Here is a 57,671-nt window from a genome sequence, read left to right on the forward strand (position 1 = left end):
TACCCTCAATTCCTGAATCATTTTCAGCTTTTCTTCAAATGAATAATATTTGTCAGTCATAAAAGAACCCCCTCCAGGTTTACAGATGTTTTATTTCATCTGTAAACCTGGAGGGGGTCAAATCAAAATAATGCTTCCAGTCTTTTTTATTATCCCTGCAGAATTGCCTTGATCAGTGAAGTCGTTTCTCCACCCGGATACAGGATATATAGCAGAATGTATACCATAGTTCCCGTGATGGCTGTTGCAAACCAGATGGTAGATGCCCACGGAGCAAGCTTCCTATGCTTCGACAATTTGTTTTTGTAACCTAAGTAGACTTGTATGCCACCTAGCAGACCACCACCTGTGGCCAAAGTAATATGGAAGATGAGGAAAGCCGTATAATAAGGCACCAGCGCATCAGGACCGCCAAAAGCTGTATTCCCTATAAAGGCTGTCCTTGAAGCGTAGATGATGAAAAACAGCAATGCACTCGTTGCTGCCAAAGTCATCATTTTCTGGTGGGCCTCCACTTCACCCTTTTTGACTCTACTTATCCCCACAGCCATGAAGATGGCGCTTAAGATGATGAAGAATGTGCTTAGTGTAGGTAATATGTGCACAATAAGACGCTCCTAACTCTATTATCTGTATTGATTGAAAAGTTCTTTTTGCAGACGGGCCTCTTCCATCGAACGACGCGTTACTTCGTCTTCGTCTTTACGCTCATTCCTATACCAATTGAAGAATAGGTGACCTAGCATGAAACCGAAGAAGACTTCCTGGAGCACTTTCATTATCACTCCACCTGTCTGCTGATCCATCCGCGGTGAAGCATCTGTGAAGTACTCGGGTCCAGAAATGAGTCCTTGCCCCTTCAATCCATCCAACACACCTGAAGGTACACATAATTCCATGGCAGAGAGCCATGCGTCACCATCGGTATATGTTGAATACACTGCATTCTCAGCAAATATGATCAGCCCACACGCAGGAGTCAACAACGCCCCGATGCCGAATATATAAAGAAGTTTAAACAAACCGCCCATATGCTTCTCCTCAGGTTCCACCTTGTTGAACACCGGATAGAACATCAGCAGAGCCAACATGAACAGTAGCACGTTGAATGCGGCATGCAGGATTACTTCCTGCTTCAGGAAATCAAGGACGACCGGCAAATGGTATACTGAGAAAACCCCAGTGAATAAGATCAGCGGTATAAGGGGCTTCCTGGCAATTGCAAAAAACTGCCTGAAGCCCGGCAGGCTGACGAAATATGCCCAAAGATAAGCAGGCACACCGAAATATAGGAGCGGAGCTATAAGTAGGAATACGAACGCCATCTGCAGCATATGGAAACTGAATAGTATATGGCTTAGAATATCGACTGGTGAGCCATACATCGTGTAGAGCAGCACCATGGCGATGCCGAACGTCGCTGCCTCCCTGTTGGTGGATGGGCGTCCGCCTTCAAAATTACTGTACCACTTTCTTGTCAACAGAAAATAGACGACAGTCATAAATACCACGAAACTAAAATAGTACGGACTCCAGTTGGCAACGAAACCGAATATAGATATAGATGATAAATTGTCCATTTAGGATCATCCCTTTTTTTAAAATCACTTACTGTTAATTATAAGTTCCGCTTTGACTTAAGGCAAGGTGGGTGCATGACAATATAATGACAAAATAAAGGCCGGCATATATGCCGGCCTTCATTATTTAGATTGGGCTTCCAATCCAAGTGATATATAGGAATGTTACAACGAATGCAATGCCGAAGTACATACCTGTCATGATGAATAGTTTAGCGAACTCGTGACCTTTATCTTTCATGTGCATGAAGTAGTAGAATTGAAGAATGACTTGTACTACAGCCATGAACAACACGACCGGGATGACAAATCTCGAATCAAGATCCATTGCCACCATTCCGAATGCAACAAAGGTCAGGAAGATCATCATGCCGAAAGAGACCATCTGCTGACGCATCTCTTTTGTACGTTGAGTGCGCAAATACTCAAGCTTCGACTTGGACATAGGTTCCTGTTTGATTTCTGCCATATTACATCACTCCCAGCAAGTAAACTATTGTGAAGATGAATACCCACACAACGTCGATAAAGTGCCAGTAAAGTGCAGCTGTATTGACTTTAGCCGCCGTATAGACTGATAGGCCACGCTTGGCGTTGCGGAGGATGAGGCCAGTAATCCAGACCAATCCGATCGCTACGTGGAAACCATGCGTGCCAAGCAGGAAGTAGAAGGCGCTACCGAACGCACTAGTTCTGAATGTATGTCCAAGATGTACATACTCTACGAACTCGTAGATTTCCAAAGATAGGAAACCAAGTCCGAGCAATACAGTAACAACAAGCCACAACTGCATCTGCTTAAAGTTATTGTTCCGCATATGGTAGACCGCATACACGCTTGTAAGCGATGAAGTCAGGAGGAACATTGTCATGACGAAAGCAAGCGGCAAAGCGAAGAGTTCAGCAGCCAGAAGATGGTCATCTCCTGGAACTGAATCTTTCAATGCAAGGTAGGTTGCAAAGAGAGATGCGAACAGCGCAGTCTCACCTGCTAGGAAAATCCAGAATCCGACAAACTTGTTCTTGCCTTCAAGCGTCGCAGTTTCCGGATGGACAGGCCATCTTTCACTGGGTACATTATATTCCATGTGAGCCATTATTTCGCACCCCTTTCTTCTTCTTCAAGATCTCTTAATACTTCTTCCTTAGTGACATAATAACCAAGATCATCCTTAAGTGAACGTGTAATCATAGCGCCAGCAGTGATCGCAAGTCCGATGATGAGTACCCAAACTGCCCAAGGATGCTGCGGTAGATCGGATACTGCAGAGACTGCCCATTCTTTACCGGAAGCGAAGTAAAGCGCTCCGAAACCAGCTATGAAGAGTCCAAGCGATATGATGAATGGCAGGATTGAATTGTTAGGCATATGGAAGTCATCCAGTGACTCTGCCGGCATCATCTTGCCATCGTTCGCTTCTTTTTCGATCCAGAAAGCATCCATTCCACGGACAAGTGGGATCTGTGCAAAGTTGTAGTAAGGCACAGGTATTGGAAGTGACCATTCGAGTGAACGGCCGTCGCCCCACGGATCGCGTCCGACTTGTTTGTTTTTCGCTACTGTGATGATGATATTGATGACAAGTATGATAACTGCTAATGCCATCATGAAAGCACCTATCGTGGAAATCATGTTCGCCGTGTTATATCCTTGCCCGTCAAGGTAGGTGAATACACGTCTTGGCATTCCCCAAAGACCGAGGAAGTGCTGGATCAGGAATGTTACGTGGAAACCAGCAACGAAAAGTACGAAGGTGATTTTCCCAAGTTTCTCACTGAGCATCGTACTGAACATCAGAGGCCAGTAATAATGGAGCCCTGCAAGCAGTCCGAATACCACACCACCGACGATAACGTAGTGGAAGTGCGCAACGATGAAGTATGAATCGTGGTACTGATAGTCTGCTGGTGCAGCACCCTGCATAACACCTGTGACACCGCCCATGACGAAGGATGGAATGAATGCAAGTGCGTAGAGCATTGGTGTCGTAAATTCAATGCTACCGCCCCACACAGTCAATATCCAGTTGAATATCTTGACACCGGTAGGGACAGCGATCGCCATCGTAGCAAGAGCAAATATGGCGTTTGCAGTCGGTCCGAGACCTACTGTAAACATGTGGTGCGCCCATACCATGAATCCGAAGAATCCGATAAGTACCGTAGAGAACACCATTGCTGAGTACCCAAACAGCCTTTTCCGGGAGAATGTGGAAAACACTTCTGAGAATATCCCGAACGCAGGAAGAATCAGGATATAAACTTCAGGGTGTCCGAAGATCCAGAATAGATGCTCCCAGATTATCGTATTACCACCCGTCTCCACCAGGAAGAAGCTGGAGCCGAACATACGGTCAAATATGAGCAGGAACAAACCGATTGTGAGCGGTGGGAATGCAAAGACGATCAGGACTGATGCAACTAATGTCGTCCATGTCATCAACGGCATCCTCATATATGTCATACCCGGTGCCCTCATATTGATGATTGTCGTTACGAAGTTGATACCGGATATCAGCGTTCCGGCACCTGTAATCTGCAGTCCAACGGCGTAGAAATCGATACCGTGTCCCGGCGAGTCGATGGATAGGGATGCGTAGCTTGTCCAACCAGCATCCGGCGCACCACCAAGGAACCATGATAGGTTGATGAATATACCACCCAATATGAACAGCCATACACCGAGCGAGTTAAGGAATGGGAACGCGACGTCGCGCGCTCCTATCTGCAAAGGTACAGTAGCGTTCATAAATGCGAATAAAAGTGGCATGGCAGCCAGGAATATCATGGTGGTACCATGCATTGTGATGACTTCGTTGAACAATCCTCCAGATAGGAAGTCGTTGTTCGGTACTGCGAGCTGAATACGTATCAGCATTGCTTCAATACCGCCAAGTACGAAGAAGAAGCCACCAGCAATCAAATAAAGTATTGCGATTTTCTTATGGTCGACCGTAGTCATATATTCCCAGATTACGGAACCGAAGCCTTTCTTTTTAGCAGTAGTTGCCATTACTAGTTACCTCCCTCTTCTGAATCTTCTTCAGGTTTTTCCCTCAGAGATTCAACATCTCCGGAACCTTCTTCAACTTTCAGTTCCATCAGATAAGACGCTACCTTATCGATTTCTTCATCTGACAGATCATACTGATCCGTCATCTTGTTTCCTGGTTTGAAGGATTCCGGATCTTTGATCCAGTCGACAAGGTTCTCTTCGTTATGTTCAAGGAAGCCTGCGATGAGATCGCGGTCTCCGAAGTTCGCCAAGTTAGGCCCTACAGCACCCGCGCCCTGCGGTGTTACTGCGTGACAGCCGATACATGAGTTGTTGAAGATTTCCTGGCCTTCAGCCGCATCGTCCGTCGATGCTTGGGCCGGTTCCTCAACAGCCTTCATGTCAGCGAGCCATTGATCATATTCTTCTTCCGGCAATGCCTTTACCTTAAAGTCCATCAACGCGTGGGATGGTCCGCAAAGTTCCGCACATTTTCCGTAGAAGAGACGGTTGGACTCTTCGGCACTGTCATCATCGAACACCAGATAGAAGCTGTTGATTCCATCTACGTTCGTATCCAGCTTACCACCGGCAGCCGGTACCCAGAATGAGTGTTTAACGTCGCCTCCCTTAAGGTTGAAGTAAACTCTCCTGTCGGTAGGTACCACAAGCTCTTGGCTTGTTACGACTTCCTCGTTGGGATATTCAAATTCCCACCAGTACTGATTGGCGGTGACATTGACGATTGTCTCTTCTGTATTGATTCCTCCATCTTCATTTTCCATGCCGCGGACATCACCTTGTTTGAAGACCAGGTAGACTGTTGGTACTGCAAGGATGATGATGAGCAGGATCGGGATGGAAGTCCAGATCACTTCATATACGTGGTTACCAGCCACATCTTTTGGTTTGTGGTCTTCACCTAATTTACTTCTGCGACTTTTCATCACTGCGAAAGTAAATAGAATTATGACTGATACTACAACGAGTAGCATGATGGCTATAGACAACACCATCAAATAGAATTGTTCTTGTCCAACTTCACCGGCTGGCCTCAGCGTACTGAGATTATTCTTCCCGCACCCGGAAGCAAAGGCGGCCAGGAAAACGATAAGACCAATCCATTTGGCACTCATCCAACGATTTTTCATTTAAATAGACCTCTCTTTCATACTTGAGCTTTTAAAAATTCCCTAATAGGCCGGCAACAATGATCATTACGAAAAAAATGATGATGTAATTCAGCGAGAAGATGAAGACCCTGCCGGCATGGCGGTAATCATCTTTGGCCGGGCGGAACTTGTTCAATGTTATGACTAACCAGGTGATGTTCAGTGCTGTCGCAAGGATCACGAACCATAGCCCAAGTTCCGTCATCATGAGCGGCGTGAACAGTAACAGTGCCACCCAGAAGATGATTGACGCCTTAGCCCGGCGGTTTCCTTTCACAGAAGGAAGCATCGGTATACTAGCTTTACTGTATTCCTCGCTTCTTCGGATAGCCAATGCATAGAAGTGCGGAGGTTGCCAGAGGAACATGACAACGAACATCGCCCAGGCGAGCACGTGCAGACCAGGGTCTACTACTGCCCAACCGATGAGTGGGGGCATCGCCCCGGGTATCGACCCGATGACAGTGTTCGACACCAGATGCCTTTTCGCATAAATGGAATAGACGACTACATATCCAAAAGCAGCGATCAATCCAAGTGTTCCAGCAGTCGCGTTGATCATGAAAAGAAGTATCTCTCCAATGATGAAAGATCCAAATCCTATGTACAGTATGTCTCGACCCGAGAAAGTGCCATCTACACTCGGACGGGACTGCTTCGATTCCATGATCATGTCTATGTCCCTGTCATAATAGTTGTTCAGTGCAGCTACACCGCCTATTACAAGAGCAGTCGCTACGACCATCAGCAGCAGAAGCGGGACATTCGAGAAGAAAGACTGGTTGTAGTACATGACAGCCAGAAAACCTGCGGCAAAAGCCGGAATCAAATTCGCTTTGATTATACCATCTTTGACCAGAGTTTTGACCGCCTTATAGGTCATCGTCCTATTACCATGATGCACATCATTACCATATACATCATTTTGCATTCATACGCCTCCTTTCACCACAGATACATTATAAATAATGATAAATTAAACATGACACATTTACTATATATTTTTGAAATAAAATTGTTACATTTTATATTGTTCAAAAATTGTTCATCAATGTGCCACATTCTTATTCCGAATATGTTTTATACTGGGAATAGTTGTTTGTTGTACATAATCGATTTTACCATATATTCTAGAATTGTTAAGAGCAATTAAAAATATTAATGATTGCGAAGACAAGTTCTTTCATATATATTGAATATTTGTGACTACTAACAGCATAAGAGCTATAGAGGTGTTACCATTGTATAAAAACTTAAAAATACTTGCTGTCATCACCACGCTTGCGATGGTGTTCGTTCAGATAGGCGGCGCTCTGGTAACCAAAACAGGCTCCGCGGATGGTTGTGGCCAGTCTTGGCCCCTTTGCCACGGGCGCATCATCCCGAGCGAGTGGCCGATCGAGACGATTATAGAGCTGGCCCACCGCGGTGTGTCTGGTATTGCGATCATACTGGTTGGTGTACTGAGCTTTATGGCCCTTAAGCTGATGGCCCATAAAAAAGAAACCAAATTCCTTGTGGGCCTAAGTATCGCCTTCATCATCATCCAAGCGCTCCTTGGTGCTGCAGCTGTGATGTGGGGCCAGAATGACTTCGTACTTGCAGCCCATTTCGGGATTTCACTGATCAGTTTTGCCTCGGTCTTCCTCTTGACGCTCCTCGTGTTCGAAGTCGATCAGAAGTTTGAGGCGCAAACGCTGGTCATTGGACCTTATCTCAGATATCACACCATATTTCTGACAATCTATATCTACCTTGTTGTATACAGCGGCGCCCTGGTCAGGCATACCGACTCATCACTTGCCTGCCTGAGCTGGCCGCACTGTAGTCCCGGCAAGCTATGGGCTGATACATTCTACGAATGGGTGCAGATGGGGCACCGGGTTTTGGCCGGGGTCATCATCATCTGGATCTTCATCATCATGCTTCATGTCCTTAATCACTATAGTAATTATAGAGTCCTGAAGTATGGCTGGATCATTGCATTCGTCCTTGTACTACTGCAGGCGACCACCGGCATGCTCAGCGTATTCACGCTGGTGAACATCTTCATCGCCCTATTGCATGCCCTATTCATCACTCTGCTGTTCGGACTGCTCTGCTACTTCATACTTCTACTGTACCGCTCCAGGTAATATAGTGGTTGCAAACAGAAATTGTAAAACAAAAGGCGTGCCCTTCATCTACAAATCAAGAGATGAAGGGCACGCCTTTTATATGTTCCAGAATTTCACCTTACGCTTTTTCCACGGTCATCATAAGATCCATCGAGGCTACTTTATCACCCGCTTCGACGAATACATCCGTTACTTTACCGTCGAAGGGGGCCTTTACAGAGCTTTCCATCTTCATTGCTTCTGTGATTATGATGACCTCCCCTTTTTTGAATGTTTCCCCTGCTCTATACTTCACCGTACTCACGGTACCGGGCATCTGCGCTCCGATATCGCCTATGCTTGCAGGGTCGGCTTTTTTGAGTCTCGCTTCTTTCGATTCGACACTTTCATCATTTATATAGACCTTGCGGGGGAAACCGTTCAATTCAAAATACATCCAACGGTAACCATCTTCGTGCACATGCCCGATCGATAATAAGTTTACAATCAGCGTCTTGCCCTTATCTATTTCAATCTCAAGCTGTTCATTCTTACGCATTCCGAACAGGAAGGTTGGCGTATCCAACACTTCAACATTGCCCCACTTGTTGTTGGTCATAATGAAGTCTTTGAAGACTTTCGGATAGAGTGCATAGGACAATACATCTTTCTCGGTGATCTTGTAGTCGCAGAATTCAGCCACTTCTTCACGTAGCTGATCGAAGTCCACGGGCTCCATCACCTCACCTGCCCGTACACTCAATGGTTCAGTGCCTTTTAGCACAACTTTCTGCAAGGCTTCATTGAACCCTGTTTCAGGTCTGCCGATTTCCCCTTTGAAGAAACTGACGACTGAGTCGGGGAAGTCAAGATGCTGACCACGCTCGATGACACTTTCCTCATCGAGTTCGTTTTGTACCATGAACAACGCCATATCCCCCACTACTTTGGATGATGGGGTCACTTTGATGATGTCGCCGAACAGCATATTGACCTTCTGGTACATCTTCTTGACATCACCATAGCGGTCACCAAGTCCAAGCGACTTCGCCTGGCTGTAGAGGTTTGAGTATTGCCCTCCCGGCATTTCGTGTCTGTAGATTTCAGTATTTGGACTTTTGATGTCACTTTCAAAATCGGCATAATACTTCCTGACATCCTCCCAGTATTCGCTTAAGCGTTCAAGACCTTCTATATCTGCACGGACTTTCCTGTTTTGATTGCTTTGTGCATAATATAGGCTGTTTGCACTTGGCTGGGATGTCAGGCCGCTTAATGAGCCAAGCGCCGTATCGACCACATCCACACCCGCTTCAATCGCCTTGTGATACATAAGGATGCCATTCCCACTCGTATCGTGGGTATGCAGATGGATTGGAAGATCCACCGTCGCCTTCAATTCCCCAATAAGCTCGTAGGCTGCTTGCGGCTTGAGAAGTCCTGCCATATCTTTAATCGCAAGTATATGCGCACCTTCTGCCTCAAGTTCTTGCGCCATCTTCTTGTAGTAGTCCAGAGTATAGACGGCTGAACGCTGTGGATCTAGGATATCCCCTGTATAGCAGATGGCCGCTTCCACCACCTTACCGCTTTTGAGCACGGATTCGATTGGATGCTTCATTGCTTCCATCCAGTTCAGAGAATCGAATATGCGGAAAACATCTATGCCTGCTTCTGCACTTTCCTGTATAAATTTCTCTACGACATTGTCCGGATAGTTTTTATAGCCCACTGCATTGGAAGCGCGAAGGAGCATCTGGAATAGGACATTCGGTATTTCACTACGCAATGTTTCAAGCCGTCTCCACGGATCTTCCTTAAGGAAGTTATATGCAACATCAAAGGTGGCCCCTCCCCACATTTCAAGGGAAAATGCATCTTTCAGATCATGTGCCGTATAGGGCGCAATCTTCTTCATGTCATAAGTGCGGATCCGTGTTGTAAGCAATGACTGATGCGCATCCCTCATTGTGGTGTCCGTCAAAAGCACATCCTCTTGTGCCTTCAACCATTTCACCAATCCTTCCGGCCCTTCATTATCCAGTATCTGCTTTGTTCCCTCTACTATTTTCGGTTCATAGCCTGGCATGCGTGGGGGGTCGAAATGTGGCTTTTGGCGTTGTTCGACCCCTGGGAATCCATTGACCGTGATTGTCGAAATGTACTCAAGCGTCTTGGTTCCTCTATCCTTTGGCTTCTCGAACTCGAAAAGTGAAGGTGTGTTATCGATGAATTTGGTCGAATAATCTCCTTTCCGGAAATCCTCATTGCTGATGACATTGGCCAGAAACTGGAGATTGGTCTTAATTCCCCTTATACGCATTTCTTTTAAGCTGCGCAGCATCTTTTCGTTGGCATCCTTATATGTGAGTCCATGTGTAGATAGTTTGACCAAAAGCGAATCGTAGTAAGGCGAGATGACCGCCCCTTGGAAGCCATCTCCGGCATCCAGCCGTACGCCGAACCCGCCGCTTGAACGATACGCCATGATCTGGCCTGTGTCAGGCATAAAATCATTCAATGGATCTTCAGTGGTAATCCGGCACTGGACAGCATATCCCATCAATGGAATATCTTCCTGCTGCGGCAGGTTGATTGTTTCCCCAAACAGCGTATTGCCGTCGGCTATTTGGATTTGTGTTTTGACAATGTCGATGCCGGTAACCATTTCTGTGATTGTATGCTCAACCTGTACACGCGGGTTCACTTCAATGAAATGGAAATCGTCTTCAGCCACCAGGAATTCAATGGTTCCGGCGTTGACGTAACCGACTTTTTCAGCCATGTCCTTTGCCGCCCCGCAGATTCTGGCACGCATCTCTTCACTCAGGCCGACTGACGGTGCTACTTCCACAACCTTCTGATGGCGGCGCTGGACTGAACAATCGCGTTCATAGAGGTGGAGGACGTTGCCCTCATCATCCCCAATGATTTGGACTTCGATATGCTTCGGAGTGGCGATATACTTTTCAAGATAGACTTCACTATTGCCGAAGGACTTGGATGCTTCACTCTTGGCCCGGTCGTAACTGTCCCTGACGTCATCGCCTTCATCGACAATACGCATCCCTTTCCCGCCACCACCTGAAATGGCCTTGATGATGATAGGCAACCCATGCTTTTCAATGAACTGCTCGACTTCTTCGAATGACTGGACTGCACCGTCTGAACCGGGGATGATCGGGAGTCCGGCAGCTACTGCTGTTGCGCGTGCCTTGACTTTATCGCCGAACATATCCAAATGACGCTGCTTTGGTCCGACAAATATGATGCCCTCTTCTTCACAGCGCTTCGCGAACGTCATGTTCTCACTCAAGAAGCCATAGCCTGGATGTATGGCATCCACTTCTGCTTTTTTCGCCACTTTTATGATGGCTTCAATATCCAGATAACTCTCTGTAGGCGACAGCTCTTCGCCGACAAGATATGCTTCGTCGGCCTTGTATCTATGTAATGCCCCTTTATCCTCATTACTGTATATCGCTACTGTCGTAATATCGAGCTCCGTACATGCACGGAAGATACGGATGGCGATTTCTCCCCTGTTGGCAACCATCAGTTTGTTGATTTTATTCATGACATTCCTCCTCTGTTATCATTTCAATTATAATAAATATTCAAAAAATATACAATCTAATTCATTATTGCCCTAAAATTGATAAATGACAAAAAAGACCAGAAAATGAATTCTGGTCTAAAGGTTAGTCAACGTCTTTTGTTTTTTTACATGTTTAGCCGATATGATGAGCAGGCCGATTGCGATGGATATACTGAGGAATGACGAGCCCCCGTAACTGAGCAGCGGCAAAGGCACACCGGTAAGAGGAATGAGTTTTGAGATGCCGCCGAGGTTGACGAATAACTGGAAAGTGATGTATATGGCGACGCCTACACAGATGAGGCGATAGAACATATCCTCTGAGACTGCTGCATACCATAATGCCTTCAATACAAGGACCAAGTACAGAAGTAGGATGAATATCACTCCGATCAGCCCCAATTCTTCTGCAACAACAGCAAATATGAAGTCAGTATGCGGTTCTGGAAGATAGCCGAGCTTCATTACACCATTGCCCAGCCCATTGCCGAAAATACCACCATGGGATATGGATACCAATGCATTCGTCAATTGGTACCCCGTCCCGGTCGGATCATTAAATGGATGGAGGAACGTGTCTATGCGGGCTTGCTGGTGTGGTGAGAGGATACTCCCCTTGATCATGAAGATGATGATGCCTATCGCTACTGCCGCCATGGCGATCACTCCACCTGCTTTAGCGAGAAATCGGATCGAGATGCCGGAGTACAGGAATATCCCTGCGATGATGCCAGTGATGACGAGCCCAGTGCCGAAATCGTTCGAGATGACCATCATGGTACAGAAACCTATGAACAACAAAGGTACCAGATGACCTGCTTCAAGTTGCTTGAGGCGGTCTTTCTTTCTATCGTATATGTACGCCAGATATAAAATGGTCACTATCTTGAAAAACTCCGAAGTCTGGAAGTTGAAGCCCGCTAAGCGGATCCAGTTCCTTTCCCCGTTAACTTCTGTACCGAAGAAAGCCGTAAACAACAGAAGGACAAAAATACCACCCGTTGCTGCAATCTGGAAGTATTTATTGCGCAGAAACTCCCCGGACATGAAGTAGGTCATGATGAATACCACGATGAAACCGAGAATTATGGAGAACAGTTGCCTGATATAATAATGTTCAGGATTCCCGCCTGTAATATCGCTTTTCGATGCAATCACCATACTCGCACTGTAGACCATGGTGAGACCGATGAGGCTAAGCAGGATATAGCTGATCACGATGACGAAATCAACGTGTTTGGAGTATACTTTTACATAGTCGAAGAAGTCTTTTATGTATGACAATTTATCGCCTCATTTAAAAAAGTCTAAAGATTATATTTCTTTAGACTCGAATTTTTCCTTTTCCATATATGCTTCATGCACTTTGGATACTTCCTTTTCCAGTTTCTCCAATACAGCATGTCCGTCTTCGGGATCGATCAGGCCGAGTCTTGCAGCGAAATGGACTTCTTTTGATAATCCAAACATCTGTGTGTCCAGAACTTCTTCATAGACCGGGCATTGGGGCATTGTCAAGTTGTCCATCTGCACTTCGATCAGCTGGACAATCTTTTCGGCATCTTTTTCCAGCTGTTCATAAGCCTGTCTGCTCAATTCATCTTTAGTGGACACGAAATTACCCCTTTCTATAAACTCTCTATAAAATTTTATATCAGGAACACCAAAAAAGCAAGTAAATACAAGAGTATGATACGATTGAAACGGCTTAAACAACACATATATTTCTGCTATAATTAAGCAGTAAGGAGAGAATGCAGATGATTATACAAATATTGGGCAATGTACGTTACCAGATTACACTCGATCCATCCACCTGGATATTCGACGACCGCAAGGAAGAACTAGAAAAGGTGTTGGCTCAGGAACCGGAAGAGGAGCAGATCAATTTTTCGGACAACACAGAATGGAACAGGCAGATTATTGAGGGCACGACTAAACCGCCTACTTTAAAAACCGAGAAAAAGTTCAAAAATAAAGAACTCTTGGAAGGCACTTTCATCATTTGCCTAAAGCCTTTCCTGGAATATACCGAGCCCCATCAAGGCGAAGATGCAATGATTGTGTTCACGCATGACGAAGGGACGACTACTCTTCCCTATAATGCGCGCGATACATATTATGCCCATTTCAGTCAAGATGGGAAGCGCATCTATGATGATGGCATGATCGATGTGCTGGTCATCAAGGATGGTAATATGGAAGAAAAACTCGTGCATGTTACCGGCATCGCCTTTGAATAATAAAAATCAGCCTATCCAGATGGATAGGCTGATTTTTATTTGCCGGAAGTTTTAATGTTTCCAGCTTTCCGTTCCTGGTGCAATCTGAAGCGATATAAAGCCAAAACGGCCGTAGCGACTATCAGACTTTCTGCAACGGGGAGGAATGCACCGAAAAAGGTCAATATGATGCATCCTAAAAACATGACGACGTAAATGATGGCATTTTGCCACACCTTGACTTTACGTGCGAAACCGAGATTATACACTAGGATCGACAGTATGAAGATGGTGATGAAAAGGTACCACATTCCACTTTCAGGGTTGGAATCCAACCTGAATAACCTGCCGAAGAAAGTCAGGCGCTCTGTAACATTCACACTCATCAAATCAGGGAGATACAATTAAATTCACTCCGATTCAAGTTTAATCTTTTCATGTTTTTGTGATTTTTCCCGCTCATTCTTGGCAAGTATGCTTTTTCTGAGGCGGATGGATTCCGGGGTCACTTCCACAAGCTCATCATCATTGATATACTCGAGCGCTTCCTCCAGCGTCATCACTTTAGGTTTTTTCATGGTCGTCGTCTGCTCTTTTGTAGCAGAACGTATATTGTTCGCTGCTTTCACTTTAGTAATGTTGACAGTCAAATCGTTGTCCCGTGAGTTTTCGCCGACAATCATGCCTTCATAGACTTCAGTGCCTGGTTCCATAAAGTTGGTGCCACGGCTTTCCAGCTGTAGGATGGAATAAGTCGAAGCCGCTCCTTTATCGATGGATACGAGAACACCATTACGTCTACCGCCTATGCGTCCTTTAATGAGTGGACGGTAATCCTCGAACGTATGGTTGAGGATGCCGTAGCCACGTGTCATGGACATGAATTCCGTACGGTATCCGATCAGACCACGTGCTGGTACAAGGAAAGTGACACGGCTTTGGCCATTGCCTGTATTGACCATGTCCACCATTTCACCTTTCCGTTGGCCGAGTGATTCTATGATGCTTCCGGTATACTCTTCAGGCACGTCGATCTGGACACGTTCAAACGGTTCACATTTGACACCGTCAACCATTTTGACGATGACTTGCGGTTTCGAGACTTGAAGTTCGAACCCTTCACGACGCATGTTTTCGATAAGGATGGATAAGTGGAGTTCGCCCCTGCCGGAAACTGTCCATGCATCCGGTTGATCAGTAGGTTCAACTTTCAGGGAGACGTCCGTTTCGAGCTGTTCCTCCAATCTTTCCTCTATCTTCCGCGCTGTAACATGCTTGCCTTCTTTGCCGGCGAATGGCGAGCTGTTGACTGAGAATGTCATCTGCAAGGTCGGTTCGTCGATATGCAGAAGAGGCAATGCCTCCTGATTGTCAATCGGCGTCACAGTCTCTCCGACGTTGATGTCCTCCATGCCGCTGACTGCTATCAGATCGCCTGCTTTGGCACTCTCGATTTCGAGGCGCTGGAGTCCAAAAAAACCAAACAATTTGGTCACGCGGAAATTTTTGACCGTGCCATCATTCTTCATGAGCGACACTTGCTGGCCAACTTCGATTTTCCCTCGGAATACCCGTCCGATGCCGATTCTGCCGACATAATCGTTATAGTCGAGGAGTGCGACCTGGAACTGTAGCGGTTCGTCGCTATTATCTACAGGAGCTGGCACATATTCCAAGATCATATCGAATATGGACTGCATGTTCTCTTCCTGCTTATCCACCTCGAGACTTGCCGTACCGTTTATTGCGGAGGCATACGCCACTGGAAATTCGAGCTGTTCGTCGTTTGCATCCAGTTCAATGAAAAGCTCAAGCACTTCATCGATGACTGCTTCTGCGCGGGCCGTTTCCTTATCAATCTTGTTTACAACAACAAGTGGCTTAAGGTCCTGATCCAATGCTTTCTTCAATACGAAACGTGTTTGTGGCATAGTACCTTCATAGGCATCCACAACTAGGATTACACCATCAACCATCTTCATGATCCTCTCAACTTCGCCACCGAAATCGGCGTGGCCAGGAGTATCAAGAATGTTGATGCGTTTATCTTTATAGTCAATTGCTGTATTTTTAGCGAGAATCGTTATTCCACGTTCCCGTTCAATATCATTGGAATCCATCGCGCGCTCGGCGACATGCTCATTCTCCCGGAATATGCCGGACTGCTTCAGCAGTTCGTCTACTAGTGTCGTTTTTCCGTGGTCAACGTGTGCAATGATTGCGATATTACGGATATCTTCTCTTAAATTCATCAAGTCTTTCCCTTCGTTTTTAAAATCGTTTTGGTGCTTTCATTTCATAACTTATTTATTATAACACGACATCGGTGTCCTTTTCCACTCCTTGACAAGCATTGGGTGTAATAAAATGTTGTCTTATGCTATAATATTCATCAAATACACTTCGAAAGGACCGTCAAAATGGAACAAAAAAAATCAAAAGCCATATTCATGGTGCTGGCTGTGCTGGCTGTCCTGATGATGCTTGCCTTCTCCGCCTTCGTCGCCGAAGCGATGCCACTCATGGCCATATTGTCCGTCGTACTGTTCATCGTGATATTCGGCATCGGTTTTACACTGAAGAAGAAATATCGTGAAAACGGCTGGCTGTAGGCTGCTGAAATTGATATTTTGCATAACTTGTCCAAGGACAAATGGGGATTTACTGGAACTTCTTCCCCGTTTGTCCTTTTTTGTATGGATTGCCTCTTTTTCTGTATTTTGACCCATCGTTTGAACTCACAGATAATGACGGCACCACCATTAAGGAGTTGTGCCATGAGGGAAAAACACGATCGCTTGAAAGTTTATGAGTTTTTGTACAACAGGGTGCCTTTTTCAGATGATGAAACGGCAGAATATCATTCCATGCAGAAGATGGAACACCTTGAGAGTGAATTCGAACGCCATCTTATGAACATTAACACACAGAATATGTCCATCCACTGGCATGCCGAAATGCACATCGGCAACGCGTTCGAAATCGTCAATGTCCTGATTGCCACCGACTACTGCTATTATCTTTTCGTGCTGCATGATCTTAGTGGCCCACACTACATTAATCAGTTCAATATACTATGTACTGCTGGACATGAAGCTGTAATCGACCTCAACCGCAGCCGCGCGATATTCGAAATGTTCCGCGGGCAACTCATAGATGAAGGGCGCTATCAGCGTCCGATCATCCTCAAATATGTGATGATGGATCCAAGCTTCAAAATTGAACCGGCCCGTTCTGAACTGTTTTTGAAATTAAGTGATCTCCCCCATTATTTGAAGACCATCGAACATTCCGCTGTGATCAGAAAAAAGAACCGTCACCCGGCCTCGCACTGATTACAGGCGCCCGGGTGACGGTCAGAATGGTCCACTTCAACTTCAAAAGGGGCATCAAATGTCCGTTCTGCCACAGTTTTGATTGGCAGACGATAGGCGGCAATTTCGGACGATGTGATGCATGTGGCAAAGTTGTTGGTATACATGCGATAACAGCTGAATACTTCAGCCGCCTCCACATGATCAGCCCTGATACACACTACAAACGCCGTGATATCATAGACCATCTCAAGCTCGAGCTGTCGGAATATACGCTTCAGAAGATCATCCGACAGCACTTTATAAAATTGGAGGGACATACCCGCATCTATCGCTTCTCCCCGTGTACACGCCTGTGGCCGGCTATAAATGCCGCATCACTTGTAAAGTAATCTGTAAGTTCCTTGTGGATCGCTTTATTGCCAGTCAGGATGCTATCCTTCTTCAATATATCGATCTCTTCACCAAGCAGGTTGGTTGTCCTGCCGCCAGCTTCATCGATGATGATCATACCTGCTGAATAATCCCAAGGGTGCAGTCTGAAGAACACAGAGGCGCTGAGGATGCCGGTCGCGACATATGCCATTTCAAGGGCAGCAGAACCGTATGATCGTGTACTTCTTGTTTGCTCCACTATTTTCTTAAATGCAGGTCCTATCTGATCTTTGATGACCCAATTGGCATTCATGCCGATGAGCGACCGGTCAAGCGTCGTGTCCCGCATTTCATCAAGGCGGATATCATCCTTGAAAGCACCACTACCGACCCTTGCATGGTACAGCACGCCTCCCATGACATCCAAAATCAACCCACAGTAAGGTTCTCCGTCTACATAGACGCCGATGGAGACAGCGAAGTTCTGGAGCTGGTGCACAAAATTCAAGGTACCGTCTATCGGATCAACGATCCACAGCACACCCGACATATCTTCAATATCTGTGCCGTGTCCTTCCTCACCAATGATGCGGTGGTCCGGGTAGCGTTCAAGTATCCGTTCATATATATATGTTTCTGTTTCCTTATCGACATCCGTCACCAGGTCATGAGGATTAAGCTTGGCATCAACCTTGAAATCCTCCTTCATACGGAGTTTGATGAAGTCCCCCGCTTCCCTGATGATACGCTGTCCGAATTCATATATTTCCATTGCATCCACCCCAAATGATTGATTGACATTACCACTTATTCTATCATATAGATAATGATCTGAAAGGAGAAGCCAAATGCCTAAGTACCATTTTACAAAGGAGGACTTCCGGGTTTTCGACATCGACGGTCTGGAGCCGCGGATGGATGCCCTGAAAGAGACCATACGACCTAAACTTGAGAACCTCGGTGAATATTTCAGTGAATATCTCACCACTTTGACCGGAGATGAGCATTTCGCCCATGTTGCCAAGCACGCACGTCGGAAAGTGAATCCCCCAGACGATACATGGGTCAGCTTCAGCACCAATCCAAGAGGCTATAAAATGATGCCCCATTTCCAGATCGGCCTTTTTGGAGATCATGCATTCTGCATGTACGGGGTCATATATGAGTCTCCTGAAAAACAGCAGGTTGCTGACAAATGGCTGGATATGATCGAGGAGATGCGCAGCATGCCAAATAATTACGTAATCTCTCTGGATCATATGAAACCCGAAAAGACAGCCATCAAAGATATGAGTTATGATGACTTTGAATCTGCGCTCACCCGCCTGAAGGATGTGAAGAAGGGTGAGTTCCTGATCGGGAAAATGTATCTGCCTTCGAACCCCGTTTTGGAAACCGATGATATATTCCTAAAAGAGCTGGAGACGGTCATGACTGAACTGTTAAAGCTCTATTGATTCAAATGGAGCATTGGAAAAGCCTCGATACACGGCATGTATCGAGGCTTTTCCAATAGGAGGAAGATTAGGTCACCTGCACTTTCAGCTGATCTGCCAAAGACTGTATACGGGCGATGTCAGCGATATCCACATTCCCTCCACTGACTACCAATCCACAGTGCTCAGAGTCGATTCTATCATTATGGGACAGCAGTCCGGCAAGTGCCGCAGCCCCCGAGCCCTCTACCAGTGTCTTGCTGCGTTGAAGCATGGCCACTATGGCTGCAGCGATCTCCGTCTCACTCACAGTGATGATGTCGTCCACATAGCGGTTTATAAGAGGCAGCGTCTTTTCACCAGGCTGTTTGACTGCTATGCCTTCTGCGATCGTAGAGACATTCGAAAGTTTGTCCACTATGCCCTGATGATAGGCAACGTGGGTGGCTGCAGCTGCTTCAGCCTGGACGCCTATCACTCTGATTCCTGGCTTCACGGATTTGGCTGCCACTGCTATGCCGCTGATCAGTCCACCCCCGCCGATCGGTACGATCAGCGTGTCGATCCTATTCTCCTGCCTCAGCATTTCCAAGGCGATTGTTCCTTGTCCGGCCATTATGTCGTAATCATCAAAGGGATGCACATATGTCGCCCCACTTTTTTTCTGGTGTTCAAGCGATGCTTCATAAGCTTCCTGGAAACTCTCGCCCGTAAGCACAACGGAGGCACCGTACCCTTTCGTCGCCTGTATTTTCGCTTTCGGTGTACACTCTGACATGTATATGGTCGCTTCGATTCCAAGCTTATAAGCCGCCAATGCCAATCCTTGCGCATGATTCCCGGCCGAAGCAGTGATGACGCCTGCTGACAGTTCCTCCGGAGACAGGCGCATCAATTTATAGCTTGCCCCCCTGAATTTGAAGGCTCCTGTCTTCTGTTCGTTCTCCATCTTGAAATATATATTTTTACCGGTCTGCTGATTCGTAGTGGCTGATGTCCGCAGTGGTGTCTGGTGGACGGTAGGGCTCAGGTGTCTCCATGCATCGTGAACCAATCCGCCGGTTAGGAAATCCCCATGTAATCACACTCCTCTATTGTTCTTGTCATATTTATCCTTTATGCCTCGTCTCGTATGCTTCTATTTTCTCTTCAAGGAGCAGCGTCAGTGCAATATCATCCCAGCCATTCAAAAGTCTTTCCCGGTGGTGCGGAGGCAGGTCAAACTCCATCCGGCCCGCTTCCCATGTAACAATCTGCTGTTCCAGGTCTATATCAAGATGGAGCCCTCCGCCTTCAGCGCAACGCATCCACTCCCTGATTTGACCCCGATCTGCTGTAATGAGGATGATGCCATTCTTCAAGGCGTTACTGTAGAATATATCTGCAAAACTTGGTGCAATGATGGCTTTGAAACCATAGTCCTTCAGTGCCCAGGGTGCATGTTCCCTCGAAGATCCACACCCGAAATTTTCTCCGGCTACAAGAATCGAAGCATCCTTGTAATCTTCACCATCGAGTCCAAAACTTTCTCCATCATCGTTCCCGAACCGCCAATTGTGGAAGACGAATTGGCCGAAGCCCGTACGTTCCACCCGCTTCAAGAATTGTTTTGGAATGATCTGGTCAGTATCGACATTGTCACGATCAAGCGGAAATACTTTGCCATGATGTCTACGAACTGCTTCCAAACGATCCCTCCTGACTCAGTACTTTCTCCTGAAATTTCCTGACATCCGTAAATGTACCTTCAATTGCAGCGACTGCCGCCATTTCGGGACTGACAAGGTGTGTTCTTGCCCCGTTGCCCTGCCGTCCTTCAAAGTTGCGGTTTGATGTAGAGGCACACCGGCCACCGGCTGGGACAATATCATCATTCATCGCCAGACACATGCTGCAGCCGGATTCACGCCATTCGAACCCTGCCTGCTTAAAGACTTCGTCAAGGCCGAGCTCCTCTGCCTGCAATTTCACTTTGAATGAACCGGGGACGACAATGGCACGTACACCGTCTTTTACTTTATGCCCCTTGATGATATCTGCTGCACTTTCAAGGTCGGACAGCCTCGAATTGGTACAAGAACCGATGAACACATGATCGACTTCAATGGCTGTGACCGGCTGTCCCTCCCGGAGTCCCATATACTGGAGCGCTCTTTTGACTTCATCCCGGTTCTCCACTTCGTCAAGCAATGGAGTGCTTCCGCTGATCGGTACGGTCATGCCAGGGTTGGTCCCCCATGAAACCTGCGGCTCCACTTCTTGTGCATTAATCTCAAGGGTGACATCGTACTGGGCGTCAGCATCCGTCGCAAACGCCAGCCACTCGGCGGCTTTTTCTTCAAACGCCTCTCCTTGCGGCACATGACGGCGCCCCCTCAAGAATTCGACCGTCTTCTCATCCGGGCTGATCAATCCGGCGCGGGCGCCGCCCTCGATTGACATATTGCATACCGTCATCCTGCCCTCCATCGAAAGCCCGCGGATGGCTTCACCTGTATATTCTATGACATGCCCTGTACCAAATTTGACACCGAATTTCGAGATGATCGCAAGTATCAGGTCTTTTGCAGTGACCCCTTTAGCCAGCTCACCATCCACTTTCACATTCATGGTTTTTGGCCGTTCCTGCATCAGCGTCTGGGTGGCAAGGACATGTTCGACTTCACTTGTGCCGATACCGAAGGCGAGTGCTCCGAATGCGCCATGGGTCGATGTATGGCTGTCTCCACAAACGATTGTGCGTCCTGGTTGGGTCAAGCCGAGCTGTGGCCCTATGACATGGACGATGCCCTGGTCCGGATGGTCCATATCTGCCAGAGTGATGCCGAACTCCTCGCAATTGTGCTGCAGCGTCTCCATCTGTACCTTGGCAACTTCATCCGTCATTACCGTCCTATTCTGGGTGGGGACGTTATGGTCCATGGTTGCATAAGTCAAATCCGGCCGCCGCACCTTCCGGTTGTTGAGCCTGAGCCCTTCAAACGCCTGGGGGGATGTCACTTCATGAATGAGATGCTGATCGATATAGATAAGATCCGGCTTATCTTCCTGCTGATGCACAACATGTGATTCCCAAACTTTCTCAATTACCGTTTTTCCTTTTTCCATGACCGACACACCTTTTCATTACATATAAGAACTGCATATGGCGTCTGTGATGCTTCTGGACGACAAGTTTTCTACCACTTTCCTGACCATCATATCCGTACCGAATACATTTCCATTCTTCACATCAAGATCGTGCGTATGATTACCTGCCTCCAGACAATCGATGACTGCTTTTTCGACTGCCTCTGCTTCCTCTTCCATTCCGAATGAGTATTTGAGCATCATTGCGGCAGAAAGAATCATTCCGAGGGGATTTGCAATCCCTTCGCCGGCGATATCCGGTGCCGAACCATGGACCGGTTCATAAAGCCCCAGTCCATCTGCCCTGAGGCTTGCTGAAGGCAGCATGCCTATCGAGCCGGTCAACACTGATGCTTCATCGCTTAAAATATCTCCAAACATGTTCTCTGTTACAATGACATCGAAATGTCTGGGATTTGTAATCAATTTCATCGCTGCCGCATCGACCAGTTGATGTTCCACCGTCACATCGGGATAATCCCGTGCTTTTTCCTCGACTATTTCACGCCACATGCGACTCGATTCCAAAACATTCGCCTTATCGACGGATGTCAGCCTGCCTTTTCTTTTCCTGGCTGCTTCAAATCCCCTTACCACAATGCGTTCAATCTCTTCTCGGGTATAGTGCAATGTATCCACGACTTCACTGCCATCTGCACTGCGGCCACTCGGCCGTCCGAAATAAAGTCCGGACGTCAGTTCGCGTACGATCATGATGTCGCAGCCGGCCACCAGTTCAGTCTTCAGCGGAGATGCATGCATAAGCGGTGTGAAGCTCTGCACTGGTCTGAGGTTGGCAAAAAGACCAAGTGCCTTACGGATGCCGAGCAAACCACTCTCAGGACTTCCACTGGCAGGTCGTCCGCTCCATTTCGGGCCGCCTACAGCGCCAAGGAGTACAGCATCAGCTGTTTGGCATGCTTTTATAGTATCTTCAGGCAACGGAGTATCAAAGCGGTCGATAGCATCACCGCCTATGGCATGTTCGTGGTAGGTGAATTCATGGTTGAATTCCATCGCAACGGCATCAAGTACTGCTTTGGCACCTGCCATGATTTCCGGTCCTACACCGTCGCCCGGCAATAGGATCACTTGTTTCTTCATAATATCGCCCCTATCCTGTAGATTAACTGTCAGATGTTCATGACTTGCGCTTTATTTGCCTGGACATTCAGGATATAACGGTTGACTGCGTTGATGTAGGCATTTGCTGATGCCTCGATGACATCCTGGGCTGTCCCGCGCCCATTTACCGTCTGGCCTTCGACCATGAGCTGGACGTGCGATTCAGCCAAAGCGTCCTTGCCTCCGCCGACAGAATTGATCTGATAATCCAGAAGCTTCATATCGTGATCGATCAGCTCGGAGATTGTGCTGTACAGTGCTTCTATGCTGCCGTTGCCGGTAGCGGCAGTCTGCACACTTTCACCATCCGGGGTACGGAGGGAGACCGTAGCTGTTGTAATATTACGGGTCCCGTAGTTCACCTGGAAGGTCTCAAGAGTGTATCTGCTCATTTCCGACTGATCGGTCTTGACTTCCATGATCAATGTATAGATATCATCATCAGTCACTTCTTTTTTGTGGTCCGTCAGGGCCTTGAAGCTCTTGAATGCTGCTGTCAGGGCCTCTTCCGACATTTCAATACCGAATTCGCCCACCTTATCCTTAAATGCATGACGGCCAGAATGCTTGCCCATAAACAATGTGTTCGAGGAGACTCCAACAAGCTCCGGAGTGATTATCTCGTATGTCTCACTGTTTTTGAGCACACCGTCCTGATGGATGCCCGATTCATGTGCATATGCGTTCCGTCCGATGATTGCCTTATTCGCCTGGACATACATGCCAGTCAATTTTGCCACAAGATCGCTCGATCGTTTAATTTCATCTAGTTTCAGTCCAGTGTCGTAGCCGTAATGGTCGCTTCTGATTTTGAGTGCAACAGCAACTTCCTCCAAAGCGACATTCCCTGCGCGCTCCCCGATGCCGTTAATCGTGCCTTCTATCTGCGTCGCCCCATTTTCTATAGCGGCCATGGTATTCGCCGCCGCCATGCCGAGATCATTGTGGCAGTGGCAGGATAGATCTGCACGGTCGATGTTCGGTACATTCTCCTTCATATATTTGAACATGCGGCCATATTCATCCGGCATCGTGAATCCTACAGTGTCGGGGAGGTTGATGACTGTTGCACCGGCATCTATGACTTGCTCGATGACTTCGGCCAGAAATGCCCAGTCGGAGCGGGTGGCATCTTCTGCCGACCATTCCACTTCCTCGAATCTTTCTTTCGCATAAGTGACCATATCGACAGATTGGCTTGCGACTTGTTCCGGCGTCATCTTCAACTTGTATTGCATATGGATCGGAGAAGTTGCGAGGAACACGTGTATCCTTGGATGCGCTGTATTCTTCAACGCTTCATACGCGCGGTCGATATCTGCTTTCCTTGTCCGGGCAAGGGCCGTGACCGAAACATCCTTGATGGTGTCCGCTATCAATTTCACTGCCTGGAAATCGCCTTCTGATGCAGCTGGGAAGCCAGCCTCCATGACATCGACGCCCAAACGTTCCAACTGCTTCGCTATCTCCAGCTTCTCCATCTTATTCAAATTGACCCCTGGGGACTGCTCGCCATCCCTAAGCGTCGTATCAAATACTTTAATTCGTGGCATGCACCTTCCCGCCTTTCTTCCCATCGGCTGCAGGCTGTTTAACGAATGGCATCAAATCTCTCAGATCCTGGCCGACTTTGGTTATCGGATGATTGTATTCATTATTATTGATGGCATTATACCTTGGTCTGCCCGCCTGGTTTTCGAGGATCCAGCCTTGGGCGAATTTTCCATTTTGGATCTCTTCCAGGATATCCTTCATGCGCGATTTCGTTTCATCATTGATTACGCGTGGTCCTGATACGAAATCCCCCCATTGCGCAGTATCTGAGATCGAATGCCTCATGTTTTCCATACCGCCTTCATACATGAGATCTACGATGAGCTTCATTTCGTGCAGGCACTCGAAGTATGCGACTTCCGGCTGGTATCCTGCATCCGTCAATGTTTCGAATCCTGCTTTTACAAGGCTCGTCAGGCCGCCGCAGAGCACTGCCTGTTCACCGAACAGGTCCGTTTCCGTCTCTTCCTGGAAGGAGGTTTCAAGTACACCTGCCCGTGCAGCCCCGATTCCTGCCGCATAGGCCATGGCCAGATCTCCCGCTTCACCTGAAACATTCTGGAAAACACCGTATAGTGCAGGGACCCCTGCTGACTCTTCGTAGGTGCGCCTCACCAGATGACCCGGTCCCTTCGGTGCGACAAGGAACACATCCACATCTTCGCGCGGAACCACCTGATTGAAATGGATATTGAAACCGTGTGCGAACGCAAGGGCGCTGCCCGGCTTCATATATTCTTTTATGCTTTCTTCATAGACCTTGGGCTGATTCTCGTCCGGAAGCAGCACCATGGTGACATCGGCCTCACTGACAGCTTCTGCTACGGATTTCACCGCGAAGCTATCTTCCATCGCTTTATCCTCCGATTTACCGGGCCTCAAGCCGATGGTCACCTCATATCCGCTATCCCGCAAGTTCTGTGCATGGGCGTGACCCTGCGAACCGTAACCGACGATTGTGATCTTCATTCCCTCGAGTGCCGCCTTATTGATATCTTTGTCATAGAATACTTTTGTCATAATTGATCTCCCTCTCATATGTGTGTTTATTGTTATGGTTCGTTAATCCCTCGTTCAGATGCTTAGGCTGAATTCCTGTACCTGCCCCGGTTGCTTGCCCCTTGGGAAAGCGGTGACCCCTGTCCGCGTCATCTCTTTGATGCCGTAAGGGTGTAGCAGATCCACGAGTGCTGCAATCTTATCGGGTTTGCCAGTCACCTCGATGATCAGACTGTCCCTCGATACATCCAGTACCCTGGCACGGAACGGCTCGATTACGCTTTGGATCTCTGCACGTGCTGCACTGGAGTTTCCGACTTTGATCAGGGCCAGCTCCCTTTGGACGATTGCTTTCTCTGTGATGTCGTTTACCTTCAAGACATCTATCTGCTTATTCAGTTGTTTAGTCAGCTGTTCAACCTTCTTCTCATCGGGCACCGCCACGACAAATGTCATTTTCGAGATGCCTGGAGATTCGGTAGTGCCCACCGTAATGCTCTCTATATTGAATCCTCTTTTTGACAGCATGCCTGTAATCCTGTTCAGGACACCGCTTGTATTCTGTACGGTGGCTGTAATTATCCTCTGCATCTCCTCACCCCCACCATTTCATGATTGCCCTTGCCGGGTGCGACCATCGGAAACACCTTATCCAACTTCTGCACTCTGGCATCGACGAGCACTGGCCCGTCATAGGCGAGCATCTCTTCCATGACATTGGCCACCTCAATTTCCCGGGCGACTCTGAGGCCTTTTACGCCGAAGCCTTCAGCCAGTTTGATGAAGTCGGGGTTGTCGGTCATCAGGGAGGAGGAATAGCGTTCTTCATAGAAGGTCTCCTGCCACTGCCTGACCATGCCAAGTGCTTCATTGTTGACGATGACGACTTTGATTGGAAGATTATATTGCTTCAGTACTGCCATCTCCTGCATGGTCATCTGGAAACCGCCGTCCCCTACGATGGCGATCACCGTCTCTTTGGGCTTGCCGAGCTGGGCACCGATTGCTGCTGGCAACCCGAAGCCCATCGTGCCAAGGCCGCCTGAGGTCACCCATTTATGCGGCTGATCAAATTGATAGAACTGGGCAGCCCACATCTGATGCTGGCCGACATCCGTCGTGATGACCGCCTCGCCGCCTGTCTTCTCATAGATCGACTCGATCAGCCACTGCGGTGAAATCAGATCGTCTGAACGTTCGAACCAGAAAGGATTTTCTTTCTTATTGGTCAAAGTTTCAATGAGCCACGTCGTCCGGTCCTTCGTTTTTGTTTCCGTGGCCAAAAGTGCAAGCAGGGCTTCTTTGGCATCCGAGACGACCGGTATTTTAGTTTCAATGTTCTTGCCGATTTCAGCAGGATCGATATCGATATGGGCGATGGTGGCATGCGGGGCGAAATGCTGTAGCGAACCTGTCAGACGATCGTCGAAGCGGGCTCCGATGTTGATGAGCAGATCGCATTCGTAGATTGCCATGTTCGCGCAATATGACCCGTGCATGCCCGCCATGCCGAGCGATAGTTCATGCGACCCCGGGAAGCTGCCGAGGCCAAGCAGCGTGTTCGCTACCGGCAGGTGGTGCCGTTCGGCAAAAGTTTTAAGTTCATCCGCGGCATCTGCAGCATGAATGCCGGCTCCAGCCAGCAGAAGAGGTTTCTCAGCTGTTTCAATCTGTTCTGCCAGACGCTTGATCTGGAGCGGGTTCGGTTTCGTGGTAGGTTGGTAGCCGGAGAGTTTGAATGCCGTATCATATTCTTCCTGGGTAATCTCCTGTGCAATATTTTTTGGTATATCGACCACGACGGGGCCTTTACGCCCTGTCGTTGCGATATGGAATGCTTCTTTGACGATGCGCGGCAGGTCCCTGATATCATTGACCTGATAGTTATGTTTCGTTATCGGAGTAGTCAGTCCGATGACATCCGCTTCCTGGAATGCGTCAGAACCGATGACTGCAGTGGAGACTTGTCCTGTAAAAACAACTACTGGCAAAGAATCCATCATCGCGTCCGTAATACCGGTAATCAGGTTTGTAGCCCCCGGTCCGGAAGTGGCAATGACGACTCCCGGTTTCCCCGTCACCCTTGCATATCCTTCAGCAGCATGGATGAGTCCCTGTTCATGTCTGCATAAGATATGTTGGAAGGAATCCCGCGCCTTGTGCAGTGCATCATAGATCGGCAGCACTGCACCACCCGGATAGCCAAATACAGTTTCAACATCCGCTTCAACCAAACTTTGAATGAATAGATCAGCCCCGGTCATCAGCTTCTGTTCAGTTTCTCGAGTATATGTTCCACTCTGTGTTTTCATCATCATTTGCCTCCCCCTAAATCCTAATGGTTGGTCCGATGCCATAAAATATAAAAAATGACCCTTTTTCCCCACGATGGGCCGCCAGTCGAAACTGCGACCTGTCATGGGGTGAAAAGAGTCATTTCACGGTACCACCCAGTTTTACGCCTCCTTTACAGAAGGCACCTTATGGACTTCATCTAAAAGTCCGTTTTGGTAACGGGTGGTCTTCACCCGGCCGGGCCTAATCGTCGACCTTTCAGTCCGGCGCTCAAGGTTGAGATAGAATAAAGCGTCGATCCCGGTTCTCAGCCACCACCAGGTCTCTGTCCATCGAGCTGCTTAAACTACGTTCCCATCAATGCTTTTTTATTATTCAAACTTTTCTGATATGTGATATTGAACGTAATCTTATAACGCCCAATAAAATAAATCAACACCTTTTTTCAATTATTTTTTAAAATATCTAATTATTCTGATAATGTAACCGTTTACAATGTTGCCGTGCCCATGTTTAACGATTTCATAATATTTTTTATCTTTTTTCAATAATGCAGCCATAAAAAAAGATGCGCCATCTTTCAGGCGCACCTTCCACATCATCTGCTCAAATAGTCTGTCACTGCTCCTTTCGAAGCACATGTCACATTGTGTGCATATTTTCCGAGCACACCTTTTCTGTAAAGGGGCGGCGCTGAAAAGCCTTTTCGCCTTTCTGACATCTCCTCTTCTGACACCGCACAGGAAATTTCTTTCTTGGTAGAATCGATCGTCACCAGATCACCTTCATGCAGCAGGGCGATCGGCCCACCGCTCTGCGCTTCAGGTGCGATATGGCCGACGACCAGCCCATGGGTGCCGCCTGAAAATCTACCATCCGTCAATAAAGCGACCTTCTCCCCGAGTCCTTTACCGACAAGCAGACTTGAAATGGATAACATTTCAGGCATCCCCGGTCCGCCTTTAGGTCCTACGTAGCGGATGACCAGCACATCACCTTCATTGATTTTATTGTTCAGGACAGCATCCGAGGCGTCTTTTTCATTGTTGAATACACGGGCTGGTCCTTCGTGACGCGCCACTTTGACGCCGGATACTTTCGCAACGGCACCCGATGGCGACAAATTACCCTTCAGGACAATCAGAGGTCCGTCGGCACGCTTCGGTGCATCAAGCGGCATGATGACATCCTGTCCCGCTTTCAGTCCTTCCACCTGCGCCAGATTCTCAGCTATCGTCTTCCCTGTGACTGTCATGCATTCTCCGTTTAGATAGCCTGCTTCATGCAGCATCTTCATCACACCTTGCACGCCACCAGCTTTATAAAGGTCCTGCATGACATAACGTCCACTCGGCTTCAGATCTGCCAGGTGCGGTACTTTTTCCTGTATTCTGTTGAAATCATCGATGGTCAGATCGACTTCTGCTGCATGTGCGATGGCAAGCAGATGCATCGTTGCATTCGTGGAACCTCCAAGCGCCATTACAACAGTGATGGCATTCTCGAATGCTTCTTTTGTCATGATATCTTTTGGATAGATGCCTGCTTCCAAGAGATTATAGACGGCTTCCCCTGCAGCTTTTACATCTTTATACTTATCTTCCGATTCCGCAGGATTGGATGCGCTTCCCGGGAGACTTAATCCGAGTGCCTCCATTGCGGCCGCCATGGTGTTCGCAGTATACATCCCTCCGCATGCTCCCGCTCCTGGACACGCATTGCATTCGATTTGATTGAGCTCCGCCTCATCAATATCTCCAGCATTCAACTTACCCACCCCTTCAAAGACACTGACGAGATCGATATCCTTGCCGCGGTGCTGACCGGGAGCGATGGTTCCGCCGTACACAAAAATGGCGGGTACATCAGCATTAGCTATGGCAATCGCACAACCTGGAATGTTTTTGTCACATGCCCCGATGGCAACGAGTGCATCTAGATTTTCAGCACCGACTACGGTTTCTATGGAATCAGCGATCAAGTCACGTGAAGGGAGCGAATACCGCATACCTTGGGTTCCCATTGAAATGCCATCTGAAACTGTAATTGTATTGAACTGGAGCGGTACTCCCCCGGCTGCTCCAGCTCCCGATTTGGCTTCCACCGCCAGATCATTCAGATGAATATTGCATGGCGTCACCTCCGCCCATGTGCTCGCGATGCCTATCTGAGGTTTTGTAAAACTTTCATCAGTGAAGCCGACGGCTCTCAACATCGCACGGTTGGGTGCTTTGACATCGCTTTCTGTATAGACATTGCTTTTGATGCGTAGATCTTTTTTGTTTTTTCCTTCTGTTGACATCCAATTACCACCTTTTAGATTTTTACTGATCATGCTCGTACTGTTTTATTTTCGGCTGGGGTCGTCTGTTCATCTTTTTCGTTAAACTTACTCATCCATGTTGCAACTACAGAACCGGAAATATTGTGCCATACACTGAAGAGTGCAGCCGGGACGGCGGAAAGCAGTGAGAAGTGTGCTGCTGCAAGCGCCGCCGCAAGACCTGAATTCTGCATCCCCACTTCGATTGAGGCCGCCTTCTGGTCGGCGAGGTCAAAACGCAGTGCTTTAGCCAATCCGAAACCGATGATATAACCGAGCACATTGTGCAACATGACCACACCGAATATCAACAGGCCAGACTGCACAATGGCTTCTGTATTATTCGCAACAACAGCTGCAACCACTCCAACGATGCCGATTACAGACACCAGCGGCAGGACCGGTATATAACTCTCAACGCGTCCGCCCAACATCACCCTCACCGCAAGCCCCAAGGCAATGGGTACCAGGACGATCTGGACGATCGAGATGAAAAGTTCCATGAAAGAAACCGGAAGCCATGCGCTTGCAAGCAGCAGTGTAAGCGCCGGCGTCAGAATCGGTGCAAGGACCGTCGAAACCGCAGTTGCAGTTACGGATAATGCTGTATTGCCTTTTGCCAGAAAAGTCATGACATTTGAAGATGTCCCTCCCGGTGTGCATCCCACTAGGATGACGCCGACTGCAATTTCAGGAGGCAGACGGAACAAGACAGCCAACCCCAAAGCTAAAAGGGGCATTATAGTGTATTGTGCCAATACGATTATGAAAATTTTCCCAGGTGCCTTCAATACTCTTTTGAAATCTGAGAGGCTTAATGTCATGCCCATACCGAACATGATGATCCCAAGCAGCAATTTTATGTATGGTGTTATCCATGTAAAGCCGCCAGGCATTATAAAGGCCAAAACTGCAAATAGGATCACCCAGATGCCGAACGTATTACCTACAAATTGACTCACTCTTACGATTCTCTTAATCCAATTCCCTTCCTTCCATTCAATTATGCTTGAAACTATAGAAGCTATCTTAACAGATAAAACATGAACCGGACAGGCTTTTTGACTTAATTTTTAGAATCTTTAAAATAAAACGCTTTCTTTAATATCTACACTGCTTATTTAAATTTTCCATAAAAAAAGACGCTCTGGCGAGAGCGTCTCCTAAACCTATAGTGAATCGTTGTTGCGTCTGTTTACATTATCACGGCGTTCCTTCGTTGCATCATAGCTGTAATCGTCGCCGGTACGGCGCTGTGATGCATCGTTCGATTGCATATCGTCCGCGCGGTCATCAGATCCACCGGAACCTGCAGTGCCACCGCGCCTTGTATACTCTTCTTCTGATACCGGAGTGACGGGCTCACTGGAGTCGATATTGCGATCTACAAACCGGTCGTCTTCTGGTGTTTCATCTGAACGCCTCATAGTATCACGGGAAGATGTTCTGTTTTCGTCATCATATTCATCGAGGCTGAAGGTGCGTGTCGACTCAATGTCATCGTCACGGTGGTTCCGTGGCGCCCTATTGCCTTTATCCTCGTTGACTTCATCCCTATCAAGAGGAGCGTCATCTTGACGATGGGCCGTAGGCCTATTGTAGTCGAACGACTGATCTGCTGATAATTCATCTCCACGGCGTGCTTCCCTGCTTGGCGCTCTGTTTTCAGTCACTCTATCGTCTTCAAATTTACGGGCATGGTCCCTATCATATCGACGATCTTCATCAATAGGCTGGACATCATCATTTCGAATGACCCTATCCTTTCTGACAAAGAGCAGTATGGCCGCAATGATGAAGAATAATGGTATGATGCCGGTCACTACAGGTGCAATGAGCGGTGCAGTGAAGATGGCCGCTACCAGAAGTAGGAAACCTGCCAAAATTCTTCTGCGCATAGTCAAAAGTCCAAACAATCCCAAAATGAGTGGGATCATCAGATATAATGCAATCATCCATACATTGTTCAACCACCCGACTACCATATCAGCAAGATCTCCAGGTGCAGCCCCGATATCCTGTCCCTGCTCTGCAAGGTCCTGGAATTGGGTTTCAAGTTGCTGTGTCATGTTCTGTGTAAACTGAGCATCATTCATTGTGACGAGCGCAAAGAAAAGAAGTAGGACTGTAATCGCCAGCAATGCAATCCAAGCCAGCCATCCAAATATCTTTTCAGGGATCCGGCTGACCGGTTTTACCGTTTGGGTATAATTTTTTTTAGCCATAAGAGCCTCCTGGGTTATTTATGTCTTCATAATTCATATTACCCACACATCGCTTTTTTAACCAGACAAAATTTATATTTACTGCTCCCTACGTCTTTTATGTAAGTGTGCAGCCAAACCTATAGGTGTGGCTACTGGGAAGCAAGGCCCATCTTTCATATGATTTATATTTTGATTAGACTGCCTGGTTCTGCATCCTTAAGCTTTTTGACTGCTGAATAGGCTTCAAGACCGCTGTTTGATTTGAATTCACGAAATTTGGTTTTTTCCTGTGATTTCCCCGGTACAATTAATTTAAATGCATCATACTTCATTTCCAATTCTTCTTTAGGCACACCGGTATCATACGCCTTTTCTACAGCTTCAAAAAAGAGAACGGCATTGATGATCTCATCTGTGGTCCAATCTTCATCAAGCGGATAACTGTAATTTTCCATAGTAAAGGTCTCCTTTTCGGTAGAGATAAAAAAAGGCGCCCGTTATGGACGCCCTTAAAATATACTGTTACATAGTGTGGATTGGTCTACCCAGTACCACGTCCGCTGCTTCCATTGGAATTTCTCCAAGTGTCGGGTGGGCGTGGATAGTGAGTGCGATATCCTCAGCTGTCATTCCTGTCTCGACTGCAAGGCCAAGTTCCGCAATTATATCAGAAGCTCCTGATCCTGCAACTTGAGCGCCGAGTAGCAAGCCGTCTTCTTTACGTGAAACAAGTTTAACGAAACCATCAGTCTCATTCAATCCAAGCGCACGACCATTTGCTGCGAATGGGAATTTACCTGTCTTCACTTCAAATCCAGCTTCTTTAGCGTCTGCTTCGTTATAGCCGACTGTAGCCAACTCAGGTTCTGAGAAGCAGACTGCTGGCATGCTGAGATAATCAACTTCGGATTTTTCTCCTGCAATTGCTTCAGCAGCGACTTTACCTTCATAGCTTGCTTTGTGGGCAAGTGGAAGTCCAGGCACGATATCACCTATGGCGAAGATGCTGTCGACTGAAGTGCGGGACTGTTTATCGACTTCGATGAGGCCTTTATCGGACATTTTGATGCCGGCTTCTTCCAGACCGAGCTCATCTGTGTTCGGACGACGTCCTACTGTTACAAGGACATAGTCTGCTTCGATTTCTTTAGTCTCGCCTTTAACTTCATAAGTGACTTTGACGCCATCATCTGTTTCTTCAGCTTCTTTGGCCATTGCTTCCATCTCGATGGTTACACCTTTTTTCTTGAGGTTCTTCTTGACGACTTGCGTCATCTGTTTTTCGAACCCGCCAAGAATATCTTTGGCACCTTCAAGAATCGTCACTTCTGTACCGAAATTCGCATAGGCAGTGCCAAGCTCAGTTCCGATGTAGCCGCCTCCGATGACGACCATCTTCTCAGGTTTCTCTTCCAACGCAAGCGCACCGCTGGAATCCAGGATACGTTTACCGAATTTGAAACCTGGGATTTCTATTGGACGGGAGCCAGTTGCCACGATTGCATTTTTGAATTCATAAGTCTGTGACTGCTTCTCGTCCATGACTTTCATCGTATTGCCATCGACGAAGTAAGCTTCGCCTTTGACGATCTCGACTTTGTTTCCTTTAAGCAGGCTTTCGACACCGCCAGTAAGCTTTTTGACTACGCTGTCTTTGAATGACTGCACTTTGGAGAAATCGAGTTTTACGCCTTCAGTGATGACACCCATGTCTTCAGAGCTTTGTGCCTGTTGGAAACGGTGGGAAGATGAAATCATTGCTTTGGACGGGATACAGCCGACATTCAGGCAGACGCCACCGATGTCACCTTTTTCTACGATTGTCACTTTCTGTCCAAGCTGTGCTGCGCGGATTGCTGCAACGTAGCCTCCTGGGCCTGCGCCGACTACAATAGTATCAGTTTCAATAGGAAAATCTCCAACTACCATGTGTAATTATCCCTCCATTAATAGTAATTCTGGATTGTTAAGCAGACGCTTAACATGGTTCAGGGCGTTCTGTGCCGTCATGCCGTCAATCTGTCTGTGGTCATAGCTGAGTGACAGTGCAAGCATAGGGGCCGCCACTATCTCCCCATCTCTGACGATTGCCTTCTCTTCTATGCGCCCGATACCGAGGATTGCCACTTCAGGCTGGTTGATGACTGGTGTGAACCATTGTCCACCTGCAGAACCGAGGTTTGAGATGGTCATTGATCCGCCCCTCATTTCATCGCCTGAGAGTTTGCCGTCACGTGCTTTGCCGGCAAGCTGGTTAATCTCGTCGGATATTTCGAACATGGATTTCTTGTCTGCATGTTTCACTACAGGTACAACAAGTCCACGCTCTGTATCGGCAGCAATGCCTACATTATAATAATGTTTCTGTATGACTTCAAATGTTTCTGAATCGATTGATGCATTGAATTCAGGATATTTCTTGAGCATTGACACAAGCGCTTTTACCACATACGGCAAGAAAGTCAATTTGATGCCTTGTTCTTCTGCGATTGATTTGAATTTCTTCCTGTGGTCCCACAGTGCTTTTACTTCTACTTCGTCGAGATGTGTAACATGTGGGGAAGTCTGTTTGGAGTTGACCATCGCTTTTGCGATCGCTTTTCTCATGCCGCTCATCTTTTCGCGTGTTTCCGGGAACTCGCCTTCAGAAGATGCTGGCTTGGCATCTTTGGATGTTGGCTGTTCATCAGTGGTATCGGCAGTTTCTTGAGTCGCCTCAGCAGAACTCTGGTCGCCATTCATGAATGCTTCCACATCTGCCTTCACTACACGGCCGTTTTTGCCGGTGCCCGATACTTCTGTGATGTCAACATCGTTATCCCGTGCAAATTTACGTACACTTGGCATAGCGATGATGCGTTTGTCGGAAGAGCCGCCTTTTTCTGACTCGTCTTCCTTACCGGAATCTTCGCCTTCGTCAGAAGTCTGTGCTTCTTTCTTGGAATCTTCCGTTTCTTTTTCTTCTTGCTTCTCTTCTTGCTTTTCTTCTTTTTCAGCAGGTTCTTCTCCGCCAGAGTCTTCAGAACCATCATCGATGGTCACAATCGTTTCACCAACAGTTGTAACGGTTCCTTCTTCGACATGGAGTTGTTTGACCGTCCCGTCTACTGGAGACGGGATTTCAACAACTGCTTTATCATTCTGCACTTCTGCTAGAACATCATCTTCTTTGATTTCATCGCCTTCATTGATGAACCACTTGACGATTTCACCTTCGTGGATACCTTCACCGATATCCGGCAGTTTAAATTCAAAAGCCACAGTATTTCCTCCTTTATACTTTCTGTTTAAAAGTCCATAACCTGTTTCGCACGTTCGATGATGTCATCTTTGGTAGGCAGCCATACACCTTCCGCTTGTGTGAATGGATAGACCGTATCAGGCGCTGTGACGCGCATGATTGGTGCTTCCAGACTAAGAATGGCACGTTCGGACAGTTCTGCTGCAACGTTCGCTGCAACACCTGCTTGACGCTGTGCTTCCTGGATGACCACTGCACGGTTTGTCTTCTCGACAGATTCGACCAATGTGTCATAGTCTATCGGGGAGACGGTCCTCAAGTCGATCACTTCTGCAGAGACGCCCTCTTCTTTAAGTGCATCAGCTGCTTTGATGGCTTCTTGAACCATTGCGCCGTAAGCGATCAGTGTAATGTCGTCGCCCTCTTGTTTGACGCTTGCCTTGCCGATTTCGACAGTATATTCTTCTTCCGGTACATCTTCACGGAATGAACGGTAGAGTTTCATGTGTTCAAGGAAGATGACAGGGTCATTCGAACGGATTGCTTCAATCAGAAGCCCTTTTGCATCTACTGGGTTTGACGGGATGACCACTTTAAGGCCTGGTGTCTGTGCCATCAGACCTTCCAGCGAATCCGCGTGAAGTTCAGGCGTGTGGACACCGCCGCCAAATGGCGCACGGATTACGACAGGCGTTTCCTTGGAAGCGCCTGAACGCTGTCTGTTGCGGGCGATTTGGCCGGCTACACCGTCCATTGCTTCAAAAAGGAAGCCGAAGAACTGGATTTCCACTACAGGGCGGAAACCTTCCAGTGTAAGGCCGAGACCCATCGAAGCGAGTCCACTTTCTGCGAGTGGTGTATCGAATACGCGATCTTCACCGAATTCTTTCTGCAGGCCTTCTGTAGCGCGGAACACCCCGCCGTTTACGCCGACGTCTTCGCCGAAGACCAGGACGTTCTCGTCGTTCCTGAGTTCTGTGGCCATCGCGTCAGTGATTGCTTGGATCATTGTCATCTGTGCCATTGCTTATTTCGACTCCTTTTCTTTGTAGACTTCATACTGTTCCTTCAGGTTGCTCGGCATGTCATCATAAGTGAGCTCCATGAGTTTGGTGACAGTCTGTTTTTCTGCACCGTCTGCTTCTTTGATTGCTTTCTTGATGTCTTCTTTAGCCTGTTCCATCACTTCGTTTTCCTGATCTTCGCTCCATAGGCCCTTCTCTTCAAGGAAAGTGCGGAAACGGACGAGCGGGTCTTTCTTTTCCCAATCTGAATCTTCATCAGATGTCCTGTAGCGTGTCGGGTCATCCCCTGCCATTGTGTGCGGACCGTAACGGTAGCAGAGCGTTTCGATGACGGTCGGTCCTTCTCCTGCAACAGCACGGTCACGTGCATCTTTAGTCACTTTATATACAGCAAGCGGGTCCATGCCGTCCACCTGAATGCTTGGCACACCTGAAGCTACACCTTTTTGGGCGAGCGTCTTCGCCGCAGTCTGCAAGTCTCTTGGCGTCGAAATTGCATAGTGGTTATTCTGGATGACGAAAATTGCAGGCGCCTTATACGCACTTGCAAAGTTGATGCCTTCGTAGAAGTCCCCTTGGGATGTACCACCATCACCGGTATAGGTGATCGCTACTGTGTCTTTTCCGCGCATCTTGATGCCGAGTGCCACACCAGCGGTCTGCACATATTGTGCGCCGATGATGATCTGCGGGCTGAGTGCGTTGACGCCTTCAGGGAACTGGTTGCCTTCATAGTGGCCCCTTGAGAAAAGGAACGCCTTCGTAAGCGGCAGGCCATGCCAGATGAGCTGCGGCACATCACGATAGCCAGGAAGGATGTAGTCCTCTCCTTCAAGGGCGAACTGGCTGGCGAGCTGTGATGCTTCCTGCCCGGCAGTAGGTGCATAGAAGCCCAGTCTACCTTGGCGGTTCAATGAAACTGAACGCTGATCGAGCACACGTGTCCAGACCATGCGCTTCATCAGTTCTACAAGATCATCGTCGGATAGATCAGGCATTGCGTCTTTATTGGTAACTTTCCCGTCCTGATCGAGAATCTGGAACATTTCAAATTTATTTTCGATCTCTTCAAGCGCCTTGACTGGATCGAAACTTTTATTCTTTGGTGCCATAAAGTGTTCACCATACCTTTCAAATTTTTCATTTATCGTCTATTATCTTACCATATCCTGTTACAACAGTAAAATGAATAGCATTGTAACAGCTGCTCACAAAGCGCTTTAAATCAACGATTTCTGTATTAATACAGTTTTATCTGTTATATAATACAGCGCTTACATCATTCTCCTTCAATTATGGTCTCTATCTCTTTTTTCAGTGCATTGACCTTTTCAGTCCGTTTGCTGAAAGCTTCTGCATTCTCCTGTACTTCCTCATACTCTTTACTCAAGCTGTTGAGGCGTTCATCCACTTCATCTTGTGACACTTCTTCTTCGCCAAGGTATGCAAAGATATCCTTCTCGCTGTTCAATACAGACTTGTAGCTGCCGATCATTTCACCATGGCTCATATATCTCTCGTCCATCGCATCGATCAGCGACTGTGCCTGCTTACGGTTCGATTCGTCGGAAATCTCTTCTACATATTGGGTCGAAGCTTCCATGCGGCTTCTGCTGTCCCCCATGATCGAGACTTCCTGATCCAACTGTTTGATGCGTTCTTCCGTATTTTCCACCAGCGAATCGCTTATCTCACCAAGTTCCCCTTTAGTGGCGTTCTCAAGCGAGCCTTGTAGTTCCGCCTTCTCGCTCTCCAACTCTTCGAATTTAGCGTTGACATCCTCTATCTCCTTTTCCACCTCGACGGTCTCTTGAAACGCATTATAAAAATCGAGCAGTTCATCAGATGCAGACGAACACCCGGCAAGCACCATCGCCATAACCATGGCGCCACCTAATAGTTTCTTCATTTCCATTCCCTCCGATTGTTGACTGGATAGTGTATAATTAAAAAATAATATGTTGAGAATTCCGGTTCTCCTGAGTATTATAGTATAATAAATCGCGACATATATAAACAGGAGGGTTTATTTTGGTAACAATGAAAGACATCATCCGGGATCCCGATCCGTTTCTGCGCAAGAAAGTGGCCGAAGTCGACACAATCGATGAAGAAACGATAAATGAACTGGCCGCCATGCGGGACTATCTCGTACGCTCCCAAAATCCCGATATTGCAGGAAAACAAGGCCTTAGGCCGGGCGTCGGTCTTGCTGCGCCGCAAGTCGGACTTGATAAACGCATGCTCGCCATCTATATAGAAGGTGACGAAGGCGAAGTGCTCCATGATCATATGCTGATCAACCCTAAAATCAAAAGTCACTCGGTGACTGAGACGTACCTACCGGGAGGCGAGGGCTGTCTGAGTGTCGATGAAGACGTTCCAGGCCTTGTGCATCGCTTCCAGCGGGTCAAAGTTACAGCCCTCGATCCCGAAGGCAAGCCTGTAGAAGTGAAGGCAAAAGGCATGCTTGCCGTCGTATTGCAGCATGAACTGGACCACCTCGACGGCATCATGTTCTATGATCACATCGACCCGGACGCTCCCATGGAGCCAAAGCCAGGCGCCAAGCCTGTAGATTGAAAAAGCGGCCGTATCAAAGCGGTCGCTTTTTCATTGCACATGAATTCCATCCAATCAGATGAAGTCATCGCGCCTCTCCCTAAATGGGATGTTCTGCTCATACAACTCCTTCTTCAGTGCCGTAAATGTTTCGTGATCCAGGACTTCAGGATCATGGTCATGACGCTTTCGGTGGACATCATCTGCCTCTTCATGATCGTCATAGATGTAGTTCATCACCACCATGTCAGGATGTGTATTGAATTCCAGCATGATCATGTTGCGGTCCTGACGCGTCCACTCAAGCAGTACAGCTTCCAATATACGCTTCTCTTTCATGCGGTTCCCCTCCATTCCCTTCCATTATAAAGTCTTTGCATGTCCCCCGTCTATAATGTAAAATGAAGTTAAGCTGATAAGGGATGTGGTCATAATGCTCAGACGGTGGAAGAAGAGGCTGAAGCAAAGGCTTGGACGCATTCTCGGTAGGAAAGGGTTGCTGAACAACGAATATTTCAAACGGCGTTAAGTCCGTTATATTGTGTTGCTTTATGCAACACAAATTTTTTGTTAATGGCCATCCATATAATCAAATCAAAAGGAGAAATCATATAATGGCAGTATTTAAAGTTTTTTTTCAAGAACAACTAGATAGCCGCATCATCCGTGAAGAGACAATAACACGGTATTTTGAGGCAGAGTCAGAGAGCGAAGTGCGCACAGCACTGAAAGATAGCCGCCTCAACATCGAATTCGTCCAGGAATTAAGTCCCGCACACCTGGAGTACGAAAAGAATAACAATGCAGACTTTAAGGTTGAGGATATCTGATGACACTGGAAAAAGGTGAAGTAGGCGTTTTTGCCCTCGGGGGACTCGGGGAAATAGGCAAAAACACATATTGCATTGAATATAAAGACGAAATCATCATGATCGACGCAGGCATCAAATTTCCGGACGACGAACAGCTGGGAATCGACTATGTCATTCCCGACTACACATATCTTAAAGAGAACCAGGAGAAAATCAGCGCGCTCATCGTCACCCATGGCCACGAAGACCATATCGGCGGCATTCCTTTCCTGCTGAAAGAATTCAATGTGCCCATCTATTCCGGGCCTTTGGCCCTTGGACTCATCCGCAACAAGCTGGAGGAGCACCGCCTCCTCCGATCGACAGAGCTTAAGCCGGTCGAAGAGAGCACTGTATTGAAGTTCAAGCACATGACAGTCGAATTCTATTTGACCACACACTCCATCCCTGAAGCATATGGCGTCATCGTGCGGACACCTGAAGGCACAATCGTCCACACAGGTGACTTCAAGTTCGACTTCACACCGGTAGGCGAACCTGCAAACATTGCGAAAATGGCACAGCTTGGGGAGGAAGGGGTCCTTTGCCTCCTTTCCGATTCAACAAACGCTACAGTGCCGAACTTCACCACAAGCGAAAAGGAAGTCGGCCAGAATGTAAAGGATATCTTCCGCAAGTGTACAGGACGAATCATCTTCGCTACATTCGCCTCCAACATCTACCGCGTACAGCAGGCAATAGACGCGGCGATCAAGTTCGACCGTAAAATCGCCATTTTCGGCCGCAGTATGGAAAACAATATCAAAATCGGCCTGGAACTGGGCTATATCAAAGCGCCGCCTGAAACATTCATCGAGCCAAAAATGATCAACAGCATCGAAAAGCACAAAGTGATGATGCTGTGTACAGGCTCCCAAGGTGAACCGATGGCTGCCCTATCCAGGATAGCCAACGGCACGCACCGTCAAATCAGCATAATCCCTGATGACACGGTCGTCTTCAGCTCATCTCCGATTCCAGGCAACACGCTGAGCATCAACCGGACAATCAACGCCCTCTACAAAGCGGGTGCAGATGTCATCCACGGAAAGCTCTCAAACATCCATACTTCAGGGCATGGTTCACAGGAAGAGCAGAAGTTGATGCTCCGTCTGATGCGCCCTAAATATTTCATGCCGATCCATGGTGAATACCGCATGCTGCATCTTCACAAGCAGCTGGCAGTCAACACAGGTATGGACCCGGACGATGTCTTCCTGATGGAAATCGGTGATGTTCTGGCATTGAAACGGGATAGTGCAAGACATAGCCACCGCGTACCGGCAGGCACAGTATTCGTCGACGGTACGGGTATCGGCGACATCGGCAACATTGTCCTCCGGGACAGGAAGGACCTATCTGAGGAGGGGCTCGCAATCGTCGTCGTTTCGATAGACTTCAATACAAAGACGCTTCTTAGCGGCCCGGACATCATCTCACGTGGTTTCGTCTATATGCGGGAATCCTACGGCTTGATCCGTGGTGCAGAGAAGAAGATAAAAGCGGATATCATCAACCTGCTCAACTCAAAAGAGCATGTGGAATGGTACCACGTGAAGCAGCTCATCATAGAAGAACTCAGCAACCACCTCTACAAGCGGACCCATCGTAAACCGATGATCCTGCCTACCATCATGAGGGTCAATGAAAAGAAGAAGAAGTAATGAATAGATAAGAGCACCTGTGGAAGTTTCCACAGGTGCTCTTCTAGTCTATGAGTAATTTTTCAAACCGGGTCAAATCCTGATCATCGCCTATTACAATCAGGATATCATCCCTCTGGATGTTGACCGTCGGGTCTGGACTGACAATGATGTCCTCATCCCGTTTTATCGCTATTACACTGACTCCGTATTCTGCACGGATATCCAAGTCCAGCAAGGATTGATCCGCCAGGTTCTCCTGTGCTCTGATCTCAACGATCGAATGCTCATCCGAGAGTTCAAGGTAATCGAGTACGGAAGTGGATGCAAGCTTATGGGCGATGCGTTTCCCCATATCGCGCTCAGGGTGGATCACCATATCAGCGCCGATCTTATCAAGGACACGGGCATGATAATTGTTCTGTGCCTTGACGCTCACATGCTTGACCCCGAGATCTTTAAGGAGCAGCGTCGTCAGGATACTCGACTGGATATTGTCACCGATTGCGACGATGACATTATCGAAGTTGCCGAGACCGAGGTTCTTAAGCACTCTTTCATCAGTAGTGTCGCCGATGGCCGACTTGGTTGCGATATCGGCATATTCATTGACACGGTTTTCATCTATGTCGACCGCCAGTACATCCATTTCGAGTTCAATCAGTTCCCGTACAATGCTGGCACCGAAACGGCCGAGGCCGATCACCGCATAGTCCTTTTTCATCTTCATCACCTATTCGTTTAGGATATCAATACTTGTTGTCGCCCTTCCCCTGTACATAATCCTTATCGAACAGGAAGAGTCTGAGCAGCATACCGAGACTCGGTATCAATAATAGTAAACCTAATATGAAGGCCACTGTCAAACTGAAGGCCATATTCTCGTTTACAACCGAAGTATTGATGTCGATGTAGGGATACAGTATATACGGCAGTTTACTGATGCCATAGCCGTAGAAGGCGAAGGCAAACTGCAGCATGATCATTATGAAGGCCAGACCGAAACGGCGCTTCCTCCAGATCAGGTACACCGCTACCCCCATCGCTGCAAGGCTGAGCCCGAACATATACCAGTAATCCTGCGCACGCAGGAAGTGTTCCCTGTTATGTTCACGGAGCCCCAAGAAGACGAACTGCGAGATGAAGAGCATCGGCAACGTCCAGATCAGGAACCATCTGCGTACGAGGTGGAGCGCCTGTGAATCTTTGGCGCGCGCTGCGTAGAACGTCAGGAACCCGCTTGATACATAGAGTACTATGACCACAGCCAAAAAGACGACGGACCAGCCGTAAGTGCTGAAGAGGAGCTCTTCAAGCTGGAGGCGCACACCGTCTGCACTCTCGATGATGTAGCCGCCTTCAGAAATGACGAGCGCCATCGACAGCGAAGCGGGGATCAGCAACCCTGTGGCACCGTAGAGGAACGCCCAGGATAACTTCGGCTCCCTATTGTAGGAGTTGAAGGCGTAGTAGCTCCCCCGTATCGCCAATAGGATGAGCGCAATGCTCGCTGGAATCAGCAGCGCTGTCCCATAGTAATAGGCGGTATCCGGATAGAATCCGACGATGCCGACGAAGAAGAAGACGAAGAAGACGTTCGTCACTTCCCAAACCGGGTTCAGATAACGCTTGATGATCGGACTGATGATGCTGTCGTCCCCCGTCAGCTTCGAATAGAAATTATAGAAGCCGGCACCGAAATCGATTGCGGATACTATGATGTAGCCGTACAGGAAGGTCCATAGGACTGCTACCCCGATGATTTCATAATTCATTGCAACCGACCTCCTTCATAGTCCTCTCCATAGATTTCAATGCGTTCTGCTGTGGCACTCTTATTTTTGAACATCTGGAGCAGCACATAGATTGTGGTGACCCCGAGCACCGCATACAGCAACACGAAGGCAATCAGCGTGATGCCCAGTCCATCAGCCTGGGTGACGGCTTCAGAAACCCGCATGTAGCCGCGCAAGATCCATGGCTGGCGACCCATCTCTGCCAGGAACCAGCCTGCTTCTATTGAAGCCATGGTCAGGGGGCCGGTCAATACATAGGCATAAAGCAGTGCAGGATGGTGTTCGTCGAACTTCGAAAACTTCGCTATGAAGTATATGATCGATACCATAAGTGCGTACATCCCGAAGAAGACCATGATGTCGAAGAAGTAGTGGATGATGAGCGGTGGCTGCTCGTCGTCCGGTATATCATTGAGCCCGGTCACCTCGGTATCGAAGGAGTTGCCTGCCAGGAAGCTGAGTGCACTTGGAATCTTGAGTGCATAGCTCACCTCATTCGTATCTTCATCAATTGTACCGAAAAGGACCAGATCAGCGTTGTCCTCCGTTTCAAAATGCCATTCCATCGCAGCCAATTTCTCAGGCTGGTGCTCATGCAGGAATTTGGCTGAGAGGTCTCCGGCCAGAACGGTCAGTGATGCTGTAACAAGCCCAAGCACCATCATGACTTTAAGGCCTTTCTTGTGATACTCCCTATCTTCCTCGAATTTCGAACGGAGGAGTTTGAACGCACCGATGGCGGCGATGATGAATACTGCCGTCGTATACGCCGTCACCACTACGTGGAATACCCTGACCCAAGTCGACGGGTTGAACATCGCCGCAAGCGGATCTACGTTGATGAGCTCTCCATCAACCATATTGAAACCAGCAGGTGTATTCATGAATGAATTCACCGTTGTGATGAATACTGCCGAGAGCGAAGACCCGATGACAATCGGAATGTTCAAGAGCCAGTGGTGCCAAGGATTCTTGAAGCGGTCCCAAGTATATAGGAATATCCCAAGGAATATTGCTTCAAAGAAGAAGGCGAATGTTTCCATAAATAGCGGTAGCGCAATGATCTGCCCACCGAGCCGCATGAAATCAGGCCATATCAAGGAAAGCTGCAGACCGATGATCGTACCGGTCACGACCCCAACGGCGACTGTCACCGTGTAGCCTTTGGCAATCCTTCTTGCCATCGTCAAGTACGCAGCGTCTTTCTTCTTCACCCCCAGGAACTCAAGTACCATGAAGACAATCGGTATACCTACTCCGATTGTCGCAAAGATAATATGGAACCCTAATGTAGACGCTGTCAATACACGCCCCAAAACCACATCTTCCATTCAATCACCTCTTTGTAATCGTATGCTTAATTATAACGTTTATAATCAATTTATCCTGATCGATTTGACAACGATCAATGACAAATTTGTGAATAAACTATCATTCTCATGATATAATTGTACGCTTTTACATCGTTGATTTCAAAGATTTAGTTCGAGGAACCCGCACGTTTTATACGGCTGTGGAACAGCAGGCCGATGATGATCATGAGCATCAGGCTTGAGATGGCGACGCGCGATGCAATTACACCATAGTCCGCCATCAGCCAGGTGATTGAGCCATACACCAATGGGCCGAGAACCGCACTCATTTTGGCGCTGAAGGCGAATAGGCCGAAGAACTGCCCTTCCTTCCCCTCCGGTGACAGTTCAATGATCAGTGTCCTTGAAACCACCCAAGTCGATCCCATGGCGATGCCGAATAAAGCCGCTGCAATCCAGAATGTCCACATCGGTAAAGGTATCGCCGCTACTGCCACTGCGAAGAGAAGTAGGCATGCGATGATTGTAAATGTCCGTTTTGAACCAAGCCCCTGGCTTAAAAAGCTGAAGACGATCGCGCCGATGATGCTGAACACTGTGGCTGTCATGAAGATGATCAGGAAAGCCCCCGGCGAAAATCCGACGACTGTCACCGCATAGGGCTGCATCATGGCGATTGCAGTAGCCAACGCGTCATTGATGAAGAAATAGGCGATCATAAAATAAAATATGGAAGGAGATGAACGTGCTTCCCTGAAAGTGGCATATATATCTTTATAGCCTGCCAGGAAATGCTGTTTCGGCTTCTTTTCCTGTGGTTTATCCTTATGGATGAAAAAGAGCGGCAGACTGAATATCAGGAACAGCACCCCGGATAGCCAGAATGTATGATGGACTGGACGGTCGCCAATCAGTAGCAGGACTGAAAATATACCGAATAATGTACCTAAATATCCAAGTGCCACGCCGTACCCCGAAATGAGCGGTATTTCCTTTTTATTGCCAAGACTCGATAACATGCCATCGTAGAATACATTCCCTGAATTGAAGGCGAATTTGGCGATGACAAAGAGCACTACTGCCAAAACGAAGCCATTCGGCAAGCCAAACCATCGCTCATCCGCTTCCCCGCCGAAGATTCCCATACCGATCGAAGCGGCGACGCATATCAATGTGAAAGCCACGACATACCGCTTCCGCCTCCCGGTCCGATCCATCACCACACCATAGAGCGGGGCGAAGACAATCAGCATCAAAGCCGCCACCGCATTGGCATAGGCGATGACAGTCGATGCTATCTGCTCGAGCCTCGGATTGGTCCCGACCGTTTCCGTGATGTATTGGGGAAAGAATAGAGTCACTATGTTGGCGCTGAATATCGTGTTGGCAAAATCGAATAGTGCAAAAGCGAAAATAGGTAGAGACAAATACAGTTCGACCGGGCGGCGCGTATGTCCGTTCATCGAGACACACCTCTCATCATTTACTGCCATTATACCCATAAAAATATGCGCATGGCCACGGCCATGCGCATATTCATTATACTCTGCCTACATATTCTTCAACGAGGGCAAGCACTTCGTCTGTATCCTTACATTCAACCGCCCTTGCTGCCAAACGCTCCATATCTGTCTTCTTGAGACCCGATATCTGCTTGCGCGCTTTCAGCACTGAAGACGCACTCATGGAAAATTCATCGAGTCCAAGACCGAGAAGAAGCGGGATGGCGTGAGCATCCCCCGCCATTTCACCGCACATGCCTGCCCATTTACCTTCTTTATGGGCAGCATCGATAACCATTTTAATGAGGCGCAGGAGTGCCGGATGATACGGTTGATACAGATAGCTCACAGATTCATTCATGCGGTCTGCCGCCATTGTATACTGGATGAGATCGTTTGTACCAATCGAGAAGAAATCGACGACTTCTGCAAACTGGTCGGCGATGATGGCTGCAGAAGGTATTTCAATCATGATACCCACTTCGATATCTTCCTTGACCTTCTCGCCTTCTTCGACAAGCTTATCTTTCTCTTCGATAAGCAATGCCTTGGCACGGTTGAACTCATCGATGGTCGCAATCATAGGGAACATGATCTTAAGATCACCATGTTGACTTGCACGGAGCAATGCGCGGAGCTGTGTTCTGAATAGCTCCTGATTATCAAGTGTCATACGAATCGCCCTGAAACCAAGGAACGGATTCATTTCGTTCGGCAGATCAAGGTAAGGCAATTCTTTGTCGCCGCCGATATCAAGTGTTCTGACTACAACCGGCTTGCCATCCATCTCTTTCAACACTTCGCTATATGCTTCGTACTGCTCCTCTTCAGTCGGCAGTTCATTCCTGCCCATGTAGAGGAATTCCGTACGGTACAGTCCGATTGCTTCAGCGCCGTTCGACTTGACACCGGAAAGGTCATCCGGCGTACCAATGTTCGCAGCGAGTTCAACCGTGACACCGTCCATCGTCTTGGAAGGCTCGTCGACAAGTTTTTGAAGTTCAACCTTCTCCTCTGCTACCCTGGCTTCTTTATCTTTATAAACAAGGACTTCTTCTTCGGATGGATTCAGGATGACTTCTCCTGCACTGCCATCTACGATGATATCGTCACCGACCTGGGCACGCTCCGTAATATTCTTCGTGCCAACCACTGCAGGAATCTCCAGCGAACGGGACATTATTGCGGAGTGGGAAGTTCGGCCGCCGACATTCGTGACGAACCCCTTGACAAAATTCTTATCCAATTGGGCAGTATCAGAAGGCGTCAAGTCTTCTGCCACTATCACGACAGGAGTGTCAATCTTGCTTGGACTCGGCAGCTCCCGGCCAAGCATGTTTGCGAGTGCCCGCTTTGACACATCCTTGATGTCTGCTGCACGTTCCTTCATATACTCATCGTCCATGCCATCAAAGATGGCCACGAATTGATCACGAGTCTCCAGAAGTGCCTGAGGCGCACTCTTCTGGTCGTTGCGGATGTGGGCTTCGATCGGACCCAGGAATTCCGGGTCGTCGAGTACGAGCAGGTGCGCGTCGAATATCGCCGCGTGCTCCGGTCCCACCGTCTGCTCCGCATGATTCCTGATTTTCGTGATTTCGACTTTCGATTGGTTGAAGGCAGCCTTGAACTTTTCGACTTCAGCGTCTTCCTGCCCTGCTTCTATCGACTTGTCGTCGAATGACAGATCAGGCTCCTCCAATGAATAGACGGGGGCGATGGCCACGCCGTCGCTTGCACCAATCCCTTTTAATATCTCGGACATCAGTCAGTCAATCCTTCTTTTGAGAGTGTTTCTGTAATTGCTTCAATGGCCTCAGTTTCATCGTTGCCTTCAGCATAGACAGTCACTTCGGAATCTTTGCCGACACCAAGTGACATGACACCCATGATGGACTTCAGATTCACTTTTTTGCTGTTGTACTCAAGCTGGATGTCAGAGTCGTACTTGGATGCAGTCTGCACAAGAATTGTTGCTGGTCTTGCGTGTATACCTGTTTCGTCTGTAATGAGATAAGATTTTTGTTCCATTGCGTTAGTCTCCTTTTATTTGCGTGATGGAATTACATGATTGTCATACATGTTTGCTGTTATTGTACCATGTACAGCAATGATATTCTAATATACCACAAGCATTGGAAAATAAACTTTGCCTGTCCATCTTCCAGTTTTCACAAGTTGGTCACAGAGCGGTCGCGATGCCGTGAAAAACGCCCTTTTGGCATCGTTGCCAAAAGAGCATCATAATACGCCAGTCAAATTTAGGAAACTTTGGCACAGCGTTCGATATATTCATAGCCGAGCTTCTTCATCAGCATATAGCTGATTGCCGCGCCGATGATTTTACTCAAGATCGTCAAGAATGAAAAGCGGGTTTTCCCGGATTTCTTGCCGAACGTCTTAAATAGGATGCCTCTCGCCTTACCTCCAAGGAATTCGCTTCCCATGCTGGTCGCCATTACTGCAGCGCGGTTCATGAGATCATCCGACATCTCATTGACCTGCCGGTGATTGAGCTCGAAAATCTCCTCGACCCCACTGCGTATGTCCCGCATCAACTTGACATCTGTACCGATATCAAGGAATGGAATGGGCAGAATGGCTGCAACGGAAGAGTACATCGCTTTTCTGTCGACCATTTTACGTGCCTTCCTACGCTTTTCTTCCACGTCGTTCGTCATCATCTCAGACATATCCAAAACTCCTTTTATTCATATGCAAGTCACTTCAAAATATACCCTATTTAAGGATGATGAAAACAAGACTAGTCATTGAGATCTACAGTGACGACTTTGAGGTATTTGCCCCGTTTGTATCCTTTGACAGTTGGGAAATCCTTCGGTAGTCCCTTGACGTCTGTCAATGAGTAGGATCGCCCCGCCTTTTCGATGGTGCGGTCTATCTGCTGCTTGAACTGGTTCAATGTGAAAGTTTCAAGGTTCTGGCTCAACACCAGACGGCCTTTGGGTTTCAGTACCATGAGTGCCTGTTCGATAAGTTTTGGATAGTCGCGTTCGACTTTGAACACCTTTTTCTTATAGCGGGAAAAGCTCGGTGGGTCTATCAGGATCTGGTCGAAACGTTTGTTGTTGCGGGCTGCGTAATTCAAGTATTCGAACGTTTCCATGATGTGGATCGTATGCCCATCGGTGGAAAGGTTATTGGCATTGAAGTTATCCGTGATCAGTTCGTTGGTCCGCTTCGCCAAGTCAACGCTTGTCGTCGCCATCCCGCTTTCTGCCGCTGCAATGGAGAATGTGCCGCTGTACGCAAACAAGTTCAGGAACGTTTTCGCACCCGCCATATTTTGGGCGAGAGCCTTGCGCGTCTCCCTCTGATCGAGGAACAGGCGGGTCATGGGGCCGTCTTCAAGATGAATACTGTAGGACAAACCTGCTTCCTTGACTGTAACCGGGAATTCGACATTGCCCGTCACCCTGCGGTTGACGATGTTCATGCGTCCCTGTTCGCTGAAGCGGGTCTGTTCGGTGATGGAGGCCGGCTTCAGCCTGATCATCAGCGTCTTGATGATCAGATCTCTTATTTTATGGATGCCGCGCGAATAGAAGGTCACAAGCAGGTGGCCATCATAGTTATCGATTGCCAAACCACCGATGCCATCACCGATTTCATTAAACAGCCTGAATGCTGTTGTGTCAGGTTCGTTGTAGAGTGGTTCCCTTCTATCGATTGCACTCAGGATGCGCGACTCGATGAATGCATCATCAATCGTTTCTTCACCGTTTGTCAATATCCAGCCCTTTGTCTTTTGCTCGAAGCTGAGCATGGCGATGCCGATTAGTCGGCCGTATGTATCTTCGACACGGACGATTTCACCATCACCAAGAAAAGTGTCATCACTCAGATCCTCCCCGTCAAGATTCAACTGCCCTTTCAGATACGGTTTTTCATGTCCTTTTTTCAATTGCACTGTATTCATTGGAACGACTCCTTCTTGGTCATGAAGCTATGGAACAGGCTCGCAGCGAGACTGCTTGTGCGGTCGTCGACATCGAGCGGTGGCGATACTTCACTTATATCAAAACTCACCAGATTCTTAAGCTCAGCCATTTTCCCAACCATATCATGGATTTCCACAGCCGTATATCCGTCAGCAGAAGGAGCGCTAGTGCCTGGCGCCACTCCCTGCTGCACGGAGTCCATGCATAAAGTTGCAAAGACAGCATCATATTCTGCAAGTTCAGCCAGCATCTCGCCAAAAATGGTCGTTTTCCTGACTGTTTCCATCTCAGCATATTTCACTCCAAAACGATCGGCGGCATCAAACAGGCTTTTTGTATTGCCGGATGGTTGGATGCCGACCACATAGTAGTCGATCGCCTGATCGGCAGACAATATCTGATGGAACATTGTACCAGAAGATGGCCGCTCGTCCCTGAGGTCGAAGTGGGCATCGAAATTAAGCACTGCAATTCTTTTGCCGGGGTAGGCTGCCCGCACGCCCAGGTAGTGTCCGTAGAGTGTTTCATGCCCGCCACCGATTATCAGCGGGAACTGCTTATTATGGAGCACCTTATACACAGCCCGTCCCAACGCGGCTTGGGAGCCTTCAAGATCCGTATCTCCAACGATGCTGCCATAGTCGTAGATAGGTGCTGTCCATGGCAGTGAAGCCAATTTTTCCCGCACTTTGACCGGCCCCAGTTGTGCACCAGGCCGTCCTTGGTTACGCCTGACACCTTCGTCGGAACGAAATCCGACGAAGACCGGGGCGTCACCTCTGACAGTCTCCGTCCATCCGCTTATATGCTGATGGATACGTTCTTTTATATCCGGGTCATCTACACGTCCCGTGTAATGGTGTGTTTCGATTTCCTTCATATTATCTCCCCTTGTCGAATTCTTTGAATATGCTGATCAGGGCAAGTGGCGTAGTCAGTAGGACAAGCAGCACATTGAATGGCAAGATGAACAACGATAGCTCCACGTCGCGGAATACCGTAATATACAAACTTACCGTGACCTTGAGCCACAAAGCGATTATGACGATCATCTGCGTATGGTAATACTTGTTCTGGGTCATGTTGAAAAATGTTGTAAACAAGTAGATGACAACTAGTGACAGCGCCAGGAACAAGTTGACCCACTCATAGATGTATTGCATATCCGACACTCTGAAATGGCCTTCTGTAAAGACCCCGTTCCTGTTGTTGAATTCAATCAGGACAAAAATCAGGACAAGTGCGCCCAGCAACAGCTCGATATAATTCGGACGCAGCCACTTCGGAAAGTCGAATTCCATAAAATCCTTCACCCGGTTCAGCATGCCGTTGCGCAAGTTATAGAGTTTCTGTGAGAACCTCAGATAATCGTTCGGATTGAGCCTGTGTCCGGTGCTGCGGGAAAGGGTCGCTGCATCACCTTTTTTCGGCTTCTTCAGCAGATTTTTGGATTTGGAGAGGAACACTCCAACCCATAGTGCCGTCAGGGACAACACCCATATGATGGCAAAAAACATATTGATCGATAAAACATCCTCAGGCGCCTTTGTCCGGTCGATATCCGAATAGACTGCGTTTTGGGTGAAGAAGTAGGCCAACCCATAGAAAAAGAGAATGACCATATAATGCTCCTTGCGATGCTCCGGATCCAGATGCTCGTTGAATATGCTGTAGAGCATGTGGACGATAAAAGCCAGCATGAACAGAAGCGACAGCCAGCCGTAGACCTGGAACATCAGAAGGGTCGTCATTAAAAAGAGCACAAAAGCGAGTGTCAGGAAGAAAAACGACAGCTCTGTATCAAACTCTGTGGTCCTGCGGATGAGTTTCGCCACCAAAAACATCACGCCACCAAACAAGATGACCAGAATGCCGGCTATAATCGGAAAACTACCGATCACCATGGCCAGTACGTTGACCACTTCTACGAAAAATGCATTCATCAGGTCGAAGATTGTATCTATTGGAGGCGTCTGGGCATCACCTTCGCCTCTTATCCTGCCAACATTAAAAAGAATGAATAATCCTGTAATAACAAAAAAAGTACCGAGAAGGATGCTGATGATCACTTCTCCCTGTTGCTTCAACCATTTCATTTTAATTTCACCTCAGTATCCTCTCCCATTATAGAGGAAAAGCCCATCAAATGCATCGAATGGCACATGCCTGAATGAAATAAATCACAATAAATTGTGGAGTGTCATGTTTAGGCTCTGAAATGCACGGGTATAAACCAACTAACAGCAGATAAGAAATAATAATATATGATATCGATACTTATAAAACAGGAGTGATTATCATGGATTTCAGCGATAAAGACAGACAAGAAGAAACAAAAAAGGAAGCTGAAGAAGCTTATAGAGGAGAAGACTCCAACGAAGACCGAGAAAAAAATGAGGACGATAAAAGCACTGAAAAGACTAAAGATGACATTCAAGACGCTTTCGAATAAAAGAGATTGCCGGCACAATGCCGACAATCTCTTTTTGCATGTATATAACCTTTAAAGGTGCTGCTCAGCCTTTGAGTGCCCGCCCACCGATATCCCGCCTGTAGAACAAGCCGCCTTCAGTGAACGTGACTTGGGCAACGTTTGAATATGCAGCTTCGACCGCCTCTTCAATGGTGCACCCCTCACCGGTTACGAGCAATACCCGGCCACCATCCGTCCGCCAGGCATCGCCGGATTGTTTGAGGCCGCTCACAGCGCAGTCTGCCCTGACGGCGCTGAAATCGACTTCACATCCCTTTTCATAGGCAGCCGGATAACCGCCTGAGGCCAGCATGACACCCGCCTTGTAGCCGTCTCTGAAGGTCAGGCTGAACGGTTCCTTGGCCTTAACCTTCTCCAGCACATCAATGAAATCATCTTCCATGAGATCCAGAAGGACTTGGGCTTCAGGGTCTCCAAAGCGGGCATTGAATTCAATGACTTTGACGCCATCACGGGTGACGATCGCTCCCAGATAAAGTACCCCGAAATAATCGAGTCCCTCATCGACCATCGCCTGGGCCATGGGCTCCACAATCTTGTCCACAGCTTCTTGCCTCAGCGATTCATCAATATGATGGACGGGTGCATAGACTCCCATCCCCCCTGTGTTGGGTCCTGTGTCCCCGTCATACGCCCGTTTGTGGTCCTGGGCCATTATTTCAAAGGAGTGGGTATAAGATCCATTGACCAGCACCATCAAGGAGAATTCTTCGCCTTCGAGGAATTCCTCGATAACGACAGGGGCGTCCTGCTCCGGCTTCAACATCTCTATACCTGCTAATGCTTCTGCCATGTCCATGGCCACAATCACGCCTTTGCCTGCCGCCAGTCCATCTTTCTTCAAGACTACCGGTGCACCAGTTTCATTTATATAGTCCCGTGCCGAGTCCTGGTCTGTGAACATGCGATGGGAAGCGGTCGGAATATCGTACCGCTTCATGATGTCTTTGGCGAAAGCTTTGGAGCACTCAATCTTGGCTTCATTCTTCTTTGGACCGAATACATCCACTCCCAACTCTTCCAGATGATCCGCAAGCCCAGCTTCAAGAGATGCTTCTGGTCCGATGACCACCCACTGGATATCATTATCCAGGCAGAATTCCCCGATGCCCCGGCAATCCGTCTCGTTCAATTCCGGCACCGTAACAGCAAATTCTTTCATGCCGTCATTTCCGGGGATGGCGTAGACGATATCGCTCCGTGTCGATTGGGCCAATTTTTTTGCCAGTGCATATTCACGTCCGCCTCCGCCGATCACTGCTACATTCATGGAAATGCCCCTCTCTGTTCATGTAATCAAATCCGGAATCGCTCCGGTCCTAATGCTTGAAATGCCGCATGCCTGTAAATACCATCGTCATGCCATGCGCATTGCAGTAGTCGATGGATTCCTGATCCCTTTTCGAACCACCCGGCTGGATGACTGCACGTATGCCATTTTCATAGGCCAGTTCAACGGAGTCCGGCATCGGGAAGAAACCATCGCTCGCCATGACCACATCGCTCCCGAGCCCCACAGCGCGATCGATGGCGATCTTAAGCGCTCCAACTCGGTTCATCTGTCCGGCCCCGATGCCTACTGTCCGGCGTTCATTGGACAGGACAATCGCGTTGCTTTTGACATGCTTCGATACTTCCCATGCAAGCGCCATCGCCGTCAACTGTTCTTTCGTCGGCTGCTTTTCTGTGACGACTTTGATGTCCCTCTCGTCGAGAGCGCCGGTGTCCTGGCTCTGCACGAGGTATCCACCCGAGACACTGACCATCTCTTCAGCATGGGCATCCTCATGGAAATCCGCTTCAAGCAATCTGAGGTTCTTCTTCTGGGTCAACACCTCAAGCGCCGCCTCGTCGAAGGACGGCGCGATGACGACTTCCAGGAAAATAGAGTGCAGCTGTTCGGCCGTCTCCCGGTCCACCGTCTTGTTGAGCGCCACAATACCGCCGAAAATCGACTGGCTATCTGCTTCATGGGCATTTTTGAAAGCTTCCGCAATCGTTTCTCCCGTACCCACACCACATGGATTCATATGTTTTACCGCGACTGCTGCCGGCATAAAGAACTTTTTGGCCAACTGGAATGCTGCATCCGCATCGCGGTAGTTGTTGTAGGACAGCGCCTTGCCGTTTAGGACATCGGCGTTCAATATCGTATTGCGTGCTTCAGTCGTCCGGACCAGACGTGCCGTCTGATGCGGGTTTTCACCGTAGCGCAGGGATTCCTCAGCCTGGCTGAAGTGGTTGACGATCGCCTGGTCATAATCATTCGTATGGCGGAACACTTTTATCATGAGTGCACGCCGGTAAGTATCGTCAAGCGTCTCCGATTCGATACGGCTGATGACCTCTTCGTAGTCTTCTGGGGAGACGATGGTCGTCACATGCCTGAAGTTCTTGGCTGCCGCCCGCAGCATCGTCGGTCCGCCGATATCGATGTTCTCAACCGCCTCGGCTTCTGTGACGCCTTCAGTTGCGACCGTTTCCTTGAACGGATAGAGGTTGACCGCCACCAGATCGATCGGGGCGATATTCTTTTCATCGAGTTCCGCCATATGGGCAGCATTATCCCGATTGGCGAGTATGCCGGCGTGGACTGCCGGGTGCAGCGTTTTGACGCGGCCATCCAATATTTCCTCAAATCCTGTCAGCATGCTGACATTCTCAACAGGGACCCCGAAGGATTCTATCGCCTTCAATGTGCCGCCTGTTGAATAGAGTTCATAGCCATTGCGAGAGAGGCCCCGGACAAACGGCTCGAGCCCTCTCTTATCGGATACGCTGATCAGTGCTTTCTTCATCTTCTCTCCCCTTCCAAAAATTTTTTGAGTGCCTGTGGGTACAGCTTATACTCGAGCTGATGAATCTTCCTCTCCAGATCTTCAAGTGAATCTTCAGGATTGATGCGTACAGGCTCCTGGGCGATGATCCGGCCCGTATCGATGCCGGCATCCACAAGATGGATCGTCACTCCTGTCACTTTAACCCCGTAGTCATAGGCATCCTCGATGCCATTGCGGCCTTTGAAGGCTGGCAGCAGTGAGGGATGCAGATTGATGATCCTATCTTCATATGTGCTGATGAACGCCGCCCCAAGTATGCGCATGTAGCCTGCAAGCAGTATATATTCAACATCGAGGCGTTGAAGCGCCCTTATCATCGCCGCTTCCTGCGTCGCCTTCGATCCATAGTCGGAGATGGTGCAGACGAGGCTTTCTATGCCGAGTGCCTCTGCACGCCGTAAGGCGTAGGCTTCACGATTGTCGCTGATCAAAAGGACGATCTCGATGCCGATCTCTTGTGCGTGACGGGCCAGATTGCTGAAATTCGTGCCGCCACCGGAGGCGAATACTGCAACTCTAGTAGCCATGGACACGCAACCCGCCGTCCGCAGTCACGCGGCCAAGCACTACCGGACGCTCTCCGGCGGCTTCCAGTATCTCCAAGGTGCGTGCTTGATCTTTGTCGTTCACTGCAATCATGAAGCCGATGCCCATATTGAACACATTGTATGCCTCCCGCATATCCATGCCGCCGAGTTCAATCAGCCATTCTATGATTTTCGGCACTTCGACATTCGCCACATCGATATCTGCACCCAGATGCCCGGGGAACGCCCGCGGTATGTTTTCGATGAAGCCACCACCTGTGATATGGCTCATCGCCTTGATGCTGATCTCTTCCCTGACTTTTTTGATCGCCTTGACATAGATGCGCGTCGGCTCAAGCAGATGATCGATGATCGGTCTGCCGTCCAGCATCCCTTCGACGTCGACCGAGTAGTCGGCAAGCCATTTCCTGACCAGGCTGTAGCCGTTCGAATGGATGCCGCTTGAAGCCAGTCCGATGATCGTGTCCCCAGGCTTTGCAGCTGTCCCATCTATATAGGCATCCTTCTCGACGGCGCCTACAGCAAAACCGGCGATATCATATTCGCCTGCACCGTACATATCCCCCATCTCCGCGGTCTCACCGCCGATCAGGGCGCATTCTGCGTCCGTACAGCCATTTGAAATGCCTTCGACGATGTCGGAGATGTGCTCAGGAATGACCTTATCGACCGCGATGTAATCAAGGAAGTACAGTGGCTCTGCACCGGTTGTGATGATGTCGTTGACGCACATCGCCACGGCGTCCACACCGATTGTACGGTGACGGTTTGAATCGATCGCCAGCTTCAATTTCGTACCGACACCATCAGTGCCGGAAACAAGGACAGGGGCTTTCATATTCAGCTGTGACAGGTCGAAAGCGGCACCGAACCCCCCAATCCCTCCGATGACCTCCGGACGCATCGTCCGTTTTACATGTGCTTGGATCTTATCGACTGCCTGATATCCGGCCGTGATGTCGACTCCGGCATCCTTATACTGTTCTGACATGCTCATACCCCTTTCGTCTTCTGATCCTTCTCCTGCGGCAGGAGCCGGTCGATAATCTCTATTGGATAATTGCCTGTAAAGCAGGCATCGCATTGGCCTTTCGAACCATATGAATGGTACACATCATGCATCGCGTCGACCGACAGATAACTCAAGGAGTCAGCACCGATCTCACGGCGGATCTCCTCTGTCGATTTCGATGAAGCGATGATTTCAGCATGGGTTGAGACATCGATGCCATAGAAGCATGGATTTTTAAGCGGCGGGGATGAGACGCCCATATGGACTTCTTTAGCGCCCGCCTTCTTCAATGCCTTGACGATATACCGGCTGGTCGTCCCACGCACGATCGAATCATCGATGACGATGATGCGCTTGCCCTCAACAACATCACGCACCGGGGAGAGCTTCATGCGCACTGCCCGCTCGCGTGCTTCCTGCCCTTTGGAGAGGAATGTCCGTCCCACATAGCGGTTTTTCAAC

Annotated in this window: 56 protein-coding genes (1 of these 56 running past the window's edge); 9 read left to right on the forward strand and 47 right to left on the reverse strand. The window is 48.3% G+C overall.

The window, feature by feature from the left end:
* Nucleotides 1-149: 149 nt before the first annotated feature.
* The 7 genes from ABD734_RS02455 to cyoE form a co-directional block, all read right to left on the reverse strand.
* Nucleotides 150-605 (reverse strand): DUF420 domain-containing protein, encoded by a 456-nt coding sequence (locus ABD734_RS02455; protein ID WP_344701067.1) that lies wholly within the window; start codon nucleotides 603-605, stop codon nucleotides 150-152.
* A gap of 21 nt (nucleotides 606-626) precedes the next feature.
* Nucleotides 627-1,580, reverse strand: a complete 954-nt coding sequence (ctaG, locus tag ABD734_RS02460; RefSeq protein WP_344701069.1) for a cytochrome c oxidase assembly factor CtaG — start codon at nucleotides 1,578-1,580, stop codon at nucleotides 627-629.
* A gap of 127 nt (nucleotides 1,581-1,707) precedes the next feature.
* On the reverse strand, nucleotides 1,708-2,049 hold the full coding sequence (locus ABD734_RS02465; RefSeq protein WP_344701071.1) for a cytochrome C oxidase subunit IV family protein: 342 nt from the start codon (nucleotides 2,047-2,049) through the stop codon (nucleotides 1,708-1,710).
* Nucleotide 2,050: 1 nt separating this feature from the next.
* Nucleotides 2,051-2,677, reverse strand: a complete 627-nt coding sequence (locus ABD734_RS02470; protein ID WP_344701073.1) for a cytochrome (ubi)quinol oxidase subunit III — start codon at nucleotides 2,675-2,677, stop codon at nucleotides 2,051-2,053.
* On the reverse strand, nucleotides 2,677-4,593 hold the full coding sequence (locus ABD734_RS02475) for a cytochrome c oxidase subunit I (protein WP_344701075.1): 1,917 nt from the start codon (nucleotides 4,591-4,593) through the stop codon (nucleotides 2,677-2,679). Before ABD734_RS02475 ends, ABD734_RS02470 begins: the two co-directional genes overlap by 1 nt.
* A 2-nt stretch (nucleotides 4,594-4,595) precedes the next feature.
* Entirely contained in the window at nucleotides 4,596-5,726 is a 1,131-nt protein-coding gene (gene coxB, locus ABD734_RS02480) for a cytochrome c oxidase subunit II (protein WP_344701077.1), read from the reverse strand.
* A gap of 31 nt (nucleotides 5,727-5,757) precedes the next feature.
* Nucleotides 5,758-6,678, reverse strand: coding sequence for a heme o synthase (cyoE, locus tag ABD734_RS02485; protein WP_344701079.1), 921 nt, complete (start codon nucleotides 6,676-6,678; stop codon nucleotides 5,758-5,760).
* Between the two features lie 310 nt (nucleotides 6,679-6,988).
* Between cyoE and ABD734_RS02490 the strand changes: the two genes are divergently transcribed.
* Nucleotides 6,989-7,882: a COX15/CtaA family protein gene (locus ABD734_RS02490; protein ID WP_344701081.1), complete on the forward strand. Its 894-nt coding sequence runs from the start codon at nucleotides 6,989-6,991 to the stop codon at nucleotides 7,880-7,882.
* Between the two features lie 100 nt (nucleotides 7,883-7,982).
* Here ABD734_RS02490 and ABD734_RS02495 read toward each other — a convergent pair whose 3' ends face one another.
* The 3 genes from ABD734_RS02495 to ABD734_RS02505 all read right to left on the reverse strand — a co-directional run bounded on the left by ABD734_RS02495 (nucleotide 7,983) and on the right by ABD734_RS02505 (nucleotide 13,055).
* A complete protein-coding gene (locus ABD734_RS02495; protein WP_344701083.1) occupies nucleotides 7,983-11,420 on the reverse strand; it encodes a pyruvate carboxylase in 3,438 nt (1,145 codons plus the stop codon).
* A 117-nt stretch (nucleotides 11,421-11,537) separates the two neighbouring features.
* Nucleotides 11,538-12,725: an FtsW/RodA/SpoVE family cell cycle protein gene (locus tag ABD734_RS02500; protein WP_344701085.1), complete on the reverse strand. Its 1,188-nt coding sequence runs from the start codon at nucleotides 12,723-12,725 to the stop codon at nucleotides 11,538-11,540.
* 30 nt (nucleotides 12,726-12,755) lie between these two features.
* Complete coding sequence (locus ABD734_RS02505) at nucleotides 12,756-13,055, reverse strand: Fpa/YlaN family protein (protein WP_344701086.1); 300 nt, start codon at nucleotides 13,053-13,055, stop codon at nucleotides 12,756-12,758.
* A gap of 146 nt (nucleotides 13,056-13,201) precedes the next feature.
* Between ABD734_RS02505 and ABD734_RS02510 the strand changes: the two genes are divergently transcribed.
* Entirely contained in the window at nucleotides 13,202-13,684 is a 483-nt protein-coding gene (locus tag ABD734_RS02510; RefSeq protein WP_344701088.1) for a hypothetical protein, read from the forward strand.
* Nucleotides 13,685-13,719: 35 nt separating this feature from the next.
* Here ABD734_RS02510 and ABD734_RS02515 read toward each other — a convergent pair whose 3' ends face one another.
* Both ABD734_RS02515 and typA read right to left on the reverse strand, forming a co-directional pair.
* A complete protein-coding gene (locus tag ABD734_RS02515; protein ID WP_344701493.1) occupies nucleotides 13,720-14,049 on the reverse strand; it encodes a YlaH-like family protein in 330 nt (109 codons plus the stop codon).
* Between the two features lie 24 nt (nucleotides 14,050-14,073).
* Nucleotides 14,074-15,918 carry a translational GTPase TypA gene (gene typA / locus ABD734_RS02520; RefSeq protein WP_344701090.1) on the reverse strand — a complete coding sequence of 615 codons (1,845 nt, stop codon included), beginning with the start codon at nucleotides 15,916-15,918 and terminating at the stop codon, nucleotides 14,074-14,076.
* Nucleotides 15,919-16,083: 165 nt separating this feature from the next.
* Between typA and ABD734_RS02525 the strand changes: the two genes are divergently transcribed.
* Nucleotides 16,084-16,275, forward strand: a complete 192-nt coding sequence (locus ABD734_RS02525) for a DUF5325 family protein (protein WP_344701092.1) — start codon at nucleotides 16,084-16,086, stop codon at nucleotides 16,273-16,275.
* A gap of 165 nt (nucleotides 16,276-16,440) precedes the next feature.
* Nucleotides 16,441-16,998 (forward strand): hypothetical protein, encoded by a 558-nt coding sequence (locus tag ABD734_RS02530; RefSeq protein WP_344701094.1) that lies wholly within the window; start codon nucleotides 16,441-16,443, stop codon nucleotides 16,996-16,998.
* Here the strand turns inward: ABD734_RS02530 and ABD734_RS02535 are convergent.
* Both ABD734_RS02535 and ABD734_RS02540 read right to left on the reverse strand, forming a co-directional pair.
* Nucleotides 16,980-17,297 (reverse strand): hypothetical protein, encoded by a 318-nt coding sequence (locus ABD734_RS02535; RefSeq protein WP_344701096.1) that lies wholly within the window; start codon nucleotides 17,295-17,297, stop codon nucleotides 16,980-16,982. The two genes, ABD734_RS02530 and ABD734_RS02535, sit on opposite strands and share 19 nt — an antisense overlap.
* A gap of 8 nt (nucleotides 17,298-17,305) precedes the next feature.
* Complete coding sequence (locus ABD734_RS02540; protein WP_344701097.1) at nucleotides 17,306-18,124, reverse strand: inositol monophosphatase family protein; 819 nt, start codon at nucleotides 18,122-18,124, stop codon at nucleotides 17,306-17,308.
* Nucleotides 18,125-18,200: 76 nt separating this feature from the next.
* On the opposite strand from ABD734_RS02540, the gene ABD734_RS02545 reads away from it, so the two are divergent.
* Nucleotides 18,201-18,809 (forward strand): YktB family protein, encoded by a 609-nt coding sequence (locus ABD734_RS02545; RefSeq protein WP_344701099.1) that lies wholly within the window; start codon nucleotides 18,201-18,203, stop codon nucleotides 18,807-18,809.
* Nucleotides 18,810-18,876: 67 nt separating this feature from the next.
* On the opposite strand, the gene ABD734_RS02550 is transcribed toward ABD734_RS02545, so the two are convergent.
* From ABD734_RS02550 to ABD734_RS02630, 17 genes are all read right to left on the reverse strand, one after another.
* Nucleotides 18,877-19,842: a threonine/serine dehydratase family protein gene (locus tag ABD734_RS02550; RefSeq protein WP_344701101.1), complete on the reverse strand. Its 966-nt coding sequence runs from the start codon at nucleotides 19,840-19,842 to the stop codon at nucleotides 18,877-18,879.
* Between the two features lie 55 nt (nucleotides 19,843-19,897).
* A complete protein-coding gene (gene leuD / locus ABD734_RS02555; RefSeq protein WP_344701103.1) occupies nucleotides 19,898-20,476 on the reverse strand; it encodes a 3-isopropylmalate dehydratase small subunit in 579 nt (192 codons plus the stop codon).
* The gene (gene leuC / locus ABD734_RS02560) at nucleotides 20,460-21,896 is read right to left on the reverse strand and encodes a 3-isopropylmalate dehydratase large subunit (RefSeq protein ID WP_344701105.1); all 1,437 of its coding nucleotides are present in this window, start codon (nucleotides 21,894-21,896) and stop codon (nucleotides 20,460-20,462) included. The genes leuD and leuC overlap by 17 nt, the downstream gene beginning before the upstream one ends.
* 18 nt (nucleotides 21,897-21,914) lie before the next feature.
* Entirely contained in the window at nucleotides 21,915-23,021 is a 1,107-nt protein-coding gene (leuB, locus tag ABD734_RS02565) for a 3-isopropylmalate dehydrogenase (RefSeq protein ID WP_344701107.1), read from the reverse strand.
* A gap of 29 nt (nucleotides 23,022-23,050) precedes the next feature.
* A complete protein-coding gene (locus ABD734_RS02570; protein ID WP_344701108.1) occupies nucleotides 23,051-24,595 on the reverse strand; it encodes a 2-isopropylmalate synthase in 1,545 nt (514 codons plus the stop codon).
* Nucleotides 24,582-25,616 (reverse strand): ketol-acid reductoisomerase, encoded by a 1,035-nt coding sequence (ilvC, locus tag ABD734_RS02575; protein ID WP_344701110.1) that lies wholly within the window; start codon nucleotides 25,614-25,616, stop codon nucleotides 24,582-24,584. Before ilvC ends, ABD734_RS02570 begins: the two co-directional genes overlap by 14 nt.
* A 54-nt stretch (nucleotides 25,617-25,670) precedes the next feature.
* The gene (ilvN, locus tag ABD734_RS02580) at nucleotides 25,671-26,186 is read right to left on the reverse strand and encodes an acetolactate synthase small subunit (RefSeq protein WP_344701112.1); all 516 of its coding nucleotides are present in this window, start codon (nucleotides 26,184-26,186) and stop codon (nucleotides 25,671-25,673) included.
* Nucleotides 26,174-27,907 (reverse strand): biosynthetic-type acetolactate synthase large subunit, encoded by a 1,734-nt coding sequence (gene ilvB, locus ABD734_RS02585; protein WP_344701495.1) that lies wholly within the window; start codon nucleotides 27,905-27,907, stop codon nucleotides 26,174-26,176. The genes ilvN and ilvB overlap by 13 nt, the downstream gene beginning before the upstream one ends.
* Before the next feature lie 581 nt (nucleotides 27,908-28,488).
* Nucleotides 28,489-30,192: a dihydroxy-acid dehydratase gene (gene ilvD, locus ABD734_RS02590; protein ID WP_344701114.1), complete on the reverse strand. Its 1,704-nt coding sequence runs from the start codon at nucleotides 30,190-30,192 to the stop codon at nucleotides 28,489-28,491.
* A gap of 29 nt (nucleotides 30,193-30,221) precedes the next feature.
* Nucleotides 30,222-31,193, reverse strand: coding sequence for a bile acid:sodium symporter family protein (locus ABD734_RS02595; protein ID WP_344701497.1), 972 nt, complete (start codon nucleotides 31,191-31,193; stop codon nucleotides 30,222-30,224).
* Between the two features lie 189 nt (nucleotides 31,194-31,382).
* The gene (locus ABD734_RS02600) at nucleotides 31,383-32,438 is read right to left on the reverse strand and encodes a DUF4064 domain-containing protein (protein ID WP_344701116.1); all 1,056 of its coding nucleotides are present in this window, start codon (nucleotides 32,436-32,438) and stop codon (nucleotides 31,383-31,385) included.
* Between the two features lie 164 nt (nucleotides 32,439-32,602).
* Entirely contained in the window at nucleotides 32,603-32,875 is a 273-nt protein-coding gene (locus ABD734_RS02605) for a UPF0223 family protein (protein WP_344701118.1), read from the reverse strand.
* Between the two features lie 67 nt (nucleotides 32,876-32,942).
* A complete protein-coding gene (gene lpdA, locus ABD734_RS02610; RefSeq protein WP_344701120.1) occupies nucleotides 32,943-34,349 on the reverse strand; it encodes a dihydrolipoyl dehydrogenase in 1,407 nt (468 codons plus the stop codon).
* 6 nt (nucleotides 34,350-34,355) lie between these two features.
* A complete protein-coding gene (locus tag ABD734_RS02615) occupies nucleotides 34,356-35,681 on the reverse strand; it encodes a dihydrolipoamide acetyltransferase family protein (protein WP_344701122.1) in 1,326 nt (441 codons plus the stop codon).
* Nucleotides 35,682-35,707: 26 nt separating this feature from the next.
* A complete protein-coding gene (locus ABD734_RS02620; RefSeq protein WP_344701124.1) occupies nucleotides 35,708-36,685 on the reverse strand; it encodes an alpha-ketoacid dehydrogenase subunit beta in 978 nt (325 codons plus the stop codon).
* Between the two features lie 3 nt (nucleotides 36,686-36,688).
* The gene (gene pdhA / locus ABD734_RS02625; RefSeq protein ID WP_344701126.1) at nucleotides 36,689-37,798 is read right to left on the reverse strand and encodes a pyruvate dehydrogenase (acetyl-transferring) E1 component subunit alpha; all 1,110 of its coding nucleotides are present in this window, start codon (nucleotides 37,796-37,798) and stop codon (nucleotides 36,689-36,691) included.
* 167 nt (nucleotides 37,799-37,965) lie between these two features.
* Nucleotides 37,966-38,595 carry a YkyA family protein gene (locus ABD734_RS02630; RefSeq protein ID WP_344701128.1) on the reverse strand — a complete coding sequence of 210 codons (630 nt, stop codon included), beginning with the start codon at nucleotides 38,593-38,595 and terminating at the stop codon, nucleotides 37,966-37,968.
* Nucleotides 38,596-38,717: 122 nt separating this feature from the next.
* On the opposite strand from ABD734_RS02630, the gene def reads away from it, so the two are divergent.
* Nucleotides 38,718-39,269 carry a peptide deformylase gene (gene def, locus ABD734_RS02635; RefSeq protein WP_344701130.1) on the forward strand — a complete coding sequence of 184 codons (552 nt, stop codon included), beginning with the start codon at nucleotides 38,718-38,720 and terminating at the stop codon, nucleotides 39,267-39,269.
* A 54-nt stretch (nucleotides 39,270-39,323) separates the two neighbouring features.
* Here the strand turns inward: def and ABD734_RS02640 are convergent, their stop codons facing one another.
* Nucleotides 39,324-39,587, reverse strand: coding sequence for a hypothetical protein (locus ABD734_RS02640; protein WP_344701132.1), 264 nt, complete (start codon nucleotides 39,585-39,587; stop codon nucleotides 39,324-39,326).
* Nucleotides 39,588-39,862: 275 nt separating this feature from the next.
* Here ABD734_RS02640 and ABD734_RS02645 point away from each other — a divergent pair, with 275 nt between their 5' ends.
* Together ABD734_RS02645 and rnjA are read left to right on the forward strand one after the other, a co-directional pair.
* Complete coding sequence (locus ABD734_RS02645) at nucleotides 39,863-40,078, forward strand: RNA polymerase epsilon subunit (RefSeq protein ID WP_344701134.1); 216 nt, start codon at nucleotides 39,863-39,865, stop codon at nucleotides 40,076-40,078.
* Complete coding sequence (gene rnjA / locus ABD734_RS02650; protein ID WP_344701136.1) at nucleotides 40,078-41,763, forward strand: ribonuclease J1; 1,686 nt, start codon at nucleotides 40,078-40,080, stop codon at nucleotides 41,761-41,763. Before ABD734_RS02645 ends, rnjA begins: the two co-directional genes overlap by 1 nt.
* A 43-nt stretch (nucleotides 41,764-41,806) precedes the next feature.
* Here the strand turns inward: rnjA and ABD734_RS02655 are convergent, their stop codons facing one another.
* The 10 genes from ABD734_RS02655 to auxA all read right to left on the reverse strand — a co-directional run bounded on the left by ABD734_RS02655 (nucleotide 41,807) and on the right by auxA (nucleotide 52,411).
* Nucleotides 41,807-42,466 (reverse strand): potassium channel family protein, encoded by a 660-nt coding sequence (locus ABD734_RS02655; RefSeq protein WP_344701137.1) that lies wholly within the window; start codon nucleotides 42,464-42,466, stop codon nucleotides 41,807-41,809.
* 25 nt (nucleotides 42,467-42,491) lie between these two features.
* The gene (locus ABD734_RS02660) at nucleotides 42,492-43,517 is read right to left on the reverse strand and encodes a cytochrome d ubiquinol oxidase subunit II (protein ID WP_344701139.1); all 1,026 of its coding nucleotides are present in this window, start codon (nucleotides 43,515-43,517) and stop codon (nucleotides 42,492-42,494) included.
* A complete protein-coding gene (locus ABD734_RS02665) occupies nucleotides 43,514-44,869 on the reverse strand; it encodes a cytochrome ubiquinol oxidase subunit I (protein WP_344701141.1) in 1,356 nt (451 codons plus the stop codon). The genes ABD734_RS02660 and ABD734_RS02665 overlap by 4 nt, the downstream gene beginning before the upstream one ends.
* 149 nt (nucleotides 44,870-45,018) lie before the next feature.
* Nucleotides 45,019-46,314, reverse strand: a complete 1,296-nt coding sequence (locus ABD734_RS02670) for an MFS transporter (protein WP_344701143.1) — start codon at nucleotides 46,312-46,314, stop codon at nucleotides 45,019-45,021.
* 76 nt (nucleotides 46,315-46,390) lie between these two features.
* Entirely contained in the window at nucleotides 46,391-48,118 is a 1,728-nt protein-coding gene (gene ptsP / locus ABD734_RS02675; protein ID WP_344701145.1) for a phosphoenolpyruvate--protein phosphotransferase, read from the reverse strand.
* On the reverse strand, nucleotides 48,118-48,384 hold the full coding sequence (locus tag ABD734_RS02680) for a phosphocarrier protein HPr (RefSeq protein ID WP_344701147.1): 267 nt from the start codon (nucleotides 48,382-48,384) through the stop codon (nucleotides 48,118-48,120). Before ABD734_RS02680 ends, ptsP begins: the two co-directional genes overlap by 1 nt.
* A 230-nt stretch (nucleotides 48,385-48,614) precedes the next feature.
* Nucleotides 48,615-49,046 carry a hypothetical protein gene (locus ABD734_RS02685; protein ID WP_344701149.1) on the reverse strand — a complete coding sequence of 144 codons (432 nt, stop codon included), beginning with the start codon at nucleotides 49,044-49,046 and terminating at the stop codon, nucleotides 48,615-48,617.
* Between the two features lie 71 nt (nucleotides 49,047-49,117).
* Entirely contained in the window at nucleotides 49,118-50,293 is a 1,176-nt protein-coding gene (locus ABD734_RS02690) for a class I SAM-dependent rRNA methyltransferase (RefSeq protein WP_344701151.1), read from the reverse strand.
* Nucleotides 50,290-51,195, reverse strand: a complete 906-nt coding sequence (locus ABD734_RS02695) for a formimidoylglutamase (protein WP_344701153.1) — start codon at nucleotides 51,193-51,195, stop codon at nucleotides 50,290-50,292. The genes ABD734_RS02690 and ABD734_RS02695 overlap by 4 nt, the downstream gene beginning before the upstream one ends.
* A gap of 1 nt (nucleotide 51,196) precedes the next feature.
* Nucleotides 51,197-52,411, reverse strand: a complete 1,215-nt coding sequence (gene auxA, locus ABD734_RS02700; protein ID WP_344701155.1) for a lipoteichoic acid stability factor AuxA — start codon at nucleotides 52,409-52,411, stop codon at nucleotides 51,197-51,199.
* 203 nt (nucleotides 52,412-52,614) lie between these two features.
* On the opposite strand from auxA, the gene ABD734_RS02705 reads away from it, so the two are divergent.
* Nucleotides 52,615-52,767 (forward strand): hypothetical protein, encoded by a 153-nt coding sequence (locus ABD734_RS02705; RefSeq protein WP_344701156.1) that lies wholly within the window; start codon nucleotides 52,615-52,617, stop codon nucleotides 52,765-52,767.
* A gap of 64 nt (nucleotides 52,768-52,831) precedes the next feature.
* Here the strand turns inward: ABD734_RS02705 and purD are convergent, their stop codons facing one another.
* The 5 genes in view from purD to purF are tightly spaced (at most 49 nt apart) and all read right to left on the reverse strand, a layout consistent with a single transcriptional unit that may run on beyond the window.
* Entirely contained in the window at nucleotides 52,832-54,079 is a 1,248-nt protein-coding gene (gene purD / locus ABD734_RS02710; protein WP_344701158.1) for a phosphoribosylamine--glycine ligase, read from the reverse strand.
* Between the two features lie 49 nt (nucleotides 54,080-54,128).
* Nucleotides 54,129-55,607 carry a bifunctional phosphoribosylaminoimidazolecarboxamide formyltransferase/IMP cyclohydrolase gene (purH, locus tag ABD734_RS02715; RefSeq protein WP_344701160.1) on the reverse strand — a complete coding sequence of 493 codons (1,479 nt, stop codon included), beginning with the start codon at nucleotides 55,605-55,607 and terminating at the stop codon, nucleotides 54,129-54,131.
* Nucleotides 55,604-56,176 (reverse strand): phosphoribosylglycinamide formyltransferase, encoded by a 573-nt coding sequence (purN, locus tag ABD734_RS02720; RefSeq protein WP_344701162.1) that lies wholly within the window; start codon nucleotides 56,174-56,176, stop codon nucleotides 55,604-55,606. The genes purH and purN overlap by 4 nt, the downstream gene beginning before the upstream one ends.
* Entirely contained in the window at nucleotides 56,166-57,188 is a 1,023-nt protein-coding gene (gene purM, locus ABD734_RS02725) for a phosphoribosylformylglycinamidine cyclo-ligase (protein WP_344701164.1), read from the reverse strand. The genes purN and purM overlap by 11 nt, the downstream gene beginning before the upstream one ends.
* 2 nt (nucleotides 57,189-57,190) lie before the next feature.
* A protein-coding gene (purF, locus tag ABD734_RS02730) for an amidophosphoribosyltransferase (RefSeq protein WP_344701166.1) crosses the window boundary here: on the reverse strand, nucleotides 57,191-57,671 show its final stretch. It continues 938 nt past the right edge of the window; only the last 481 of its 1,419 coding nucleotides appear in the window; the start codon falls outside the window, past its right edge; its stop codon occupies nucleotides 57,191-57,193.

This window comes from Salinicoccus jeotgali (genome assembly GCF_039538805.1).
GTDB classification, from domain to species: Bacteria; Bacillota; Bacilli; order Staphylococcales; family Salinicoccaceae; genus Salinicoccus; species Salinicoccus jeotgali.

Bases quoted from the DNA above. Each gene is read 5' to 3' on its own strand.
- ctaG (WP_344701069.1), bottom strand. From the start codon at position 1,580: ATGGACAATTTATCATCTATATCTATATTCGGTTTCGTTGCCAACTGG.
- ABD734_RS02465 (WP_344701071.1), bottom strand. From the start codon at position 2,049: ATGGCAGAAATCAAACAGGAACCTATGTCCAAGTCGAAGCTTGAGTAT.
- ABD734_RS02470 (WP_344701073.1), bottom strand. From the start codon at position 2,677: ATGGCTCACATGGAATATAATGTACCCAGTGAAAGATGGCCTGTCCAT.
- ABD734_RS02475 (WP_344701075.1), bottom strand. From the start codon at position 4,593: ATGGCAACTACTGCTAAAAAGAAAGGCTTCGGTTCCGTAATCTGGGAA.
- coxB (WP_344701077.1), bottom strand. From the start codon at position 5,726: ATGAAAAATCGTTGGATGAGTGCCAAATGGATTGGTCTTATCGTTTTC.
- cyoE (WP_344701079.1), bottom strand. From the start codon at position 6,678: ATGCAAAATGATGTATATGGTAATGATGTGCATCATGGTAATAGGACG.
- ABD734_RS02495 (WP_344701083.1), bottom strand. From the start codon at position 11,420: ATGAATAAAATCAACAAACTGATGGTTGCCAACAGGGGAGAAATCGCC.
- ABD734_RS02510 (WP_344701088.1), top strand. From the start codon at position 13,202: ATGATTATACAAATATTGGGCAATGTACGTTACCAGATTACACTCGAT.
- ABD734_RS02515 (WP_344701493.1), bottom strand. From the start codon at position 14,049: ATGAGTGTGAATGTTACAGAGCGCCTGACTTTCTTCGGCAGGTTATTC.
- ABD734_RS02525 (WP_344701092.1), top strand. From the start codon at position 16,084: ATGGAACAAAAAAAATCAAAAGCCATATTCATGGTGCTGGCTGTGCTG.
- ABD734_RS02530 (WP_344701094.1), top strand. From the start codon at position 16,441: ATGAGGGAAAAACACGATCGCTTGAAAGTTTATGAGTTTTTGTACAAC.
- ABD734_RS02535 (WP_344701096.1), bottom strand. From the start codon at position 17,297: ATGTCCCTCCAATTTTATAAAGTGCTGTCGGATGATCTTCTGAAGCGT.
- ABD734_RS02540 (WP_344701097.1), bottom strand. From the start codon at position 18,124: ATGGAAATATATGAATTCGGACAGCGTATCATCAGGGAAGCGGGGGAC.
- ABD734_RS02545 (WP_344701099.1), top strand. From the start codon at position 18,201: ATGCCTAAGTACCATTTTACAAAGGAGGACTTCCGGGTTTTCGACATC.
- leuC (WP_344701105.1), bottom strand. From the start codon at position 21,896: ATGGAAAAAGGAAAAACGGTAATTGAGAAAGTTTGGGAATCACATGTT.
- leuB (WP_344701107.1), bottom strand. From the start codon at position 23,021: ATGAAGAAACAAGTGATCCTATTGCCGGGCGACGGTGTAGGACCGGAA.
- ABD734_RS02570 (WP_344701108.1), bottom strand. From the start codon at position 24,595: ATGCCACGAATTAAAGTATTTGATACGACGCTTAGGGATGGCGAGCAG.
- ilvC (WP_344701110.1), bottom strand. From the start codon at position 25,616: ATGACAAAAGTATTCTATGACAAAGATATCAATAAGGCGGCACTCGAG.
- ilvN (WP_344701112.1), bottom strand. From the start codon at position 26,186: ATGCAGAGGATAATTACAGCCACCGTACAGAATACAAGCGGTGTCCTG.
- ilvB (WP_344701495.1), bottom strand. From the start codon at position 27,907: ATGAAAACACAGAGTGGAACATATACTCGAGAAACTGAACAGAAGCTG.
- ilvD (WP_344701114.1), bottom strand. From the start codon at position 30,192: ATGTCAACAGAAGGAAAAAACAAAAAAGATCTACGCATCAAAAGCAAT.
- ABD734_RS02600 (WP_344701116.1), bottom strand. From the start codon at position 32,438: ATGGCTAAAAAAAATTATACCCAAACGGTAAAACCGGTCAGCCGGATC.
- ABD734_RS02605 (WP_344701118.1), bottom strand. From the start codon at position 32,875: ATGGAAAATTACAGTTATCCGCTTGATGAAGATTGGACCACAGATGAG.
- lpdA (WP_344701120.1), bottom strand. From the start codon at position 34,349: ATGGTAGTTGGAGATTTTCCTATTGAAACTGATACTATTGTAGTCGGC.
- ABD734_RS02620 (WP_344701124.1), bottom strand. From the start codon at position 36,685: ATGGCACAGATGACAATGATCCAAGCAATCACTGACGCGATGGCCACA.
- pdhA (WP_344701126.1), bottom strand. From the start codon at position 37,798: ATGGCACCAAAGAATAAAAGTTTCGATCCAGTCAAGGCGCTTGAAGAG.
- ABD734_RS02630 (WP_344701128.1), bottom strand. From the start codon at position 38,595: ATGAAGAAACTATTAGGTGGCGCCATGGTTATGGCGATGGTGCTTGCC.
- ABD734_RS02640 (WP_344701132.1), bottom strand. From the start codon at position 39,587: ATGAAAGAGAAGCGTATATTGGAAGCTGTACTGCTTGAGTGGACGCGT.
- ABD734_RS02645 (WP_344701134.1), top strand. From the start codon at position 39,863: ATGGCAGTATTTAAAGTTTTTTTTCAAGAACAACTAGATAGCCGCATC.
- rnjA (WP_344701136.1), top strand. From the start codon at position 40,078: ATGACACTGGAAAAAGGTGAAGTAGGCGTTTTTGCCCTCGGGGGACTC.
- ABD734_RS02655 (WP_344701137.1), bottom strand. From the start codon at position 42,466: ATGAAAAAGGACTATGCGGTGATCGGCCTCGGCCGTTTCGGTGCCAGC.
- ABD734_RS02660 (WP_344701139.1), bottom strand. From the start codon at position 43,517: ATGAATTATGAAATCATCGGGGTAGCAGTCCTATGGACCTTCCTGTAC.
- ABD734_RS02665 (WP_344701141.1), bottom strand. From the start codon at position 44,869: ATGGAAGATGTGGTTTTGGGGCGTGTATTGACAGCGTCTACATTAGGG.
- ABD734_RS02670 (WP_344701143.1), bottom strand. From the start codon at position 46,314: ATGAACGGACATACGCGCCGCCCGGTCGAACTGTATTTGTCTCTACCT.
- ptsP (WP_344701145.1), bottom strand. From the start codon at position 48,118: ATGTCCGAGATATTAAAAGGGATTGGTGCAAGCGACGGCGTGGCCATC.
- ABD734_RS02680 (WP_344701147.1), bottom strand. From the start codon at position 48,384: ATGGAACAAAAATCTTATCTCATTACAGACGAAACAGGTATACACGCA.
- ABD734_RS02685 (WP_344701149.1), bottom strand. From the start codon at position 49,046: ATGTCTGAGATGATGACGAACGACGTGGAAGAAAAGCGTAGGAAGGCA.
- ABD734_RS02690 (WP_344701151.1), bottom strand. From the start codon at position 50,293: ATGAATACAGTGCAATTGAAAAAAGGACATGAAAAACCGTATCTGAAA.
- ABD734_RS02695 (WP_344701153.1), bottom strand. From the start codon at position 51,195: ATGAAGGAAATCGAAACACACCATTACACGGGACGTGTAGATGACCCG.
- auxA (WP_344701155.1), bottom strand. From the start codon at position 52,411: ATGAAATGGTTGAAGCAACAGGGAGAAGTGATCATCAGCATCCTTCTC.
- ABD734_RS02705 (WP_344701156.1), top strand. From the start codon at position 52,615: ATGGATTTCAGCGATAAAGACAGACAAGAAGAAACAAAAAAGGAAGCT.
- purD (WP_344701158.1), bottom strand. From the start codon at position 54,079: ATGAATGTAGCAGTGATCGGCGGAGGCGGACGTGAATATGCACTGGCA.
- purH (WP_344701160.1), bottom strand. From the start codon at position 55,607: ATGAAGAAAGCACTGATCAGCGTATCCGATAAGAGAGGGCTCGAGCCG.
- purN (WP_344701162.1), bottom strand. From the start codon at position 56,176: ATGGCTACTAGAGTTGCAGTATTCGCCTCCGGTGGCGGCACGAATTTC.
- purM (WP_344701164.1), bottom strand. From the start codon at position 57,188: ATGTCAGAACAGTATAAGGATGCCGGAGTCGACATCACGGCCGGATAT.